Origin of the sequence: Streptomyces sp. NRRL F-525, from assembly GCF_000716605.1 — a bacterium.
In the GTDB taxonomy this organism is placed as follows: domain Bacteria; phylum Actinomycetota; class Actinomycetes; order Streptomycetales; family Streptomycetaceae; genus Streptomyces.
The window spans coordinates 57672-114939 of the sequence record NZ_JNXE01000011.1 but is presented as its reverse complement, the minus strand read 5'-3'; the positions used below and the strand labels follow the sequence as shown (position 1 = coordinate 114939).

Here is a 57268-nt window from a genome sequence, read left to right as displayed (position 1 = left end):
CACCCTGGTCGCGCAGGCAGTCCCAGAAGACGCCCCACAGCCGGTCCGTCTCCGCGTAGCTCGTGTCCAGCCGTATCTGGGGGCGGCCCGACTCCGCGGCGGCACTCGCCGACGCCGACGCGCCGCTCGTCTTCGGCGTCTTGATGGAGGCGACGCCGGTGTCCTTGGCGGCGGTCTTCCCGTTCCCGCCCGAGCCGCCGCCGCAGGCCGACAGCAGGGTCAGTGCGGCTACCGCGGCCAGGGTGGCGGAGCGCCTTCGACTAGTGCGTTTCGACATGGCGGAACCGTGACCGGAGGATATGAAGATCCTGTCAGGCCACCATCAGAGTCCTGTCTGCTGTCACGGTGGCGACCTTAGGGTGAGCCGCGTGAACGCATATGTCCTGGTGGCCGAGGACGACGTCAAACAGGCCGAGGTGATCCGGCGCTATCTGGAACGCGAGGGCCACTCCTCCCTGGTCGTCCACGACGGGCGCGCGGCCATCGACGAGGTACGGCGCCGACAGCCCGATCTGCTCGTCCTCGACGTGATGATGCCCCTGGTCGACGGGCTGGACGTGTGCCGTGTGCTGCGCCGGGAGTGCGAGGTGCCGGTGCTGATGCTGACCGCGCGCAGCACGGAGGAGGATCTCCTGCTCGGCCTGGACCTCGGCGCCGACGACTACATGACCAAGCCGTACAGCCCACGGGAGTTGATGGCCCGCATCCGCACCCTGCTGCGGCGGACACGGGGCGCGACGGCGGCGCCGGACGACCCCGTGCTGCGGATCGGCGCGCTCGCCGTCGACCCGGTCCGCCGTACCGTCGCCCTCGACGGACGCCAAGTGGTCTGCACACCCGGGGAGTTCGAGATCCTCGCAGCGATGGCCGCCGAACCGGAGCGGGTCTTCACCCGCCGCCAACTCCTCGCCCTGACCCGGGGGTTCGACCGCTACATAACGGAGCGGACCATCGACGTGCACATCCTCAACCTGCGCAAGAAGATCGAGGCCGTCCCCCGTCGACCCGCCTATCTGCAGACCGTGTACGGCGTCGGCTACAAGCTCATGGACGGAACTCGTGCGCGCTGAACCGGAGTTGGGGACAGCGGGAGACAACGGCACGAAGTACAGGGCACGCGTCCGCGCCAAAGTGCCGCTGCACAGAAGCCTGTTGGTCCGCCTGCTCGCCACCTCCGTGATGATCGCCGTCTGTTCGGTCGCCGCCACCGCCTGGCTGGCCGCCCGCACCACCAGCAGCGCCATCCAGCAGGAACAGGGCCAACTCCTGTCCTCCGACACCGAGATCTACGACACGCTGGTCGGCTACGCCGCCGTCCACCCGGACTGGCACGGCGTCGCCCCCACCCTGCGCCGCCTCGCCGAACGCACCGGCCGCCGGATCACCCTGACCACGCAGAGCCGTCGTACCATCGCCGCGTCGTCCGCCACCACCGCCGCGCTCCCCGTCAGGGCCTCCGCGGTCGTCGATCCGCTGCACACCGACCCCGCCCTGCTGTCCGGCGGCGAGAGCGACCGGATCGACCCGCGTGCCGTCGGCCCGTACCGGCTGACCGCCGCCGAGCGGAAGGACCTGCGCCAGTGGGCGGACAAGATCCTCTACTGTCTGCGCGGCACGACCGGTGCCGCCACCCTCGTCGAGGAGCCGAGCGGCCGCCCGTCCATCAAGCTCCCCGACAGCGCCCTGGGATCCTTCGTGGACCTGGGCTGCGGACTCGACGAGCTCAGCGATCCCGTCAAGACCGAGATCGGGCCGCTCGGCCGGGTCAACACCATGGTCAACGACTGCCTGGAGCGCCAGAGGCAGCCCGAGGTGAAGCTCGCCATGGACTTCGTCATCCGTACGAAGGGCGACAGCCAGATCGCCCGGACCTGCCTCGACACCGCCCGCCGCGACCAGCTCACCCCCTATGTGGCACCGGCCGCGCTGCTGTACGTCACCACCCCGGCCGGCGTTACGAGCGCCCCCGCCTTCCACTTCTCCTCCGCCAACACCGCCCGGATCGCCGGTGTCGCCGGGCTGGTGCTGCTGGTGACTGTGGCCGTCACCGTCGTCGTCGGTACCCGGCTCGTCAGGCCGCTGCGTGCCCTGGCCGACGCGGCCCGCCGCCCGGTGGAGGAACACCAGCGCGTACCGGTCACCACCAACGACGAGATCGGCTATCTCGCCGCCGCCTTCAACGACCTCGCCGAGCGCCGCGAACGCATGGAGGGGCAGCGCAAGGCGATGGTCAGCGATGTCGCCCACGAACTGCGCACCCCGCTCAGCACCATCCGCAGCTGGCTGGAAGCCGTGCAGGACGGCATCGCCACCTCCGACCAGGCGCTCGTCGACTCCCTCCTCGAAGAGGCGCTGCTGCTCCAGCACATCGTCGACGACCTCCAGGACCTCGCCGAGGCGGACGCCGGTCAGCTGCGCATCCACCCCGAACCCCTCTTCGTACGCGACCTCCTCGACCATGTCGCGACCGCGCACCTCGGCCGCGCCGAGACCGCGGGCGTCACCCTCACCACCCGCACGGACGGCGACCCCGACCTGTCCGGCGATCCCGTACGGCTGCGGCAGGTCATCGGCAACCTGGTGTCCAACGCGATACGGCACACCCCGCCCGGCGGCACCGTCACCCTGCGCGCCCGCCGGACCGCCGACCACGTGACGATCGAGGTCGCCGACACCGGCACCGGCATCCCCGCCGAGGATCTGCCCCGGGTCTTCGACCGCTTCTGGCGAGCGGAGAAGTCACGCAGCCGGCGCACCGGCGGCAGCGGACTGGGCCTCGCCATCGTGCGCAGGCTGACCGAGGCGCACGGCGGGACGGTGACGGTGACCAGCACGGTCGGCGTCGGCACGGTCTTCACCGTCCGCCTTCCCGCGTGACCTACTGAGCGGCAGGCGGCAGCCGCATCCCCGCGAGGTCCGCCGGGACCGGGGTGTCCGGGCGGAAGAACGGTTCCGAGGGACCGTCCTGGGCGTTGGCAGGCGCGTCCGTGAGCCGGAACCGGTCGCGCAGCCTGCCGTAGAAATCGGTCGGGCGGAGGCGGACGAGGCGGACGCGCTGGGGGGCGCGGAAGACGCCGATCCAGTCGCCGGGGTCCAGGACGCCGCGGAGTTGGCCGTCGACGGTGACGATCGCCTGGCCGGAGTGGGGCAGGACGCGCAGGCCGACGGGTTCGTCGGGGGCGGCGATCACGCTGCGGTTGAACGTCATGTGCGGGGCGATCGGCGTGAAGACGACGGCGTCCATGTGGGGTGAGAGGACGGGCCCGCCGGCGGCGAAGCTGTAGGCCGTGGAGCCGGTCGGGGTGGCGACGGCGAGCGCGTCGGCGGAGTAGGTCGCCAGCAGGCGTCCGGCCAGGTAGACGCCGACGCCGACCTGCCGGTCCCGGGCGAGCTTCTCCAGGACGACGTCGTTGAGCGCGGTGACGTCCAGCGCGCAGCCCCAGCCGCCGCCCTCGGTGGTCTCGGGCCGGACCTGCGGCGGCGGCAGGGCGGGACCGCGGCCGTAGCGCAGCAGGGCCTCCATCTCCTCGGGGATGTCCAGCGGCCGGGAGGCACGCATGGTCAGCGTCATGCGCTCCTCCACGATGGCCCGCCCCTCGTGCACGGCGTCGAGGGCCTCGTCGATGTCGCAGGCCGGGACCTCGGTGAGGAAGCCGACCTTGCCGAGGTCGACGCCGAGGACGTCGGCCCCGCTCTTGACCGCGATGCGGGCGCCGCGCAGGAAGGTGCCGTCGCCGCCGAGGGTGACGACGAGGTCGGGGTTGCCCGCGGCCTCGGCCTCCTCGCGTCCGGCCCGGCGGTGATGGTCCTTGGCCCAGACGTCGATCTCCGTGCAGCGGACGTCGTGCGCCTCGCTCCAGGCGTGCACGGCGGCCGCCGCCTCCCGGGCGGTCTCACGTCCCTGGTGGACGACGAGACCGATACGGCGTACGGGCATGGGGTCCTCCGTGGAGTGCGGTCGGGGCGTCAGGCGCGCGGTGCGGAGCGTTCGTCGGGCGGGACCAGGCTGAGCACGATCTTTCCCCGCGTGTGCCGCCGCTGCACCTGTCGGTAGGCCTCCTGCACCTGTTCCAGCGGATACACCTGGCTGATGGGGACGGTGAGTTGTCCCTTGGAGACCAGTTCGGCCAGTTCGGCGACCAGTTGAGGGGTGAAGACGTCCTCCTGGGCCCTGCTGCGGACGCCATAGCGGGCTACGGCCCGGCCGTCGGCGAGGGTGTTGACGCGGTGCGGGGGCACGCCCAGTTCGACGGCGATGTCGACGTTGCCCTGGCCGAAGGTGTCGACGAACGCGTCGATCCCGTCGGGTGCCGCGGCCTTCAGCCGGTCGGCGAGGCCGGGGCCGTGCTCGACGGGGACGACACCGAGCGAGCGCAGGAAGTCCGCGTTGTGGGGTCCGGCGGTGCCGATGACCGTGGCGCCGCGCAGCCGCGCGAGCTGCACGGCGAGGGAGCCGACCCCGCCGGCCGCGCCGGACACCACGACGGTGTCCCCGGCTTCCAGGTCCACGGCGTCTACGGCGGCCCATGCCGTGACACCGACCGCGGACAGCGGCGCCGCGGCCTCCCAGCTGATGTCGGCGGGCTTGGGGGCGAGGACGTCGGCGGGCGAGACGACGTAGTCGGCCTGCGCCCTTCGGGGCAGATAGCCGATGACCTCGTCGCCGACCGCGAACTCGCTTACGCCAGCGCCGAGTTCGGCGACCCAGCCGGCGAAGTCGTTGCCCTGTCCCTCGGGGAAGCCGGCCGGCCACATGTCCGCGAAGACGCCCTGCCGGATGCCGGCCTCGCCGGGATTGACCCCGGCGACGACGACCCGGACGAGTACTTCCCCGGGGCCCGGCTTCGGTCGCGGCACCTCGACGACCTCCAGCACCTCCGGGCCGCCGTAGCGCGAGAACTTCACTGCTCGGGGCATGGTCGAGTCTCCAGTGTCCAGAGGATCGGCGGGCTTACAGAAGGTACTGCCACTTGGTCATGCGGTCCTTGAGATCGACGGTCGGGCCGTCCAGCGTGAAGGTGCCGTCGCCGCGGTGGTGGAACAGGCGCGGGGCGGGCTGCGTTGGATCGGTCCAAGCCCGGACCGGCTCCAGGACGAACAGGCTGTAGGGGGCGACGAGGCTGGTGTCGGCGACCCGGCACTCGATGTTGGCGAAGCACTCCGCGACGAGCGGCGCCTGGACCTTCTCGCCGTCCACGGCGGTCAGGTCGAACTCCTCGAACTTGTCGACGTCCGCGCCCGAGCAGTTGCCGATGTCGACGACCGTGGCCGCCATCTCCGCCGTCGGGACGGAGACGACGCACTCGCCGGTCTCGACGAGCGCCTCGTAACTGTGGTCCCAGGGGCCGATGGTGCACGCGATCAGCGGCGGGGCGTGGCGGACCATCATGTTGAAGCCATTGGTCATCACGTTCGGGACGCCCCGGTGCCGGGTGGTGACGAGGATGACGGGACCGGGTTCGATCAGATGGTGAACCTGGTCCAGGGGGTGGGGCTGAAGGTCCTTCACGGTGGTCATGTCCGCTCCCGACGCCGTACGGAGCGCGTCCCGGCGGCGGGGCCGGCGCGCTGTCTGCCGCTTCGAGTCTCGGCAGACGGCGCGCCGGTATGAAGGCCGCGGTTTTCCTGGGTGCGGGAGGACCAGGCTCGGTTTGTTTACGTGCCTGCGTTCGCCTGGGCCTTCTTCGGCTCCGCGGCCAGCGCCCTCAGCGTCTCGAAGGCCTCCGCCGTCGGACTCGCCGGTTCGGCCTGGTAGACGACGAGTTGCTGATGCGGGGCGCCGTTGACCGTGAACGCGGCGAAAGCGATGTGCAGGTCGCCGACGTCCGGGTGCTTGAGGTGCTTGCCTTCCTGGGACTTGCTCTTGACGTCGTGCAGCCGCCAGAGACCCGCGAACTCCTCGCTCTCCGCGGAGAGTTCGTCGACCACCTCGGCAATACGGGCCGATTCGGGATCGTGTCCGTAGGCGGCCCGGAGTTCGGCGACACAGGAGTGCGCGGCCCGCTCCCACTCCTGGTAGAACTCGCGCCCCGCCGGATCCACGAACACGTTCCGCGCGAGGTTGTCGAACGCGTCGAACCCGCTGTGCAGCGCCGTGGCAAGGGAGTTGCCCGCGAGGATGTCGAGCGCCGGGCCGAGCACGAACGCCGGAGTGTGCTCCCAGCCGTCCATCAACTGCAGCAGCTGCGGGCTGATATCGGCCTGGCCCCAGTCGTGCGGCCGCTGCGAGGGCGTCAGACAAAGGCGGTTGAGATGGTCGGCGGACTCCGCGTCCAGCTTGAGCGCCTGCGCCACGGCCTCCAGGACCTGCGGCGACGGGCTGTTCTCGCGGCCCTGCTCCAGCCGGATGTAGTAGTCGGAGCTGACTCCGGCGAGCATCGCGACTTCTTCCCTGCGCAGTCCCGGCACCCGGCGTCGGCCGTACTCGGGCAGACCGACGTCCTGGGGCTTGAGGGCCTCGCGGCGGGCCCGGAGGAAATCACCCAAAGGGGTCCCATTGCTCATGCGGCAAGACTAGATGCTTTTCGATCGTTGAGAAGAGCCGCTCGCGCACAAACGCACCAGGTTCCACACTCTTCACACAGCGTGATTCACCACCCGGGCGACCTGCCCCGCAGCTCCTCCGTGCCACCCCGGGAGCCGTGATCCTGGGTGCAACGCACCCACCGTCGGCAGAGCTTCTCCGGGTTTTTTCCGCCTAGCCTCGACGGTATGTACAACGACGACGTGCGCCCCGGCCCGGTTGAAGGGCTGGGTCAGTTCCTCCGCTCGCGCCGGGAGCGCGTCAGCCCCGCCGACGTGGGGCTGTCCGGCTCCGGCCGGCGACGGGTGCCCGGGCTGCGCCGCGACGAGGTCGCCGCGCTCGCCGGGGTCAGCCCGAGCTACTACAGCAGACTCGAGCAGGGCCGTGAACTGAGCCCGTCGGTACGGGTGTTGGAGGCCATGGCCCGTGTGCTGCGGCTCGCGGAGGCGGACCGACTGGAGCTGTTCCGGCTGGCGCGACCCACAAGCCGTCGTACGAAGTCGCCCTCCCGCGTCGAGCGGGTGCGCCCGCATCTGCGACAGCTGATCGAGAGCTGGACCAGGACGCCGGCGTTCATCATCGGTCACGCCCAGGATCTGCTGGCGACCAACGCCCTGGCCGACGCCCTCTACCGCGACTTCACCCAGCACGACAACGTGCTGCGCATGCTCTTCCTGGACCCCGCGGCGAAGACGTTCTACCGGAGCCCGGAACGCGCGAAGAACCGCGCGGTCGCCGACCTCCAGCAGTCCGCCGCGAGCACGCCCGAGGATCCCCGCATCCTGGAACTCGTCGGTGAACTGTCCGTGCGCAGCCCCGAGTTCCGCTCGCTGTGGGCCCGTGAGTACACCCGGGTCCCGCCCTACGAAGTCAAGCAGATGCGCCATTCCGTGGTCGGGGACCTGGAGCTGCGGCACGAGGCGCTCAACATCCGCAGCGCGCCCGGGCAGCAGCTCATCATCCTGCAGGCCGAGCCGGACTCGCCCTCGGCGGACGGTCTGGCCCTGCTGGGTTCACTCAGCGCGCCCGAGGTGCCGCACCAGCAGGATCCGGCGCGGGGCGCCCAGTAAAAGCCCGACCCGGGTTACTGGGAATTCCGCTCGACCGCTCCCAGTATTCGGTCCAGGAAATCGCCGAAAAGCCGCACCTCGTCCGACGTGAGCGGGTCGAAGAAAAGCCGCCGTACGTTCTCCACATGCGTGGGCGCGGCGGCCTCGATCATTTCCCGGCCCTTTTCCGTGAGCCGCACCATCGAGCCGCGGGCGTCGTCCGCGCAGGGCTCGCGCGTGACGAGCCCGCGCTTCTCCATGCGGCTGATCTGATGGGACAGCCGGCTGCGCTCCCAGTCGACCTCGGCACCGAGCTCCCGCGCGCGCAGCACGCCGTCGGCGGACTCGGACAGGGGCGCGAGGAGGGCGTAGTCCGCCGCCGACAGGCCTGAATCCCGCTGAAGTTGCTGGTCCTGGGCCCGCTGCAGCTCGCGGCGCACTCTCCGGTACTTCGCCCAGACGTCGGCCTGGTCGGGGGTGAGCCATCGCGGTTCGGACATGGCCTCACGGTACCAGGTTGTTGACATGTCACCGACTTCACCGGTCGACGCCCGTTCCTGGGTGTGGGACTCCCAGGAAAACCGCTGCCTTCATAGCCCCGTCGCGGCGGGACAGACTCGTACTCGTCAACAGGAAATCCCCCCACAAAGGGGAAGCGACGAAAGAGGTTCTCCCCATGGCTACGTGGTTTGTCACCGGCGCCTCCCGCGGAATCGGCGCGGAAATCGCCCGGGCCGCACTGGCAGGCGGTAACAATGTCGTGGTCGCCGTACGGAATCCGGAGCGGGTACCCGACGACCTCAAGAAGTCCGACAACGTGTTCGCCGTCGCCCTGGACGTCACGGACAACGACAGCATCCCGCAGGCGGTCGAGGCCGCGGTGGAGCGCTTCGGCGGTATCGACGTCCTGGTGAACAACGCCGGCCGCGGTCTGCTCGGCGCGCTGGAGGAGATCACGGACGCGGAGGCGCGGTCGCTGTTCGACCTCAACGTCTTCGGCCTGATCAACGTCACCCGGGCCGTCCTGCCCGTCATGCGCAAGCAGGGCTCCGGCAAGCTGGTGCACATCGGTTCCCGCTCGGGCTTCGAGGGCGAGCCCGGGGTCAGCCTGTACTCCGCGTCGAAGTTCGCGGTCGCCGGCGTCAGTGAGGCGCTCTCCGCCGAGATGGCGCCGTTCGGGATCCAGTCGATGGTGGTCGAACCGGGCGTCTTCCGCACCGACTTCCTCGACTCCAGCTCCCTCTCGGTCGCCGCGAACCGTATCGCCGACTACGACGACACCCCGGCGCACGTGACGCTCGACTGGATCGACCGGGCCAACCACGCGCAGCTCGGCGACCCCGTCCTCGGCGCGGCCCTCATCGTCGAGGTCACCGGTACCGAGAAGCTGCCGACGCACCTCTACCTCGGCCGCGACACGCTGGAGCGGCTGGAGGTCAAGTACCAGCAGGTGCAGGACGACCTGGCCCCGTGGCGCGAGAAGTCCGCGGCCACCGGGCACGACGACGCCGCCTGACGCGCAACGGGCGCCCGGGCGCGAGGAGTTCGACCCCCGTGCCCGAGGAGTCCGGGTGCCCGTGCCGACGAGTTCGGGCACCCGCACTGGCCACCACCCGACACATCCGATGCACCCCCCACACCTAACACACCATCAAACACCTTCCCCATCAGAGTGATTGAGGTTCTGTGATGTCTACTTCCGCCCTGCTCACCGGTACCCCCCTCTCCGGCCGCGTCGCCGTCGTCTCCGGCGCCTCCAGCGGCATGGGTGCCGTCACCGCCGAACGGCTCGCCCAACTCGGCGCCACCGTCGTCGTGTTGGCCCGCCGCAAGGAGCGCCTGGAAGGCGTGGTCAAGAACATCGAGGCCGCAGGCGGCACCGCGTTCGCCCTGGCCGTCGACGTCACCGACCGCGCCGCCGTCCAGGCCGCCGCCGACCAGGTCGCCGAGCGCTTCGGCAAGGCCGACCTGGTGTTCAACAACGCCGGTGTCCAACTCATCTCCGGCATAGAGGAGTTGAAGGTCGACGACTGGCAGCGCCAGATCGATCTCAACATCAGCGGGCTGATGAACGTGATCGCCGCGTTCCTCCCCCACCTCACGGAGTCCGCCGCCGCGGGCAAGCCGGCCGACCTGATCAACACCTCGTCGATCGCGGCCACCCGCATCCTGACGAAGTTCTCGATCTACTCCGGCACCAAGGCGTACATCAGCCACCTCACCCGGCTGCTCCGCGTGGAACTCGGCCCGAAGATGGTCCGCGTGGCCACCATCGAGCCCGGCATGGTCGACACCGAGCTGCCCGACCACGTCACCGACCCCGACGCGTCCAAGCTGATGGCCGACCTCATCCACGACATCGACGTCCTGCAGAGCGCCGACGTCGCCGAGACCGTCGCCTTCATGGCCGCCGTACCGCGCCACGTCAACCTCACCGAGATCACCATCCTGCCCACCGCGCAGGCCGTCTGAGATCCGCCCGTCCCCTCACCCCCATCCCCTCAGGGCGGGGGAGGAACAGCGCTCGCTGCTCCTCCCCCGCCCTGGCGGCATTGGTTGACACGACAACATCAGTGGTGTTTTGTTGATACGTCAACGAGGACACATCCTCCCGCAACGCAACCCCAGGCAGACCGGAGGCCGGCATGAACATCACGGTGATCGGACGAGGACACGTCGGCGGCGGCCTGGCCCGCCTGTGGGAGAAGGCCGGGCACGAGGTCAGGACGCTGGGCCGGGACGGCGGTGACGCCTCGGACGCCGATGTGGTGGTCGTGGCCGTCCCCGGCAACCAGATCGCCGAGGCACTGAGTGGCGTGACCGGGCCCAACGGCCAGGTCACCATCGACGCGACCAACCTCTACTCGGAGCGCGACACCGCCTTCCCCTCCCTCGCGCACCAGGTGAAGTCGATCGTCGGCGGCCCGACCGCGAAGTCGTTCAACACGGTCTTCGCCTCGGCGTACGACCAGATCGGCACCCAGCGCGTGACCCCGAGCAACTTCTACGCCGCCGAGCCGGGCGCGAAGGACGTCACCGCGCAGCTCATCACGGACGCCGGTTTCGACCCGCTCTACGTCGGCGACCTCGACCCGGGCGCGCGCCTCATGGAGGACAGCTCGGGCCTGACCCGCGCGCTGGCCGGCCAGATCGGCCCGTTCTTCTACCGGTACGGGCGGCCCGGGGAGCTGTAAGTACGGGGCGGGCAGGGGCAGTTCGCGGAGCCGAGCACCCCGATCCACTCACCCCGGACGGGAGCCGCGGCCGCGTGGTCATCGGCGATCCGGCCCCCTCTCCACCCGGTGGAACCCGATGCTCGGCACGGCTTGGGCGGCGCGCACCGCCCGTCGCCCAAGCCTCCTTGACCTTGTCGCGACGTCAGGGTTTCTACTGACCTCATGCGAATCGGCGAGATCGCCGCCCTCATCGGGGTCACCCCGCGGGCCGTGCGGCACTACCACCATCTCGGGCTGCTGCCCGAACCCGTACGGCGGAGCAACAGCTACCGCCAGTACGGCATCCGGGACGCCGTCCTGCTGGCCCGGATCCGGCGGCTGACCGAGCTGGGCCTCGGTCTCGACGAGGTGCGCGACGTCATCGCGGACGACGAGGGCCGCGAACTGGTGGACGTCCTCCAGGAGTTGGACGAGGACCTCGCACAGCAGGAAACGGTCATCCACGAGCGGCGCGAACGGCTCGCCGCGCTGCTGGCCGAGGCACGGGACGGGGGCCTGACCGCCGACGCGCCCCTCTCACCGCAGCTCGCCGCCCTCCTGGCGGGCCTCGGCGAGCTGCCGGACTCCCCCATGGCCGTGAAGGACCGGGAGATCCTGGCCCTCCTCGACACCGTGGCCCCCGAGGCGGACCGGGTCCGGCTGATGGAGACGCTGCGGGGAATGGCGGAGCACGCGGGCGAGATGTACGCCCTGCTGGACGCCCTCGCCGACAAGGATCCGGACGACCCCGGGCTGACCCGTGCCGCCGCCGCGCTCGCGGCCCTGCTGCCCGACGACCTGGCCGTGCGGTTCTCCGACCAGCCGGACGCCGGTCTGACCGACGCCCTCTTCGCGGACCTGGCACCGGCCCAGTCGGCGGCGGTACGCCGGGCGATCGACCTCGCGAAGCACCGGCAGAAAGCCCCGCCGTACCGACAGGAACCCCCGTCATGACGACGACGCCGGAGATCCAGACGCCCCTCCCCCAGCCCGGAGCCCCCGCACGTGGACCGGTCCAACGGAGGCTGCGCGCCATCGCAGTGCCCGCCCAACTCGCCCTGGTGGCCTGCCTGTTCAGCGGAGTTCCGGTGCCGGACGCCGTTCTGCTCGGCGGCAAGGCGCTCCTGCTGATACTCCTCGCCGCCGAGGCCCACGTCTGGCTGCGGCTACGGCGGCTCGGCCTGTCCCGGCGTGAGGCGCTGGCGAGGCTCGTGCCCGAGCGCGTGGCGCGGTACGTGGCGCACGAGGCGCGGATCCTGGCGAGCCTGGTCCGGTGGATCGCACGCCGTCCGCACGGTGTCGGCGAGGCCGACGGGGTCTTCCCGCACGCCCGCGACCAAGCGGGCATGATGTACGGCCTCACGTTCGTGTGCATGGCCGAGACGGTCGCCCTGTCGTTTCTGCTCGCCAGGTGGCCCGTCGTCCACGCCGTCCTCCTGGTCGTCGACGTCTACACCGTCCTGTTCGTCCTCGGCATGCACGCGGCCGCCGTCACCCGGCCACACGTCCTCGCCGGAGGTGTCCTGCGCGTCCGGCAGGCGGCCCACGTCGACCTCCGCGTCCCCCTCGCGCAGATCGCCTCCTTCCGACGCGAGACGCGGTTCACCCACGAGAAGAAGGACGGCGAACTGAACCTCCCCGTCGGCTCCCAGACCTCCCTCACCCTCGAACTGACCGAACCGGTCAACGCGCCCAAGCTCCTCGGCGCGCCTCGCCTCGTACGGGTGATCAGGCTGCACGCCGACGATCCGAAGTCCCTCTACGACGCGGTCACCAGGGCACGGACCACGCCAGCACCCGCGCCTCAGGACGCCGACTGAATGTCCCCCCGCGTGGACGCCGCGATCGTGTCCCGGTGGGCGAAGTCGCCCGGGGGAATGCCGGGATGGTGGCCGAGCGGGGTCGACGGGACCGTCACCGAAGGGCCGAGGGTGAGTCGGGAGACGATGCGGTAGCGGTCGCCGCGATAGACCGAGTGGACGTATTCGACGGGCCGGCCCGTGGTGTCCGACGTCAGCCGCTCGAAGAGCAGGGCCGGGGAGAGTTCGGGGACGTCGAGGAGTTCGGCCTCGGCGCGGGTGACGACGGTCGGCTCGATCGCCTGGACCGCCTCCTGGACGTGCACGCCGTGCTGTTCCCGAAGGTGTTCGTACAGGTCCCCGGCCTCCAACTCCCGTGCGGACAGGGTCGGTACGAGGTCGGCCCTGATGTGCAGGTGCTCGATGGCCATCGGGGCGCCGTCGACCAGGCGCAGCCGGGCCACGTACACGATCTCGGCGGCGGGCGAGAGGCGCAGCCGTCGTCCCACGCGGGCGCCGGCCGGGATGGTGGTGAACTCCAGCAGGCGGCTCGACCAGGCGCCGGAGGCCTGAGGCGCCGTCATGGTCTGTTCGCCGGAGACGAGTTCCTGAGTGATCTTCTCGGGCGCCACGAACATGCCGCGCCCGTGCTCCCGCACCAGCAGCCCCGCGGCGACGAGTTCGTCCACCGCCGCGCGCAAGGTCGGCCGGGACACGCCGAGTTGGGCACAGAGGACGCGCTCGGACGGGATCGCGTCCCCCGGGTGGTGCGACTCGACGAGGTCGAGGATGAAGTCGCGGACCCGCTCCCGTTTGAGTACCGCACCTGGCGCGTCGGCCTTCATGTCGTACTCCTCATGCGCGGAGCCCCTGGTTGACCACCTGACCAGTTGACCAACGGTAGCCCGCAATCGCCCTGTTGACCCGGGCAGTGTAACCACCACCGGGCGATGATCCTTCCGAACCGGGCCGACCCGCACGCCAAGTCCCCTTGCAGTGCGAGGGGTTGACGTCCGCATTGGTCTATGCCACCTTCATCCCCACATCGAGAGGTGAGCTGTCCAGTGGGCCCCACTGGTCAGGTGGTCAGGTGTCCGTTCATGCCCTCCCCAGGTGGGCCTCCCCCACACGCCCCGTCCCGTCCCGGAGGCGCCCCATGCCCGCACAGCGTTCCGTGCTCTCCCTCGTCCCCAGACCCACCAAGTCCGCCGTACGGCCGGGGCAGTTCACCCTCGACGCCGACACCGCCCTGCACATCGGCGCGGGCGCCGAACCGGCCGCGGACCTGCTGCGCACCCTGCTCGCCCCGGCCACCGGCCTGCCGCTACGGCCGTCCCCGGACGGGCAGTTCACCCTGACACTCGATCCCGGCCTGGCCGGTCTCGGCGAGGAGGGCTACGGCCTCACCGTCGCCCCGCACGCCGTACTGCTGCGCGCCGCGCACCTCACCGGGCTGCTGCGCGGTATCCAGACGATCCGCCAACTCCTGCCCCCGCAGGCCCTGTCGGAGACTCCGCAGCCCGACACCCGGTGGGTGCTGCCCTGCGTCGAGATCACCGACCTCCCCCGTCATCCCTGGCGCGGCGCGATGCTGGACGTGGCCCGGCACTTCCAGCCCGTCTCCTGTCTGCGCCGGTACGTCGACCTGTTGGCGCTGCACAAGATCGGCGTGTTCCATCTGCACCTCACGGACGACCAGGGCTGGCGCATGCCGGTGTCCGCCTACCCGAAGCTCACGGAGATCGGCGGTCACCGCGCCGAGTCCCAAGTGGGCCCCGCCGGAAGCGACTTGTACGACGGCGTCCCGCACGGCGGCTCGTACACCCGGGCCGAACTCGCCGGCCTGGTGAGCTACGCGGCAGCCCGCGGGGTCACCGTCATGCCGGAGATAGAGATGCCCGGGCATGTACGAGCCGCCCTCGCCGCGTATCCCGAACTGGGCAACAACCCCGAGCGCACCCTCGACGTCTGGACCCGCTGGGGCGTGTGCGACACCGTCCTCGGGGTCCACGACGAGGTCCTCGACTTCTGCCGTACGGTCCTCGACGAGGTCATGGACGTCTTCCCCTCGCCCTACATCCATGTCGGCGGCGAGGAGTGCCCCACCGCCGAGTGGACGCACAGTGCCGCCGCCCGCGAACGGGCCCTGGCGCAGGGCCTGTCGAGCCCGGCGGCACTGCACGGCTGGTTCCTCGGGCGGATCGGCGACTTCCTCGTACGGCACGGGCGGCGTCCGGTCGGCTGGGCCGAGACGGGGGCCGAACTGCCCCTGGAATTCGCGGTGATGACGTGGCGCGACTCGGCGCACACCCTGGCGGCGGCGCGCCGCGGCCACCCCGTCATCAGTGCCTATCACCGGGCGACCTATCTCGACTACGCCCAGTCCGAGGACCCGGGCGAACTCCCGGCCCAGCCCGGCGGCATCGTCGATCTGCGCGCCGTCCACTCCCACGACCCCGTGCCCGAGGACGCCGAACGGAGCGCGGCCGAGCGGGTGTTGGGCACCCAGGCGCAGTTGTGGACCGAGTTCGTCAGGACGCCCGAGCGCGTCGAGTACCTCACCTACCCCCGCCTGTGCGCCCTGGCCGATCGCGCCTGGAGCGGCGCCACCGACTGGGCGGACTTCCGGTCCCGGCTCGACGACCACAAGGCCCGCCTCGACGCGCTCGGCGTCCGGTACCACCCCTGAGCCATCCCCCCTCCCCGTACCGCCCCCTCTCAAGTACCGCCGCTCACCTGTCCGTTCCGGAATCACCCCACCTTTCTGGAGAGGCACGACATGAGACTCGACAAGAGGTTCGACACCAGGTTCGCGAAGAACAGACTCCGCGCCGCCGCGTCCGCCGCCGTCGCGGTGGCCATGGGCGCCGCCGCGCTCACCGCCATGCCGTCCACCGCAAGCGCGGCGGGCGACGGGCTGAGCGTGCAGTACCGCACCAGCGCCACGGGAGCCACCGCCGACCAGTCCGAGCCCTGGTTCAAGGTGCGGAACACGGGCTCCAGCACAGTGCAGTTGGCGAGCGTCAAGCTCCGCTACTACTTCAAGGCGGACTCGGCTGGCGCGAGTTACCGCTTCGCGTGTTCCTGGGCCGTCAAGGGCTGCGCCAACGTCACGGGCACCTTCGGCACGCTCGCCAACCCGACGGCCACGGCGGACCGTTACCTGGAGATCGGCTTCACCTCCGGCGCGGGCACCCTAGCGCCCGGGGCCGACACCAGTGACATGCAGCTGCGCTTCTACCAGTCGACGTGGCAGACGCTGACCCAGAGCGACGACTACTCCTTCGGTGCCGCGCAGACGTCGTACGCCGACTGGTCAAAGGTGACCGCGCAGTTGGCCGGCACCACGCTCTGGGGCACGGCCCCCGCCGGGAACGACCCGACGAACCCGCCCACCGACCCGCCGACCGATCCCCCGGCCACCGGCGCCACGCTGTTCGACGACTTCAACTACAGCGCCTACAACGACCCGAAGATCTCCTCGCACGGCTGGAGCGTGCGCTCCAGCTCCGGCGGTCCCGGTGTCTCCGGTGCCACCTGGGCGCCCGAGAACGTCACGTTCGCCAGCACGAGCGGCAACTCCGTGATGAACCTGGAGACGTCGACGTCCGGCACCGGCGAGAGCACCAAGCAGACCGAAGTCGTCACCAACACAAGGAAGTTCAAGAACGGCACCTACGCGGCGCGGGTCAAGTTCAACGACGCGCCCAGGTCGGGACCTGACGGCGACCACCTCGTGCAGACGTTCTTCACCATCAACGACCTCACGGCCCCGCTGGCGGACGACTACTCCGAGTACGACTTCGAGTACCTCCCCAACGGCGGCTGGGGCGAGACCTCCAACATCCTCTACACGACGTCCTGGGAGACCTACCAGGCCGACCCGTGGATCGCGGTCAACCAGCACACCGAGGGCCGGCAGAGCTACAACGGCTGGCACGACCTGGTGCTGACCATCGACAACAGCAGCATCAAGTACTACATCGACGGCCAGCTCTTCGGCACCCACGACGCCGCGTACCTGCCGGAGCGGCCGATGTCGATCAACTTCAACCAGTGGCTGATCGACTTCGGCGGCCTGACCAGTTCCACCCCGCGCTCCTACGACGAACAGGTCGACTACGTCCTGCACGTCAAGGACCAGGTCCTCACGCCGGCGCAGGTGGCCGCCAAGGTCGCGGCGTACCGCGGCGCGGGCACCACGTTCGAGGACACCGTGCCCAGCAGTTGATCACTCAGGGCGGCGGGCCGCGCACTCGGCGTACGGCATCCGGGAGCGCGGCCCGACGTCGCCTAAGCTCCGGCCCATGCGCGTAATGGTCTTGGAGGACGACCCCGAGCTGGGGCCCGTCGTCGCTGCTCGACTGCGTGACGCGGGGTTCGCGGTGGACCTCGCGCGCACGCTCGCCGAGGCGGATCTCAAGCTCTCCGTCAATCGCTACGACTGTGTCGTGGCCGACCGCTCGGTCCCGGACGGCGACTCCCTCACCCTGCTCGCCGCACATCGCCGGGCGGGATCTGTGCTGCCCTTCCTGCTCCTGACCGCGCTGGACGCGGTCAGCGACCGCGTCGCCGGCTTCGAGCACGGGGCGGACGACTACCTGGTAAAGCCATTCGCCTTCGCCGAACTGGTCGTACGGGTAAGGGCGTTGTGCCGCAGGGAGCAGCCCGCGCGACCGTCCGTCCTGCGCACGGGCGACCTCGAACTCGACCTGCCGCGACGCCGGGTGACCCGGGCCGGGGTCCTGCTCAGCCTCTCCGCCAAGGAGTTCGCGGTCCTCGAACTGCTGATGCTGCGCGCGGGCGAAGTGGTCACCCGCAGCGAGCTGATCGAGAGCTGCTGGGACGAGGCGAGCGAGCCGATGTCGAACGTGGTGGACGTCCTGATCGGCCAGTTGCGCAGACGCCTCGGCCCGCCCGACCCGATCGGGACCGTGCGGGGAGTCGGCTACCGGCTGGGCGGCGAGGCATGAACCGCCGCGACACCTCACCCGCCGTGGCCCGGCTCCGGCGCACCCGCCGCCTGATGACCCTCCTCTTCGCCTCGACGACCGCGGCCTATCTCGTCGTCCTCGCCGTGGTCGCGATCCGTATCGACTCCGCGTCCCGCCGCTCCGGCCTCGACCACGAGGTCGGCAGCCGCGCGGCGGGGCTGTCCCGGGCGGTCTGGTTCGACGCGGGCGTCCTGCACCTGGAGCCGCTGCGCGAGGACGAACTCGCCCAGGGCGCCCAGGTGTTGGCGGTTCTCCAGGCGGCGCCGGGGAAGACGCCGACCGTACGCAACGTCGTACCCGGACGGTCGTCACTGCCCGACACGGACGAGCTGGACGAGGTCTGGCACCGCGTCCTGGACGAACAGGGAACGGTCCAAGTCAGCGCCTCCGCCACCAAGGGCGGGCGGCTGCGGTGGGCGGCGGCGCCGGTCTGGGACGACGACCGGATCGGGGCGGCCGTACTCGTCGGCACCGAACTGGCGCGCAGCGAACACGACCACGACCTCCTCGTGCGCTGGCTGGCCCTCGGGTGCACGGCGCTGGTCTGCTGCGCGGCGGCCGTGGGGCATCTGCTGTCCGGGCGGGCCATGCGGCCCGCGCTGCGGGGGCTGGGGCAGCAGGAGCAGTTCCTGGCCGAGGCGGCGCACGAGTTGCGGACACCGCTGGCGACGCTGCGGCTCGTGGTGGAGCGGAACGGGCCGTCCGACGAGGCGCTACGGCTCGTGGACCGATTGAGCAGGCTGGTCACCGGGCTGCTCGCCAGGGCGCGGCTGGAGTCGGGGGCGCAGCGGGTCGAGTTGGTGCCGTTGCGGCTCGACCAGTTGGTGGAGACCACGGTCGAGGAGCTGCCGGACCACGAGAGCGTGACGGTGACGGCCGAGCCGGTGGTGGTGCGCGGCGATCCGGACCTGCTGGCGCAGGCGGTGCGGAACCTGGTGGAGAACGCGCAGCGGCACGGTGGCCCGGCCGGTTCGCCGGTGGAGGTCGGCGTCACGCCGGGGCTGGTCACGGTCCGCGACCACGGGGACGGCGTACCGCTCGCTGACCGGGAACGCGTGTTCGCACGCGGGGTCACCGGGACCGGTCCAGGCACGGGCGCGGGCCTCGCCATCGTCCGCTGGGTCGCCGGTCTGCACCACGGCACCGCCCGCCTCACGGACGCCCCCGGCGGCGGCCTGCTCGCCGAACTCCGCCTCCCGACGGACGCATCCCCGGCGTCCTCATCCTCATCTCATGAAGGTCCCGGCACCGTGGGCGCATGAACGCATTGCGCAGCCCAGCCCTGCTGGTCACCACCACCGCCGTGACCATCGGCGCCGTCCTCGTCGGCCTCAATGTCTACGGCGAGGCCGCCACCCCGTCCGCCCCGAACGTGGCCGTCCGCGTCGACCAGGTCGGCTATGTGCGCGGCGAGACGAAACAGGCGTACGTGATGGGACCCACGAAGGCGCTCGCGGGGACGCGCTTCAAGGTCGTGGACGCGAAGGGCAAGGTGGTCACGGCGGGCCGGCTCGGTGCCGTCACCGGTCACTGGAACGCCAAGTTCCCGTCCGTGCGGACCGTCGACCTCTCCGCGCTGGACAAGCCCGGCACGTACCGCATCGTCCTGTCCGGCACCGCGGCCGGCCGCTCCCCCGCCTTCCGGATCGCCGACGCGAGCGATCTGATGACCCCGTTGGTCCGGGACAACGTCCGCTTCCTGCAGGCGCAGCGCGACGGGGCCGACGTGGTGTCCGGCGGCGGTCTGACCCACGGCCCGTCCCATCTCGCCGACGAGGACGCGACCGTCTACGCCGACCCGCACTACGACGAGGCGGGCGAGGAACTCCTCGACGAGGGGCTGACCCCGACCGGCGCGAAGGCCGAAGTCTCGGGCGGCTGGTTCGACGCGGGCGACTTCCTCAAGTTCACCGGCACCACCTCCTACTCCACCGCCGAACTCCTGCTCGCCGAACGGGACTTGCCGGACATGGACTCGCTGTCCGCCGAGGCCGAGCACGGCCTCGAGTGGGTGGACAAGATGTGGGACGGGGACAGCGAGACGCTCTACGCCCAGGTCGGCATCGGCGCGGGCAACGACGCCGTACGGACGGATCACGACGTGTGGCGGCTGCCGGAGGCCGACGACCGGCTCGATGTGGAGCCCGGTGACCCGGACTACACGATCAAGCACCGGCCGGTGTTCCGCGCCAACAAGCCGGGCGAGCCGATCACTCCGAGCCTGGCCGGGCGGGTGGCCGCGGTGTTCGCCCTCGCCGCGCAGCGCACGGCCGACAGCGACCCGGACCAGGCGCGGGAGTGGCTGGACAAGGCCGCCGCCGTCTACGACCTGGCCGACACCGACCACGACCCCGACAAGCCGCTCGTCACGGCCTTCCCGAGCGCCTTCTACCCCGAGGACTCCTGGCAGGACGACATGGAGTTCGCCGGTGCCGAACTGGCCCTGGCCGCACGGGACTTGAGTGACGACCGGGAGGCCGACTGGACCGGCGAGGCGGCCCACTGGGCCAAGGCCTACCTGGACTCCGACGTCAAGGGCACCCTCAATGTCGCGGACGTCAGCGCGTTGGCCCACGTCGACCTGGCCACCGCTCTGGACGGCGCCCGCAGCAACGGAGTTGGGGCCGATGACCTGAACAAGGATCTGCGGCGCCAGCTGGAGGACGGGGTCGATCACGCGGACCACGATCCGTTCAGGGCCGGTGCGGTCTACGACGACTTCGACGCCGTACCGCACACGTTCGGGCTGGTGGCCACCGCCCGTCTCTACGCCAAGGCCACCGGGGACACCCGCTACGACGCGTTCGCCGGCCGGCAGCGGGGCTGGGCCCTCGGCGCCAATCCGTGGGGCACCAGCTTCATGATCGGTGCGGGTGAGGTCTACCCGCACTGCCCGGAACACCAGTTGGCCAACCTCCGCGGCAGCCTCGACGGCAAGGGCGCGATCCTGCGGGGCGCGGTGGTCAACGGCCCCAACGCGGCTGACAAACTGGCCGAGTTGAACGGCTTCCCCACCATGAAGAAGTGCACCGCCGCCCCGCCGTCGGGAGCCTGGACCGACTTCGACGGCAAGGGTTCGCGGTACGTGGACGACGTGGGCGCCTGGCAGACGGTGGAGCCCTCGCTGGACTTCACCACGACGGCCCTGCTGGCCTTCGTGCTGACCGCGGAGGACGACGACCGGTGACCGAGCCTCTGAGCCTCCTCAAGTCGCTTGGCGCACGGGGGACATGACGTTCACGCTGAGCCCCATGACAGGAATCACGGGACTGAGCAAGAAGAACACCTTCGTGTTGACCGTCCGGGACTCGGACGTGGTCGCGGCGGCTCTGCGCGAGGCTTTGGCCGGGGCGTCCCCCGAGGAGCGCCCCGGCCTGGAACGCGCCGCCGCTCTCGTCGAGTCCACCGCGGCCGCCAACGAGAGCCTGCTGCAGGCCCGTTGGGTCAGGTCCCGACTGGCCGCCGTCGGATTCACCGGGGACATCGCCTCGGTCACGGCGGTGCGGGCACTGCGTCAGGCGGAACCGAAGCTGAGCCTGTTGGCCGCGGTGCACCTGCAGAAGGAGGCAGTGGCCCATCCGGAGTGATCCGGCAGCCCCCGGCACGCGGGGAGTTGGAGGCTGCCGGATGTGTGGGGCCGCTCAGGACGTGAGGTAGCAGGACTTGCTCACGTTGGGCAGCGGGTCGGTGCCGAAGGCGGCCGTCGTGCAGGCGGCGGAGCCGGTGAATGCCTTGTAGAGGAAGCGGCCCCGGGCGCCGTAGGCGACGGTCTGCTGTCCACTGAAGGAACAAGTGCCGCCCTCCGCCGAGCAGTTGGTGGCGTAGCCGACCGGGCCGCCGGTCGCGGTGTAACACGCCTTCGACTCACCGGAGATGGGATCGCCGAACGTGGCGTCGGTGCACGCGGTGTCGCCGGTGGCGGTGGCCGTGGCGAACGCTCCGTAGGCGCCGTACATCACCGGCTGGCCTGCCACTGCGGCACAAGTCCCGTTCTGGTCGGCGCACTTGGTCCAGCCACCGGCCGGTGCTCCCGCGGGCGGCAGGTAACAGGACTTGGCCACACCGTCGATGGGATCGCCGAAGTGGGCATTGGTGCAGGCGACGGAGCCGTTGGTGACCTGGTGAACGAAGTTGCCGTTGGCGCCGTAGGCCACGTCACGGTTGTAACCGGGCACGGCGCACGTCCCGTTCTCGGCCGCGCAGGCGGTGTACCCGGGCGGGCCGCCAACGTCCGCGACGTAGCAGGACTTGACGAGGTTGGCCGCCGGGTCGCCGCCGAAGGAGTCGTTCGAGCAGGCGGTGCTGCTGGTCACGGTCTTGTAGGTGTACGTCCCGGCGCCGTAGGCCACCGAGCGCGTGCCGCTGAAGGAGCAGGTGCCGCCCTCGCCTGCGCACCGGGTGTACCTGGCGCGCAGGGCGCCGGTGCCGGGCTGGGTGGGCGCCGACGGGTTGCCGAGGCCGGTGGCGGAAACGGTGTAGCTGCCCGGGGCGACGCCGGTGAGGTAGACGTAGGTGTCGTCCTGGCTGCCGCCGGTGATGCCGGAGGTGGGCGTGAAGGTTCCGTTCTTCCATACGACGGTGCCGTTCACGGTAACGGTGATGTCGCCGCCCAACTTCGGTACGCCGATACGGCCGTTGCTGCCGGACGGGCTGGAGAGGGTGGCCGAATAGGTACCGGCCGACGGGTCGCGGGACCAGGACGCGTTGATGGCACCCTGGGGCATCGTGATGCGGCCCTGGGCGCTGGTCAGGTCACCGGGGTGCGGGACGAAGCGGTAGGCGCCGGTCGCCGACTCGGGCGCGGTGCCGAGCACGTCGAAGGTGAGCGTGGAGGTGGGCGCGGTGGACCAGCCGTGCGCGAGGCTCATGAACGAACCGCCGTACGCCAGACCGCCGTCGGACTGGATGCCCTCCCAGAACGTGCTCTTGGTGCCGATGTCGCTGTCGAGCATGTGGCCCCAGGTGCGACGGATCTGGTCGAGCGCGGTGAAGTCGTCGTTGGCGGTGAAGCGGGCGTTCAGCTCCATGCCGCCGGCGAACGGCGAGACGTTGCCGCCCCATTCGGGCGTGGTCGGACCGTAGATGCCCCAGTTCTTGCCGAGCCCGGTGATGATGCTCTTCGACTTGGCGGTGGAGTCGCTCAACCCGTACCAGACGGCGAGGGAGTTGCCGTCCTGCGGGTACAGCCCGCTGCTCGGGTTGTCCTTGTACATGCCCTTGGAGGCGTCCCAGAGAAGGGAGTTGGCAGCAGTCTTGATCGCGGCGGCCTTGCTGTTCCAGCTCGCGGCGAGCGCGCTGTCGCCCTCGACCGTGGCGAGGGTGGCGCCGCCCTTGAGGGCGCCGTACAGCAGCGCGTTGGCGGAGATGTTCTCACCGCCCTGGCCGACCCGGGCCCAGTCCTGGGTGCGGGTCACGTTGAGGAGGTTGTTGCCGTCGATCTTGTTGGTGATGAAGGCCATCCCCCGTTTGTAGTTGGACCATTCGGAGTCCAGCCACGACCGGTCGGCGGTGTACGTGTAGTACGTGGCCGTCCCCAGCAGGGTCCACGTGTGGTAGGTGTCCGAGCCGGTGAGGTTGAACGGCGGCCCGGACCAAGGGATTTCACCCGCAGACGACTGCGCGTTGTACATCGTGGTGAGCGCGTTGCGGGTCGAGGTGAGGTCGTTGGAGTACGCGTACTGCGTGGGGACGGCGATGCCCATGTCACCGGGCCACACCGTACGGTCGCGCTTCGCGCCGTCGACCAGCACGGAGTCGCCCACGCCGACGGTGGCGCTGTTGTCCCAGGCCGAGGAGGGCGGGGGCCAGGCTCGACCCTGGTTGGAGGCGATGGTGTTCAACTGCACGGTGTAGGCACCGGCGTACCAGATGCGGTTGAGCAACTCGTCGCTGGAGGTGAAGTAATTGGCGTAGTCCGCCGGGTTCGCCTTCCCCGGTGCCGCGGTGAAGTTGAGGCTGACGCCCTTGAGGTCCACCCAGCCCGAGCTGTCGAGGAAGACCGTCAAATAACGGAACCCGCCCCGGAGTTGAGCAGTCGGCACGGTGTACGTGCCGTTGGCGGAGGGCGTGGCGTAAAGGGCGCCGTCCTCGCCGTCGCGGCCACTGCTGCGGTCGCTGTTGTTGCCCACGTACAGGGACGACTCGCTGAAGGCCAGGCCGACGCGTTGGCCGCTGGAACTGGTGCTGCCGAATGACAACGTTACCAATCCGCCGACCTCTTTCCCGAAGTCGAGCGTGACGGCCGACTGCGAGCCGGAGATCCGGGTCGCCTGTCCGTTGAGGACGTTCGTCGGGTTCGCGACGCTGCCGGACGTGCGGTAGACGGCGGTCGGCTTGAGGGTGCGGGAGGTCGGCGAGTAGTTCACCGCGTCAAGCGCCGCCTTGGGGGCGGCCGTCGGGGCCACCTCCGCGGCCCCTGCCGACAGCGCGGGAGCCACGGCCAGCGCGGCGGCCACCACCATAGTGAGCCCAACTAGGCGCCCTGGACTGGGCTTTCTGTTCAGCGGTGGCCGGCGGCGGCGCATGAGTACCTCCCGAATCGATGGGGAACCAGCTGCTCAACTCGTTGACCAGTTGCTTGAATCGATTCAAATCGATCGACCGTGGGGGCCTGGAAGCAAAGCGACAGCAGGTGTGCGAGATGACTCGCCGAAGTTCGCACCGATGATGGGCGCCCGAAAAGCGAGTGTCAAGCCATCGCGACAGCCTTCAACTCGCGCGAAACAAGCACTCCTTACGGCATTGACAGGGCCACGCCGAGCCGGTTCACTGCCTCGAAGACGGATACAGGTATGGACCATTGATCCAGTACTGAATCCATTCACGACCGGCGTCCCCCATCGTGAAATCGAGGCGAGTTTCCGGTGTCCCTACATCATTTCGACATCGTTGTCAGACCACGGTTCCTCAGCTTTCTGCTGACGGCCGCCCTCGCGTTCGTGGCGCTCGTCCCGGTCGCGTCGCCGGCGTCCGCCGCCACCCAGGTGTGCGTCCTGGCCTGCGACACGCTCGACCCGTCGCAGGCGAAGCAGGAAACGTTTCCAGTGCCGGACAAGACCCTCAACGGACGGGTCGTCCGGCTCCATGTGTCCGACGCGGACGACATGGCGTGGGCCAGCATCGACAACGGCACGAGCGGCGACGCGGTGTGGTTGGACCGGTCCTGGGACGGCGGCGCCACCTGGGACGGCCTGCTCGGCAAGGCGAGCATCCCGAGCACCTGGACCGGTACAAGGACGCTGATGTACAACATCACCGACCCGCGCAACCACAAGCGCGGCCTCGTCCGCGCCTGCGGCGACGCGGCCGGCGTCGGCTGCACGAACTGGGTCTACCCCACGGTCTGCGACACCGTCTGCGACGGCACGAGCGCGGCCCAGGCGGCGGGCGACGACCAGCCGGTCCCCTCGACCACCCTGTACGGCCGCACCATTCGCCTGCACGTGGACCAGAAGAACTCCATGGCCTGGGGCAGCATCGACACCGGTGACGCCGGTGACGAGATCTGGTTGGACCGTTCCTGGGACGGCGGCTCGACCTGGCCGGACGGTTCCTCCCTCGGCCGCACGAGCACCCCGTCCGGAGCGACCACGACCCGCACCGCGATGTACGCCGCCCGCGATGTACGCGGTCTCCTCTACGGCGGCGCGGTCCGCGCCTGCGGCCGGGAGGCGAGCCACAACGAGGGCAGCTGCACGGCGTGGTACCGGCCGGTTCCGACTCGGGCGCGCGCGGCGGCGGACGCGCTGATGACGTCGTACGACCCCTACAACGGCTGGTGGCCCAGCAGTTGGTGGAACTCGGCGGCCACCCTCACCTCCGTCATCGACTTCGCGAAGACGACCGGCACGCACGACTACGACTGGATCATCGCCCGCACCTTCGACCAGAACAAGGGTGTCTTCCCGGCCGGGACGCGGAGTTCGGACGCGATCGAGGGCGACTTCATCAGCCGGTCCATCGACGACTCCGGGTGGTGGGCTATCGCGTGGATCGACGCGTACGACTACACGCACGACGCGCGCTACCTCAACGAGGCCGTCACCATCGCCAATTACATCCAGCAGTACTGGGACACCAGCACCTGCGGCGGCGGTGTGTGGTGGGACCGTGAGCGGACCTACAAGAACGCGGTGACGAACGGGCAGTACCTGTGGCTGACCACCGCGCTGCACCAGCGCATCGCCGGTGACACGGTCTGGCTCCAGCGGGCGAAGACGTCGGCCGCCTGGTACAAGGCCAGCGGGATGATCAACTCCGCGGGTCTGGTGAACGACGGGCTCTCCTCGTCCTGCGCCAACAACGGTTCCACCGTGTGGAGTTACAACCAGGGCCTGGCCATCGGCGCCTTCACGGAACTGTGGAAGACGACGGGCGACAGCTCGATGCTGGCCACGGCGCGGACGCTGGCGGACGCGGCGATCAGCAACTCGCAGCTCACGGTGGGCGGAGTGCTGACCGAGTCCTGCGATGTCGGCTCGGCGTCCTGCGACGACAACCAGAAGCAGTTCAAGGGCATCTTCATGCGGAACTTCGCCGACCTGGCGAAGGCGACCGGTTCCACGACCTACCGGGCCTACATCCAGAAGCAGGCCGACACCCTGTGGGCGTTGGACCGGTCCACGCTCAACGCCCTCGGTGAACGCTGGGCGGGCACCAGCCCGAACCAGACCGACTGGCGTACGCAGGCCAGCGCGCTCGGTGCGCTGACGGCGGCCGCGGGGAGCTGAGCGCAGGGTGGGTGTCCGACACCTGGGTGAAGGGCAGCCTGGTTGCGTTCCTCGGACGCGGCCAGGCTGACCGTGCAGCACCACCTGGAGACCCACCCGAGGAGCGGACGATGAGCGTCACCCACACGGAAACCGGCACGGAAGCAGGCACGGAAACCGTGACCTGGAACAGCAAGGCCTTCGACGAGATCGCCGCGAACGACACGGGCCGTCCCGTCCTGTTCACCAATGCCCGGGTCCTGACGATGGACCCGTTGATCGGCACCATGACCGGCGCCGATGTCCTGCTCGTCGGCGCCCTGTTGGTGGGCGTCGGCCCGGGCATCATCACGGCGGCGGGCGACGACAACGCCATCGTCGTCGACTGCACGGGCATGGCGGTGGTCCCGGCGGTGATGGACACGATCGCGCTCGTCGGCGGCCGCGGCCAACGCGCGGAGTACGCGGGGACGTTGACACCGGGGAACACGGGCGACCTGCTCGTCGTACCCGACGCGCTCGCCCCGGACGTGGCGAGCGCGGTGGCCACGTTGCTGACCCGCCGGGAGGAGGTCCGCGCCCTGGTGGCGGCGGGCAAGCCGGTCCTCTGGTCCGGTACGGACGCTCCTGGCCGCGCGACCGCGCCCGAGGCGGGCATCCCGGCCGCCCAGGACCTGACCGGCAGCCCGCGCGTCGGCGTCTGGATCGACGAAAACGACTTCCTGCACCAGGAGTTGACCCCCGACGGCCGCTACGACGAGACCCGCGGCGGCCGGCCGCACGCCTATGAGGGCCGCTACTGGATCGACGGCGACCGCATCGACTACCTGGACGACCTCGGGTTCTGGGCGTTCGGCGAGTTCCGGGCGAGGAGCTGCATCACGCGGGGTATGCGATGCGGCTTGGGGGGCGGCCGTAGTGCGGGAGGGATGGACCCGGCGCCTCACACCCCCGCACACCGCCCGCCCGGCCGTACCGGATCAGGAACCGCCGCTGCCCCCGAACTCCGCCCGCAGCCGCGCCTCAGCCCCAGGCGCGGGTCCCGGGTGCAAGTCCAACGCCGCCAACGCCGCCCCGAGCAAAGGGGGTTGCGTGCACACCACCGGGCGGACGGTCGGGACCGCTTCTCTGAGGCGGTGTTCGACGTCGTCGAGGAGGGCCTTGTGGCCGGCAGCCAACACGCTTCCGCCCAGGACGACTTCGGGGTCGGGGGTGGTGGCGAGTTGGAGGCGGCACAGGACGGTGAGGGCCATCCTCGCGATCTCCGCGCCGAGGCGTTCGACCAGTTCGGTCGCGATCTCGTCGCCCTCGTCGCGGGCCGCGAACACCGCCGGGCAGAGTTCGCTGAGGCGGAGGGAGGGGAGGTCGCCGCTGTGCAGGGCGGCGGTGACGTCGGCGACCGTCGCGAGGCCGAAGTGGTCAAGTACCGCTGTGCGCAGGGCTGTTCGAGGGCCGCGGCCGTCCTCGGCCCGTGCCGCGTGCCACAGGGCCGACGTGCCTACGTCGATGCCGCCGCCCCAGTCGCCCGAGATCCCGCCCAGCGCGGCGAAACCGGTGGTGCGGCCGTCGGGGGCCACGCCGACGCAGTTGATACCGGTGCCGCAGACCACGCCGACGCCCCAGGGACGGCTGGCGCCGGCGCGCAGGACGGCGTAGGAGTCGTTGTCGACGCGCTGGGTGACCGCCCAGCGGCGGGCGCCGACGGCCTCGCGCAACGCCTTGATCTCGTACGGCAGATCGGCCCCGGCGAGGAAGGCCGTGATGCCGTCCACCTCGGTGTCGGCCGCCACCCCCGCCGACTCCATCGCCTCGGCGCGCAGGGCCGCGAGGACGTCCATCGCCGCGTCGACGCCCACCGCCTGCGGGCGGAAGCCGCCACCCCTCGCGCGGCCGAGAATCGTGCCGTCCGTCCCCAACACGGCAACGTCCGTCTTGGAGTTGCCGCCGTCGACGGCAAGCAGCAGGCCCGTATTCATCAGGCCCACCACAGGTGTTCGCGGTTGGCGGCGACGAGCTTCGCCGCCAACTCCTCGGCCATCTTGACCTGTCCGACGAGGGGATGCGCCAGCAGCGCCGTCGAGACCCGGTCGACCCCGCCGTGCAGGGCTGCCTCCAGAGCCAGTTCCTCGTACGCCGTCACATGCGCGATGAGTCCGGCGAACAACGGCTCTACGGCCGTGACGGGCAAGGGAGTTGCTCCCTGCGCGTCGATGCGCGACGGGACCTCGATGACGGCGTCGTCGGGGAGGAAGGGCAGGGTGCCGTTGTTGCGGACGTTGGCGACGCGAACGTCACCCGTGTCCGCGGTGAGGGCGTGCACCAGCTGGACGGCCGCCTCGGAGTAGTAGGCGCCGCCGCGCTTGTCCAGCAGGGCGGGCTTCTCCGTCAGGGCCGGGTCGGCGTACATCTTGAGCAAGTCGCCCTCCATTTCCGCCACTTGCTGGGCGCGGGAGGGTTCGCTCAGTTGCTCGCGCAGGACCTCGTCGTGGGCGTAGTAGTAACGCAGGTAGTACGACGGCACCACGCCCAACCTGCGGACCACGTCCAGCGGCATGCGCAGCCGGTCGGCGAGCGCCTGGCCGTGTTCGTCGAAGATGCGCGGGAGGACGTCGACGCCGTCGAGCCGCACCGCCCGTTCCCAGGTGAGGTGGTTGAGGCCGACGTGGTCCAGGGCGACGCGCTCGTGGTCGACGCCGAGCCAGTCGGCGAAGGTGCGCTGGAAGCCGATGGCGACGTTGCAGAGGCCAACTGCCTTGTGTCCGGCGTCCAGTAGGGCGCGGGTGACGATGCCGACCGGGTTGGTGAAGTCGACGATCCAGGCGTTCGGGGCGCGCTTGGCGACCCGTTCGGCGAGGTCGAGGACGACCGGGACGGTGCGCAGCGCCTTGGCCAACCCGCCCGCGCCGGTGGTCTCTTGGCCGATGCAGCCGCACTCGTGCGGGAAGGTCTCGTCCACGTGCCGGGCTGCCTGGCCGCCGATGCGGAGCTGGAAGAGGACGGCGTCGGTGCCGTCGATGCCGGCGTCCGGGTCGGCGGTGGTGGTGATTTTCGCGGGGCTGCCCTGGCGGGCCAGGATGCGGCGCGCGAACGGGGCGATGACGTCGAGCCGGTCCGGGTCGGGGTCGACCAGGGCGATCTCGGTGACGGGCAGGCCCAACCGGGCGAATCCGTCGATGAGTTCGGGGGTGTACGTGGATCCGCCGCCGACAACGGTGATCTTCAACCTTTGACTCCTGTCAGTGTGACGCCCTCGATGAAGGCCTTTTGCGCGAAGAAGAAGACGATGATCACCGGCGCCATCGCGATGAGGGTGGCCGCCATGGTGAGGTTCCACTGCACCGCATGGGAGGTCTTGAAGGTCGCCAGGCCCAGGGCCAGGGTCCAGTGGGCGGGCGTCTCGCCGGTGTAGATGAGCGGGCCGTAGTAGTCGTTCCAGGCGTTGAAGAAGGCGAAGAGGCCGACCGCGACGAGCGCGGGGCGCATCATCGGCAGCACCACCCGGGTGAGGACGCGGAGTTCGCCGCAGCCGTCGATGCGGGCCGCGTTGAGATAGTCCTCGGGGACGGTCAGCAGGAACTGGCGGAGCAGGAACACCGAGAACGCGTCGCCGAAGAGGGACGGGAGCACCAACGGCCAGATGGTGCCGGTGAGATGGAGCCGGGCCCACAGCAAGTACATCGGAATGACGAGGACTTGGGGCGGCAGCATCATCATGGTGATGACGCAGAGGAACGCCGTGTTGCGGCCCTTGAAGCGGAACCGGGCCAGCGCGTACGCGATCGGCACGCTGGACAGCAGCGTGGTCGCGGTGGCGGCGACGGCGTAGATCACCGTGTTGGTGAGCCAGGTGCCGATCGGCGCGGTGCTGAAGACCGTGCGGTAGTTGGACCACTGCCAGTGGTGGGGCCACAGGCTGGTGGTGAGGGACTGGCCGTCGGTCATGAGCGAGGTCAGGAAGATAAACACGATCGGGCCGATGAAGGCGCAGGCCAGGCCGACGGCGATGGCGTGTTCGGCGATCCAGATCAGGGTCCTGCGGCGGCCGGCCCGGCCACGCGCGGCCCGGTGCGGCGAGGCGGCACGGGTCTGCCGGGCTGGTGCCGGGGCGTAGGTCGTCGTCATCGTGGCGCCTCCTCGGTGGCCAAGTCCCGTGCGGGCATGGCGACTTGCCGATGGGCGAAGCGGTACGTCATCGCGGCGGCTCCTTGATGCGGAGGATCTCGGCGTCGTACGTCATCGCGGTGACTCCTCGATGTCGAAGCCGGAGGCGCGGCGGAGCAGGACGACGGTGAAGGCCATCGCCACCACGAAGAGCACCACGGCCAGCGCGCAGGCGTAGCCCGCGTGGAACTGGTTGAAGCCGGCGATGTAGAGCTGCTGGGGGAAGGTGAGGGTGGAGCCGTCCGGATAGCCGGGCGCGGCCTGGATGTTGCCGTTGGCGACCTGCGAGGCGACCATCGCCTGGGTGAAGTACTGGAGTCCGGCGATGACCCCGGTGACGGTCGCGAACAGCACGACCGGCGAGATCGTCGGCAGCGTGACGTAGCGGAAGCGGTGCCAGGGGCCGGCGCCGTCCAGCTCGGCGGCTTCGTAGAGTTCGGCGGGTACTTCGAGCAGGGCCGCCAGGAAGATGACCATCATCGTGCCGCTGCCCCACAGGGCGAGCAGGGTCAGGGCGGGTTTGGACCAGTCCGGCGAGTTGAACCAGAGCGGGCCGTGGATGCCGAGCAGGCCCAGAATCCGGTTCACCGGGCCGGAGTTGGGGTTGAACATGCAGACGAAGGCGACGGTCGCGGCGACGGGCGGGGCGAGCGCGGGCAGATAGAACAGGGTGCGGAACAGGCTCGCCCCGGCCTTGAGCCGGGCGGTGACCATGGCCACGCCGAGGGCGAAGAGCACCTGTGCCGGGACCATGATGACCACGAGCCAGGCGGTGTTGCGGACGGCGTGCCAGATCAGCGGGTCGCCGTCCAGCAGATAGCGGTAGTTGCGCAGCCCCACGAACTGGGCCTGGGAGATCATGTTCGAGTTGGTGAAGGACAGCCAGACCGTCATCACCAAGGGGTAGATGAGGAAGACGGCGAAGCCGACCAGGCCGGGGGCCAGGAAGAGCAGCACGCGCAGCCGGTTGCGGCGCATCCGTGCTTTCAACGGGGCTGCGATGACCGGGAGTTGAGCGATCTGGTGGGTGGTGGTGGCCATGACGGTCACTGCCCCAGCTTGAGCGCGGCGTTGTTCTGCTTGTCGACGGCGGTCAGGCCTGCTTTCAGGTCGGGTACGCCGCCGCTCTGCCACTTCTCCACGAAGTGACCGAAGTTGGTGAGGTAGGCGCCGCCGTCGCCGCTCGCCGGAGTGGTCGTGGTGAGCGGGTTCTTGTAGACCTCAAGGAACGGCGCGAAGTTGGGGTCCTTGGAGAGGCCGAGCGAGGGCGAGTCGAGCGCCGCCGTGGTGGTGGGGACGTTGCCGATCGCGTCGGCGAGCGAGGTCAGCGCGTCGGTGTCGGTGGTGAGGAACTTGATCAACTTCCAGGCGGCGCCCGGGTGTTTGGCGCCGCGCGGCATGCCGATCACGTTGCCGCCGACGTAACCGGCGCCGTACAGCTCGGACTTGCCGTCGGCGGCGGGTACGGCGGCGGTGCCGTACTCGATGTTCGCCTTGTCGTTCTTGATGAACGCGTTGCGCCACTCGCCGTCGATCATCATGGCCAACTTGCCGGTCTCGAAGGCGTTCTGGGCGGAGAACTCGTCGCCCATGCCCGCCTTGAAGGTGACCAGCTTCTTCGCGCCGAACCAGTCGACGAGGCCCTTCTGCCAGGTCAGCGCCTGCGCGAAGGCGGGGTCGGCGCCGACGTTGGACTGGCCGTCGGCGGTGAGCCACTTGCCGCCCCAGCTGGGGACGAGGTGCTCGGTGAGCATCTCGTAGGCGCCGAGGTAGGGCATGAACCCGGCGGTCTTGATCGAGCCGTCGGCGTTGAAGGTGGTCAACTTCTTGGCGTCCGCCGTCAGTTCGGACATCGTCTTGGGCGGGGACGTTATCCCGGCCTTCGCGAACAGCTTCTTGTTGTAGTACAGGCCGAAGGTGTCGGCGAGCCACGGCATCGTGCAGCGCTTGCCGTCGAAGGCGGTGTACGACTGGACGGCCTTCGGGATCTGGCCCATGTCGACGTGGTCGGCCTTGATGTCCGGGGTGAGGTCTTGGAACGCTCCACTGGAACACCAGCCGCCGACGTTCGCGGCGTTGAACGAGGAGGCCACGTCGGGCGCGGTGCCGCCGCGGATGGCCTGGTTGACCTTGTCGTCGGTCTGCGCGGCGACGGCCTTGACGGTGATGTACGGGTACTTCTTGTGGAACTTGGCCAGCACCGCGTTGACCGAGGCGATCTCGTGCGGGGAACTTAGACCGTGCCAAAAGGTGATCGTGACCGGGGTGGTGTCGTCGGCGCCGGTGTCCGCCTTCGACGTGGCGCCGCCGGTGGTGCATGCTGCGGCCAGCAGCGCCGTTACCGCGAGCAGCGACGCGGCGACGGTACGGCGGGCGGTACGGGACTCGGACATGGAACCTCCGGCAACTTTGCTTACCACTTATTGACCAGTGGGCACATGCTGGGGCACCATTTGGGCACTGTCAAGCAAGCATTTCGGAAGTGGACCGCAAGAAAAATGACCACTGGTGTGGAAAGTTGGTAGGAATGGTCAGCGGTGAGAGCCGTTGGGAGAAGCGGGAACGCATCCGCACCCACCTCCTCGACCTGGTCGAGGAGACCGGCCCCGGACGTCCTCTCCCGGGCGAGCGGCAGTTGTGCGAGGAACTCGGGGTCTCCCGCCCCACCCTGCGCGCGGTGGTCGACGACTTCGTCCGTGACGGTCTGCTGGTGCGGGAGCACGGGCGCGGTGTCTTCGTCGCCCGCGCCAAGGTCGCCCAGCACCTCAGCGGCAGCGCCCCCGGACAGGCACCGGGCCTGGGCGTCGGCGGCGTCGACGGCACGTGGGCGAGCCGCACCCTGGACTTCAAGACCGTCGCCGCGGGACCCCGGATCGGCCGCCGGCTGGGCATCGCGCCCAGCGAGCAGATCCTGCGGATCACCCGGCTGCGTACGGTCGACGGCGACCCGATGTGTGTGGAGACCCTGCACGTGCCGCACGCGCTGGTCCCCGGACTGACCGCCCGCGACCTGGAGACCGACTCCTTCTACCGCATGCTCGGGCAGCGGTACGAGATCCTGCTGACGGACGCCGCGCAGAGCATCGAACCGACCGTGGTCGACGAGTGGGAGGCCGAAGTCCTCGGCGTCTCCGTGCACACCCCCGCCCTGCTCTTCGAACGGGCGGCACGGGACGCGGAGGGCCGGGTCGTCGAGTTCACCCGCTCCGTCTACCGAGGCGACCGCTACCGGATCTTCACCAGGCTGTCGCTGGCCGCCCGGCCCGACGGCGGACGCGTCGTCGACGGCTCCTGGTCGGCGGCCACCACCGTCCCCGGCGCCGACACCCTGGTCTTCGACCCCTACTGGACCAACTAGCCACCCTCACCCACCAGTTCACCGCGCCGGCCCACCGGCCGACGCGGCGATCCCGCACGCCCTCCGCACCCGAAAGAGATGCTCCTCCCCACCAGAAAGGACCGCTCATGTTCCGTCACGCACTCACCGTGACCGGCGTCGTGGCCTCCACGGTCACCACGCTGCTCGCCTGTACGGCCTCGGTCCCGGCCGACACCACCGCCCACCGCTCCACCACCGCCGCCTCCGCCACCTCGGGCGTCCAGCTCCAGACCTGGCTCTACCCCGGGTCGACCGGCGACTCCACCTGCACCGCCAAGAGCGAGTACGCCGACAACAGGGTCAAGAGCGGCGCCCTCAACCCCGAGTACTGGTCGGTCCAGAGCAACGGCTCGGTGAAACTGGAGACCACCGCCGACGGCAGCTGCAACACCTACAGCGCGGCCAACGTCGCCGACCTCAAGGCGCACTCCACGTACCAGTACCCGACCCTCTCAGGTATGACCACCGCCGACGTCCACGCCCTGGTCAGCACCAGCAGCACCCGCACGGCGGCCGTCACCAAGGTCACCTCCCTCGTCAGCGACGCCGGGCTCAGCGGCGTCGACGTCGACCTGGAGGACTACTGGTCCTGGAGCACCGCCGACTTCACCAACTACAAGACGTTCCTCAAGCAGTTGGCCACCGCCCTGCACGCCAAGGGCAAGCGCCTCCAGGTCGACGCACCGGCGATGACCGAGGACGCCTCGTTCTACGACTACGCGGCCGTGGCCGCCACCGGCGCCGACGACGTCGTGATCATGGCGTACGACGAGGAGTTCGACACCGCGTCCGGCGCCCGCTGCCTACCCATCAGCCCCTACGACTGGCTGAAGAAGGTCACCCAGTACGCGCAGAGCAAGATCCCCGACCCGAGCCGCCTGATCATCGGCGTGCCCTCCTACGGCTACAGCGCGCCCGACCCGTGCGACCTCAACTCCGTGACGGGCAACATCCAGTTCAGCGACATGAAGAAGAGCCCCGGCTTCTCCAGCAACCCGGCCACCATAGAGAACCGCCGCGACGCCTCCTCCGGCGAGATCCGCTGGGTCTCCGGCGGTGTCCTCTACGACTACGTCGACAGCGTCGCCATGGACCGCAAGCTCGCCGTCCTCAAGGGCCTCGGCGTCACCAAGGTCTCGGTGTGGTCGCTGGGCGGCGGGAACCCCTGGTTCTCCAACTGACCCAACCGTGCTGATGCGGCGGGCACCCCCAGGGTGTCCGCCGCATCAACTGCCCTTACTTCGCAGGCGTGTTGAGCACGTGGTCGCGGGAGGCGCTCACCTCGGCACGCAGCTCGGGAAGATTGACGTCGAGCACCTGACCGTCCCACTTGCGCGGCTGCCCGTCGACGAACACAGCGGTGATGTTGCGCGCGTCCGATCCCAACACCAGTGTCCCGATCGGGTCGTTGAGCGGCATGTTGTTGAGATCCTCGGCCTGGACGACCAGCAGGTCGGCCTTCTTGCCGACGGTGAGCGAGCCGGTGACCTCGCCGAGTCCGTTGGTCCGGGCACCCTGGAGGGTCGCGAAGTCGAGGACGTCGTACGCGGTGATGCGGGAGGGCTCGCCGCCGGTGCCGTAGGCCGCGTTGACGGCGCGCATCCGCTGGATCGCGAGCAGGGCCCGCATCTGGGTGAACAGGTCGCTGGCGAGGGCGACTTCGACATCGATGCTCAGTCCCGGGCGGATGCCGACAGCGAGGGCCTCGTCCACCGCGGGGATCGCCGTCTCCAGGCCGATCTGCGCGTCCGAGGTGGGCGCGAGGGCCACCGTCGTACCGGACTCCCCCATCGCCTTCCACGCCTCGACGGTCAGACCCGTGGAGTGGATCAGGGTGACGTCGGGGCCGAGGATGCCGTGCTTGGCCCAGGACAGCACCGCCTCCGATCCAGAAGCGCCGAAGACCGCGTCGACGCTGACGCCGATGCCCAAGTCGGCTGCTGCGCGGGCGAGTTCGGGGCCGTAGGCGAGAGCGGGCCCCGCGATCTCGTCGGTGGCGAGGGTCGCCAGGCGGAGGGTGAGGAGTTGGTCGTCGCTGCTGAAGTACTGGTCCTTGAGGCGGTTCAGGTCGGCCGGCCACTGGCGGTCCCAGTCGCCGAAGTGCGGGCCCATGGAGGCGTGGACGCCGCGGATGCCGGTGTCGCGGAGGGCCTCGATCGCCGCGTCGGAGTGCTCGCGGGTACGGGAGTTGTGCGAGAAGTCGAGCATGGTGGTGATGCCGCTGTCGAGCGCGGTGAGCGCCGCGAGTCTGGTGCCGATGTACATGTCCTCGGGCCGGTAGACGGTGGCGTAACCGGCGAGCGTGGCCATCACATAGCCGCCGAGGTCGTCGACGTCGGGCATGATCCGGCGCAACTGGGCTTCCCAGGCGTGCCGGTGGGTGTCGACGAGCCCGGGCGCGAGGATGGTTCCGGAGGCGTCGACGACCACCGCGCCATCCGCCTTGAGGTTCGGCCCGATCGCGGCGACGGTGTCGCCCTCGACGAGCAAGTCGCCCTGCACAGTGCCCAGTTCCGGGTCCATGGTGACGATGGTCGCGCCGGTGAACAGGATGCGTCGGTTCGGGTCGGCGGACTGACGGCGCAGCTGGTCGAGAAGGCTGGCACTGGTGGTGGTGTTGGCGTTCATGAGAGCCCCTTTTCGGATGACTTCGGTGACGTCGGGCGACGTCGGGTGGTGTGTGGTCCAAGATTCGATCCGCGTCCGTACGGCAACCAGGCCGCCGTTTCCCTAGGTGCGCCGCACCTGGCTCAGGGCCGCCCCAGCCGGATCTCCTCCACGTCGAGGACCTCCTGCACGGACCGCAGGACGATGTCGTCGATACGGCCGCTGTCGCGCAGGTCGGCGAGGGCGTCGCGTTTGACCTGGAGCAGGGCGAGTTGGAGGCGCCGTACGCTCTCGCGGCGGTGCGCGGAGCCGGGTGCGGGGGCCGTGCGGTCCTCGATGTCCTGGACCATGCGCGAGGTGTCCTCCTCGGCGACCCCGAACCGCGCCGCCAGCGCAGGCATGGCGTCCAGCGCGGCGCTGCTCAACCGGCAGCGGGCGAGGGTGAGTTCGGCGCTCTTGTCCTCGTCGGCCGGGAAGCGGGCCCGGCGGACCATGGCCGGCAGGGTGGGCCCGAGGAACGTGAGGGTGACGACGATGACGACCGCGGTGATGAACACGACGGCGTCCCGCTGCCCGACGACGCGCCCCTCGGCGGTCGTGGCGGGCACGGTCAGCGCGGCGGCCAGCGAGATCGCGCCGCGCATCCCCGCCCAGGCCAGCGGCAGCCGCTGCGGGGCGGTGATCCGGCGGTCCCGCTGCTGGGGACGCCGGTCCAGGAGCCGTACCAGATAGGGCACCGAGTAGAACCAGAGCAGCCGGGTCCCGAGCACCGCGACACTCACCGCGAGGGCGGCGACCGTCGCCTGCAGGAGGGACACGGACGTCAACGCCCTTACCGCTGACGGGAGTTGGATGCCGACGAGGACGAACAGGGCGCCGTTCAGCAGGTAACTCGCCACCTCCCAGAAGGCGACGGCCTGGATACGGGCCTCCGACCCGATGACCCGCGGCCCGAACCACGCCGACACCAGACCGCAGACGACGACCGCCAACACACCGGACACATGCAGGAGTTCGGCCGGCAGATACGCGAGGAACGGCGTCGCGACGCTCAGCACGCTGTGCAGCAGCGGCTCGGGCAGCCGGCGCCTGACTGGGATGATCAGCAGCGCGACCGCAGCGCCGATCACGATGCCTCCGGCGTAGGACGCGACGAAGGCGACTGCCGTGCCGGACCAGGAGAAGGGGTGTTCGTCGGTGACGACGTCGATGGTCACGGCGAGCAGGACCAGCGCGGTCCCGTCGTTCAGGAGGCTCTCGGTACGCAGCACGGTGAGGATGCGGCGCGGCATGGCCCTGGCGACCGCGGCGACGGCCGCCGCGTCCGTCGGGGCGAGCACGGCACCGAGGACGAACGCGATCGGCCAGCCGTAGCCCAGCGCGTGGGCCACGACAGCGACCGCGACGGCGGTGGCGAGGACCAGCCCGGTGGACTGGAGGGCGATGCTGCGGAAGTTGTTGCGGATCTCCCGCACCGAGGAGGTCAGCGCCTCCCAATACAGCAGCGCGGGCAGGAAGAGGAACAGGACGACGTCCGGGGACAGCGCGAACGACGAGAAGGACGGTGTCAGCCCCACGAGACACCCCGCGGCGAGCAGCAGCAGGGGTTCGCTCAGGCCCGTGCGCCGCGACAGCCAGCCCATGAGCAGGACGGCTGCCGCGACGACGACGATCAGTTCGAGGCTGTCCATGGCCGTGCCGACTTACGCGCGGTACAGGACGAGGTGCTCGTGGAAGAGCACGCCGTCCCGGACGTCACCGGTGGCGGTGAAGCCGGTGTCGTCGACGTAGTCGATGTGGTCGCCGGTGACGGTGTAACTGCCGGTGTAGGCGCTCTGCCGGTTGCCCCGGGCCTCGTCGTAGCGGCCGTTCGGGAGGAGTTCCTGGCGGATGTGCCCGTCGGCGGTGACCCACATGCCGACGAAGGGGTGCGGTGCTGCGTTCGTGTTCATGGCTCCACGCTCGCGTTCCCGCGCACGGGTAACCAGGCCACACCTCTCCTGGGTGTCCGGCACCCACCTTCGGGTCTTCCTTCAGGTCTTCCTTCAGGAAGGGCGGCTCTCCGAGGTGGATTGGACCGGTCCTACGGCGGCGTCGAAGGCGTGGGTCACCTCGGGGGCGGTGCCGGGCAGGAGCAGCGCGCGGGCACGGTCCTCGAAGCCCCGGTCGGTCGTGGTGAGCCGGTTGTGGTGCTGGGCGAGGTGCTCGGACCAGGTGCCGACGAGGTAGTTCTCGATGAACCGGCCGGGTTCGTTGCCGTCCTGGAAGAGGCCCCAGGTGATGGCGCCGGTGCGGCGGCGGGAGTGGGCGACCCGGTCCATGGCGTCGATGAACGCCGCGCTGTCCTCCGGTGCGACGCGGTAGACGACGGAGACCAGCACCGGTCCGTCGGCGGGGCCGGGCACGAAGACCAGCGGCGGGGTCGGCCAGTGGTCGGACAGCGTGGGATCGATGCCTTCCATGCCGTAGAGCCGCCAGCGGTAGAGGCTGAGCGCGCTGAGCACCATGACGGCGCTGCCGATGACGAGGGCCGTGGTCAGGCCCAGCCCTTGCACCAGGGCGCCCCACACGGGGGCGGCGACGGCCTGGCCGCCCTGGAAGACGAGAAGGTAGACGGCGAGTCCGCGGGCCCGGACCCAGCCGGGGAGGCGGGTCTGTATCGCCGCGTTGAGGGTGGACAGGACGCCGATCCAGGCCACGCCCGCGGGCAGCAGCACGAGGACCGCGACCCAGGTGATGTGCACGACGGCGAGGACGAGCAGAACCAGGGCGAACATGAGGGCGCCGGCGGCCAAGATGCCGTTGATACCCAGGTGTTGGCGCAGCCACGGCAGCGCGAACGCGCCCGCCACCGCGCCGACTCCGACCGCGCCGAGCAGCAGTCCGTAACCGCCCGAGCCCATCCCGAGGGAGTCGGCGGCGATGAGCGGGAGCAGCGACCACAGGGCCGCCGCGCCGGGGATGAACAGGGCCGTGCGCAGCAGGACGCGGCGGACGCCTGGAGCGTTCCAAACGTAGCGGCGGCCCGCGTACACCGCGGTCAGGAGCCGTTCCTGCTGGGCCACGGGCACGGTGGTCTTCGGGCGGTGCCACAGCACCAGTACGGCGGCGATCCCGAGGAACGACACCGCGTTGAAGCCGAATACCCACCCCGCACCGGCCGCCGCGACCACGACACCGCCGAGCGCGGGACCGACCGCGCGCGCCAGGTTCATGTTCACCGCGCCCAGCGCGGACGCCTGCCCCAACTGCTCCCGTTCCACCAGCTCCGGCTGGATGGCCTGCCACGACGGCCCCATCAGCGCGGTCCCGCAGCCGAGGAGGAAGGTGAGGACCAGCAGGGGTACGGCGGACAGCGCGTCCGCGAAGGCCAGCACGGTCAGTACCGCCGACACGGCGAACATCGCGAACTGCGCGACCAGCAGCAGCCCGCGCCGGTCGAACCGGTCCGCGAGCACACCCGAGGGAAACGCCAGCAGCACGATCGGCAGACTCGACGCCGTCTGGACCAGGGTCACCATGGTCGCCCCGTGCCCGAGCAAGAGCCACTGAGCGCCGACCGTCTGCATCCAGGTACCGATGTTCGACACGAACTGGGCGATCCACAGCGCCCGGAACACCGGCCGCCCCAACGGCGCCCAGGCCGAGCCGGACTCCGCGGTCCTCCCCGTCGTCGTACTCGCGCTCATGCTGCGGCTCCCGGGGCGAGATGTGCGGTCGGTCGAGAAGAACGTACGGCAGCTCAGTGCGGGTCGGGCCACCAAGCCGCCGTAAAACCGGACCCGCCCGTGGGACCGGTCCAACGGTCGGTCAGAAGCAGCCGTCGAGCGGGTCGAGCGCGCCGCCGACCTGGTGCGGCACCTGCGGTACGCGCTCGAAGTCGCCGCGCCGCTCGCGCCAGGCGCGCTGCTCCTCGGACTCGGCGGCGGCGTCGACGAAGGCGTGGGCCTGCCGGGCGCCGGTTGCCTCTGACGCCCAGGTCACCCCTGGTGCCTCGGTCGCCCCTGGCGCCTCGGTCCTCGCCTGGAATCCGCCGAAGCGGGCCACCGGGCTCCACGCCGGGCTGATCTCCGGCAGCGGGGCGGCGATGTTCTCGTAGTCGCCGACAGCGTGGACGAGCTTGCCGCCGGCCACGGTGAGGAGGGCCTCGATCCGGTCGATGTCCTCGTCGGCGACGGAGAAGTAGTCGGCGGAGAGGACGGCCAGGTCGCCGTACTTGCCCTCGGTGATGGTGCCCTTCACGTCGGCCTCGCCGGTGAGGTGGGCGCCCGCGCTGGTGTACATCTCCAGGGCGGTGGAACGGTCCACGCGGTTCTCGGCGGGGTAGAGGAGCGTGTCGCCGATGGTGCGGCCGGTGACCAGCCAGGACAGGGACAGCCACGGGTTGTAGCTGGAGACGCGGGTGGCGTCGGTGCCGGCGGCGACCAGCAGGCCGGTGTCGCGCATGGCGCGGATCGGGGGCGCCGTCGCGGCGCGCTCGGCGCCGTAGCGGTCGATGAAGGCCTTGCCCTGGAACATCATGCGGTTCTGCACGGAGACGGCGCCGCCGAGGGCCTTGATCCGGTCCAGGCTGCTCCGGCTGACGGTCTCGGCGTGGTCGAACAACCACCGTGTCCCGTCCGGGAATCCGCCGTCCGCGGCGATCTTCTCGAAGACGTCGAGGTCCTGGCGGATCGTCTCGTCGTAGGTGGCGTGGAGGCGGAAACCCCAGCCGTTGTCGAGCAGGAGACGGGCCGCCGCGTCGAGGTCCTCCCTTGCGCGGGTGGTGAGTTGGGGGCGTGGCTCGGCGAAGTTCTCGAAGTCGGCCGGGGACCAGGCGAGGTTCTCGCCGGCGCCGTTGCAGCGCAGCCACTCGTCTCCGTCGCCGGGGCTGACCATGCCGATCCAGCGGCGCAGGTCGTCGAGTTCCTGCCCGGCGGTCTGCGGGAAGAGGTGATAGGCGATCCGGACCGTCAACTCCCCGCGCTCCGCGAGCTCGGTGACGGCCGCGTAGTTGTCGGGGAAGTTCTGGAAACCGCCGGCCGCGTCGATGGCGCTGGTGATGCCGAAGCGGTTCAGCTCGCGCAAGTAGTGCCGGGTGGAGCCGAGTTGGTCCTCGGGGGCGAGGATCGGCCCCTTGGCGAGGGTGGAGTAGAGCAGCCCGGCGGCGGGCGCGGCCAGCAGCACACCGGTGGGGTTGCCCGCGAAGTCCCGGACGATCTCGCCACCGGGCGGATTCGGGGAGTCCCGCGTGAAACCGACGGCCTCCAGCGCGGCCCGGTTGAGGATCGCCGACTGGTACAAGTGCAGGACGAACACGGGGGTGTCGGGCGCGGCGGCGTTCAACTCGGACACGGTCGGCAGCCGCTTCTCCGCGAACTGCTCCCCGGTCCAGCCGCCAACCACCCTTACCCACTGCCCAGTTGGCGTCCGCCCGGCCTGCTCGCGCAGCATCCGCAGGGCGGTGCGCAACGACCGTACGCCGTCCCAGCGCAGTTCGAGCAGATAGTTCAACCCGCCCCGGATGACGTGCAGATGGGAGTCGTTGAGCCCGGGGATCACCCGCCGCCCGAGTGCGTCCACGACCCGGGTGGCGGGGCCGATGTGCGGGGCGACGGTCGCGTCGTCTCCCACGGCCGTGAAGACGCCGTCGGTGATGGCCACGGCGGACGCGGCGGGGCGGGCGGGGTCGCCGGTGTGGATACGGCCGTTACGGACGACGAGCTGGGCGGGGTGCCGGACCCCGTCGTAGGGGCGTATGCCACCCACGGGCATGGTGCCCGCGGGCATGGTGCTGCTGGACATGGAGGCTCCTCGGAGCGGGAGAGGCGAGGGGAGGCAGGGGGGCGGGGGCGGTCGTCCGGCGACACCCCAGACGCTAGGTCTGCGACAATGGATCGGTCCAACACATGGTTCTGCTCGAATCGATCGCCATCACAGATCGAGGCGGACAAGGAAGGCGGCGGCAATGGACCTGCGGCATCTGAAGTACTTCCTCGCCGTCGCAGAGACCCGCAACTTCACGCAGGCGGCGGCCAGTTGCTACGTCGCGCAGTCCGCCCTGAGCCAGCAGATCGCCCGGCTGGAGAAGGACGTGGGCGCCCAGCTGTTCAGCCGCACCAGCCGTTCCGTACGGTTGACGGCCGCCGGGGAACTCCTCGAACCGCTGGCCCGCCGCATCCTCGCCGACGTCGACACCGCCCAGGCCGCGCTCGACGCCCTGTCCGGGCTGCGGCGCGGGCGGCTGCGCCTCGGCCTCGTCCAGACGCGGGCCTCCTCCGTCGACCTCGTCGAGGTGATGGCCGACTACCACGCCCGCTACCCGGGCATCGACTTCCACGTGACCAACGCGCCCAGCGCGGAGATGGCCGCGGCGGTCCTGGCCGGGGACCTCGACATCGCCGTGGTGGGCCTTGGACCGCGCCAAATTCCAGAAGGGCTCGACCACCAGGTCCTGGCGGCCGACCCCCTCGTCCTGATCGTGCCCGCCGACCACGCGCTGGCCGACGGCGGTGACGTCGTCGACCTGGCCGATCTGCCGGAGAGCCACCAGCTCATCCAGTTCACCCGGGGCAGCGGACTGCGCCGCCAGGTGGAGGCCGCGTTCGCCCGGGCCGGAGTGGAACCCGGCCAGCACTTCCAGGTCGGCCAGATTCAGGACATGATCCGGCTGGCGGCACGGGGTATCGGCGTGACGGTCGTACCGAGGTCGTCGGTGTTCCTGGACCCCGCGGCTTCGGGCAGGAACGCCCGGGACGCCTTGCCGTACGGCGCCCGCGCGCTCCGGATCGCGGACGAGGCGGCCGTACACACCATCTGCGCGGTCCACGACAGCAAGCGCCTGGCGCCGGCGGCCGCCGCGTTCCTGGAAGTGGTGGAACGGCACGCGATCAGGGACTGAGCGGGTCCCGACCGATCGATCGCTGACACCGATCGCTGCACCCGCATCCATATGTTGGACGTAACGCTCCCATGGCGCGACGCTCGGAGGAAGAAGCCGGAATCCGGAATCCGGAATCCGGAATCCGGGAGACCGGAAGCCCTCCAGCGAATGGGAGCAATGCCATGTCTGCCGTACTGCGCGACGCGTGGACCACGGTCGTCCCCGACATGGAGGACCGGCACGGCCCGCTCCCTCCCCTGATGCTCGCGCTGACGGTGGTGACCGGGCTCGTGGACGCCTTCAGCTACCTCGTCCTGGGCCATGTCTTCGTCGCCAACATGACCGGCAACGTCGTCTTCTCCGGCTTCGCGATCGCCGGCGCGGCGGGCTTCTCCCTGGCCGCCTCCCTCGCCGCATTGGCCGCGTTCGCCCTCGGCGCCCTGCTCGGCGGCCGCCTCGCACACGGGGCCGCCGCCCACCGGGGACGGGTCCTGCACCTGGCACTGCTGCTGGAGACGACCCTGGTCCTGGCGGCGTACGTCGTCGCCCAGGTCGCCGACATCTCGCACGTGACCACGGCAGTCCAGTACGTCTTGATCGCCCTCCTCGGCCTGGCGATGGGCGTGCAGAACGCCACCGCCCGCGCCCTGGCCGTACCCGACCTGACCACGACCGTCCTGACGCTCACCATCACCGGGGTCGCCGCGGACAGCCGTCTCGCGGGCGGCAAGGGCAGCAAGGTCGGCCGCCGCGTGCTCTCGGCCGGGGCGATGTTCGCCGGCGGTCTGGCCGGTGCCCTGGCGGTCGAGCACGGCGGCCGGGCACTGCCTCTGCTGTTCGCCGCGGTGCTGCTGGTGGCGGCCTCCGTCACGGCGTTCGTCCTGACCCGTTCCGACGCGTCCTGGACGAAGCCGCTGTGAACGGAGCCACCGTGAGGGAAGCCGCGGTGAAGGACGCATCCCCAAGTCCCCCGTGGCGGCGCACACTTCACTCCGCGCTCCTCGAACTAGCCCTGACCGCCTTGATGTTGTTCGTCGTGGCGACAACGGTCCGCTGGCTGCTGGGCACCATCGGCCCGGCGTCCGTCGGCTGGTGGAACACCCCGGAGGGCAGACTCCTCGCGGTGGCCCCTCTCTCCGGCTACACGGTCACCGCCGTCATGCTCTCCCCCTGGGGCAAGGTCACCGGCGGCCACATCAACCCGGCGATCACCCTCGCGATGTGGCGCTACGGCCGCACCCCGGGCCGCGATGTCGCCCCTTACGTCGCCGGTCAACTGATCGGATCCCTGCTCGGCGTCTCGGCCGGACGACTGGTCTGGGGCCCGGTGTTCGCCTCCCCGGTCGTGGACTACGCCGTCATCCGCCCTGCCCCCGGCTGGAGTTGGGCCTCCGTCGCCCTGATCGAGACCGCCACGATGTTCGTCATCGTCGCCGTCGCCGGAATCGCCGTCTCCAGTCGCCGACTTGGGCCGTTCACCCCGTGGGCGGTCGGCACGATGATCGCCGTCCAGATCATCGCCTTCGGCACGCTGTCGGGCGGAATCGCCAACCCGGCACGGGAGTTCGGGCCGGCGATGTTCTCGGGCAACCCCTCGCTCCTGCCCGTGTATCTGCTGGCCCCGCTGCTCGGTGCGCTCGGGGCGACGGTCGTGGTCAACCGGGTCCACGCCGGGAAACAGCGCAGGCGCCGCTTCAGCTTGTACGAATGATCTTCAAGGTTGTCGGCAGCACTTCGTCACCGACCGTTCTCACGGTGGACGGCACCCGCAGGATGCGCAGGGAGGGCACGAACCGCAGCGAACTGACGTCCACTTCGGGGAGGGGCGTTTCCAGCGTCAGTTCGACGAGACGAGGGAACTCGTCGAGCCAATCCCAGCATGCAATAGCACCGCATCACTCGAAAGCCCGATCGTCGCAGCCGGATTGCTCGACCGGAGGCTCCGTGACAATTCCAGATGGCCGAGCTGAACGGCCTGGACGTCGTCCATGTCGATGTGCTCCAGAAAACACAGCGAGTGGGTGACGGCGTTCACCACGGCACGTTGCTCGAAGCGGGGAAGCCGTTCCGAGACACCCGTCGACAGCGCCGCGCGCTCGACCAACTCCTCGGCGATCTTACGGAGTTCGACATCGGTGAGAGTCCGCTTCTCCCCACGGAACGACACCAGGCCGGAGATGCGGACAGGTCTGTCGACCAACCCCGCGCCGGGCCCGTCCGGGCGAAACAGCTTCTTCACCAGCGGGCCGACGACGCTCGACGCGAGACGGGCCCCAACACTTACGGCTTCCATGGCGGCATCGGCGTAGAACTCCCTTGAGGCGCAAGGGAGTTCAACCGATCACAAGGCCATGAACGATCACCGAAGCGATCACATGACGCCAAACTGCGCCTTCGCTCCGACAGGGCGTCGGAAGAATGCGATACGGCACGGGACCGGCGAACCCAGCGCGTGCGTCGGCCACGGGAGGACGACGCGGAAACCCTTCCGCCTGACAGAAGCCACCTTGCCGACCCCCCGCCCGCCTCAGGACGCTGATCCCAACCACGGCACGCGGGGCGACGAAGCCCCGCCGACAGGGACGGGACCGCCAATGCCGCACACCACCGCCTTCGCCCGCAACCAGTGGTACGTCGCCGCCTACAGCCACGAGGTCGGCCGGGACCTGCTCGGCCGGACGATCCTCGGCGAACCCCTCGTCTTCTACCGCACCGAGGACGACGGCACCGCCGTAGCGCTCCACGACCGGTGTGTGCACCGCCGGTTCCCCCTCTCCGAGAGCCGCCTCGACGGGGACCGCATCGTGTGCGGCTACCACGGCTTCACCTACGACACGACGGGCACCTGCGTGTACGTGCCGGGGCAGAAACGCATCCCCCGCACCGCCCGCGTCGCCTCCTACCCGGTGGTCGAGCAGGACGCGCTGGTCTGGGTGTGGATCGGCGACCCGGCGCTCGCGGACCCGCAGGTCATCCCCCGCGCCCCGCACCTCGCCTCCCCCGAGTGGGTCACCGTCAGCGGCATGGAACCGATCGACGCCGACTACGGCCTCCTCGTCGACAACCTCCTCGACCTCTCCCACGAGACCTATCTGCACGGCGGTTACATCGGCTCCCCCGAGGTCGCCGAGACCCCGATCACCACGGAGGTCGACGAGGGCGCCGGCGTCGTACGGGTCAGCCGGCACATGGGCGACGCGGAATGCCCGCCGTTCTACGCCAAGTCCACTGGAATACAAGGCCGGATCACCCGCTGGCAGGACATCGAGTACCACGCGCCGTGCCTCTACCTCCTGCACAGCCGTATCGCCCCGGTCGGCGTACTCCCCGAGGAGGACGGCAGCGACCCGAACGGGTTCCACACCGAGATCACCTACGCCATCACGCCCTCGTCGGACGGCAAGGTGTACGACTTCTGGGCGGTCTCCCGCGACTGGGCGACCGACGACGCCGAGGTCACCGAGTTCCTGCGCGGCAACAACCACACCGTCGTCATGCAGGACGTGGACGCGCTCAACCTCCTTCAGAAGACGCTGGGTTCGGAACGCGGTGGCTACCAGGAGCTGAGCATCAACATCGACACCGGTGGCCTCGCCGCCCGCCGTATCCTCGCCCGGCTGGTCGAGGAGGGCGCCAAGCCCGTGGAGAAGGTCCAGTGACCGCTCCGACCGGCGAGGTCTACCGCATCGACTGGCTGCCGGGCACCGACGTCCTGCACGGCACCTGCCACTGCGGCCGCGAGCACACGTCCCAGGACCCGATCGAGATGTGGGAGTGGATGCTCGCCCACCCCCGCGGCCACGTCGTCGACGATGCACAGGGAGCCGACGCATGACCACCTACGATGCCGAACTCGTCCTAGCCGGACGGGAGTTGGCGGCAGACGGCGTCCTCGCCCTCACCCTGCGCCACCCGCTGGGCGAGCAACTCCCCACCTGGGAACCGGGCGCCCACATCGACGTCGTCCTCGGCCCCGACCTGGAGCGCCAGTACTCACTGTGCGGCGACCCGGCCGACCGTACGACCTGGCGGATCGCCGTACTGCGCGAGCCCGACGGGCGAGGCGGATCGGCTTACGTGCACGGGCAGTTGGAGCAGGGCGACAAGGTGCGGGTACGCGGCCCGCGCAACCACTTCCGGCTGGAGCCCGCCCCCCGCTACCGCTTCGTCGCGGGCGGCATCGGCATCACACCCATCCTCCCGATGCTGGCCGCGGCCGAGGCGGCGGGCGCGGAGTGGAGCCTGCTCTACGGCGGCCGCACCCGCAACTCCATAGCGTTCACCGAGGAGTTGAGCCGCTACGGCGACCGCGTCACCGTCGCTCCGCAGGACGAGGTCGGGCTGCTCGACCTGCCGTCGGTCCTGGACGACGTTCCGGACGGCACCCTCGTCTACTGCTGTGGTCCCGGGCCGCTGCTCGACGCGGTCGAGGCACGGTGCCCCGGCGGCATCCTGCATGTCGAGCGGTTCTCGCCCAAGGCCCAAGTCGCGGGCACCGACAGCGAGTTCGAGGTCGTGCTGGAGCAGAGCGGGAAGACGGTCACCGTCCCGGTGGGCGTGTCCGTGCTCGACACCGTGCACGCCGCCGGTGTCGAGGTGCTGTTCTCCTGCACCGAGGGCACCTGCGGGACCTGCGAGACCGACGTCCTCGAAGGCACCCCGGACCACCGCGACTCGGTGCTGAGCGAGGAGGAGCGGGCGGCCGGCGAGACGATGCTCATCTGCGTCTCACGCTGCCTGGGAAAGCGGCTCGTCCTGGATCTGTGACGACGCCTCCTGGACCCGTGACGACGCGGGCCAGCTCCTCGATGACGCCGGACAACCCGGCAAGAGCGCACTCACGACACGGCAAGAGCGCACTTCGGTAACTGTCAACAATATTGTGAGCACTAGGCATTGACCTGGCCGCGACGGGGCCTTACGTTCCCGCTCAACACCAATTGAGCACCACTGTGCGATGTGCGCACAGCCTGTCGGAACACCGTCGTCTGCACAGGAGTTGCCATGCGTCGTCTGCTCGTCGGCCTCGCGGCCGGATCCATGCTGGTCGCCGCGTCGGCCTGCGGTTCGTCCGGCAACGGAGCGTCGGACAACAGCAGTTCGTCCACCGGAACCACCACCGTCAAGGTGGGGGTCATCCCCATCGTCGATGTCGCCCCGCTCTACCTCGGCCAGAAGGAGGGCTTCTTCAGCAAGCACGGCCTGAAGCTCTCGATGACCCTCGCGCAGGGCGGCGCGGCCATCGTGCCGGGTGTGGTGAGCGGCCAGTTCCAGTTCGGCTTCTCCAACATGACCTCCCTGATGCTCGCCCAGTCCAACGACGTTCCCGTGAAGGCCATCGCCAACGGCGTCGCCTCAACGGGCGTGTCCGGCAAGGACTTTGGCGCCCTCGTCGTCAAGAAGGGCAGCACCCTCAAGTCGGCGAAGGAGCTGGAGGGCAAGAAGGTCGCGGTCAACACGCTGAAGAACATCAACGAGACGGCCGTACGCGAGTCCGTCCGCAAGGCCGGCGGCGATCCGGACAAGGTCAAGTTCGTGGAACTGGCCTTCGACCAGATGCCGGCCGCGCTCGACAAGGGCCAGATCGACGCCGCCATGGCCGTCGAACCCGCGCTCACCACGATGTTGAACCAGGGCGCCCAGCAGATCGCCTGGCCGATGGTGGACGTGGCGAAGAACCTCACCGTCGCCATGTACTTCACCTCGCAGGCGTACGCCACGAAGAACGCGGCCACCGTCAAGGCGTTCCAGGAGGCCACCGCCGAGTCCCTGGCCTACGCCGACGCCCACCCGGACGAGGTCCGGCAGATCGTCGCCACCTACACCAAGGTCCCCTCCAGCGTGCTGGCCAAGGTGATCCTGCCCAAGTGGCCCGCGGATCCGAACCGTTCGTCGATCGAGGCGCTGGAGAAGCTGAGCGAGACCGACGGCCTCTTCAAGAAGACCCCCGACCTGAACACGCTGCTTCCGTGAAGGGACTGAACACCGCACTCGGTGCGGCCGGACTCGCGGCCTTCCTCGCCCTCGGCGAGGTCGTGCCGCGCGTCGGCATCGTCAAGGAGGCCTACTTCCCGCCGACGAGCAGGATCGCCTCCGCGTTCTGGGACGAACTCCAGGACGGCGCCTTCTGGTCGGCCCTCGGCGACACCCTCACCGGCTGGGCCCTGGGCCTGGCGATCGCCGTCGGCGCGGGCATCGTCGTCGGCGTCCTGCTCTCCGTCGTCCCCCACCTCCGCGAGGCCACGGCCTCGACGATCGAGTTCCTCCGCCCGATCCCGTCGGTCGCCCTCATCCCCCTGGCAGTGCTGTTGTACGGCACGGAACTCAAGTCGGTGCTATTGCTCGTCGTCTACGCCTCCTTCTGGCAGATCCTGATCCAGGTCCTCTACGGCGTCCAGGACGTCGACCCGGTCGCCGAGGAGACGGCGCGGTCGTACGGTCTCAGCACCTGGGCCCGGGTCCGGCACGTGCTGTGGCCGAGCGCGCTGCCGTACGTCATGACGGGCGTGCGCCTCGCGGCGGCCGTCGCGCTGATCCTCACCATCACCGCCGAACTGGTCATCGGGGCACCGGGGTTGGGCGCGACCATCGCGGTCGCGCAGACCTCGCAGGCCGTACCGGAGATGTACGCGCTGATCGTGGTGACCGGTCTGCTGGGGCTGCTCATCAACGTGGGCGCGCGGACGGTGGAACGGCGGGCGCTGGCCTGGCACCAGTCGGTGCGCGGGGAGGTGGCGGTGTGAGGCGGACCCTGATCCGGCTGCTGTTCGCGGTCGCGCTGCCGGCCGTCCTGATCGCCCTGTGGTGGCTGGCGTCGGACGGCAGCACCAACGTGTACTGGCCGCCGCTGCGCACGATCCTCAAGACCTTCCCCGACGTGTGGACCGGCGACCGCCTCAAGACGGACGTCCTGCCCAGCGTCCTGCGCCTCGCGGCCGGTTACGCCACGGCGGCCGTCGTCGGCGTCGCGATCGGCACGGTCATCGGCTCGTACCGGCGGGTGCGCGCGGTGTGCGAACCGGTCCTGGAGTTCCTGCGGGCGGTCCCGCCACCGGTGTTGGTCCCGGTCATCATGCTGTTCGCGGGCATCGGCGACACGATGAAGATCGTGGTCATCGCGAGCGGCTGCGTCTGGCCCGTCCTCCTCAACACGGTCGAGGGCGTCCGCGCGGTCGACCCGGTCATGAAGGAAACAGCCCTCTCCTACGGCGTGACGGGCGTCGCCCGGCTGCGCACGCTGGTGCTGCGCTCGGCGAGCCCGCAGATCTTCGCGGGGCTGCGCCAGGCGCTGTCGATCGGGATCATCCTCATGGTCATCAGCGAGATGTTCGCGGCCACCGACGGGCTGGGCTTCACCATCGTCCAGTTCCAACGCAGCTTCGCCATACCGGACATGTGGACGGGCATCCTCGTCCTCGGGATCCTGGGATTCCTGCTCTCCGTCGTCTTCCAGCTGGTCGAGCGGCGGGTGCTCGGCTGGTACCACGGCCTGCGCGCGGCCGCCCGCCGGTCCCCGTGAACATCGTGAAAGGGCGGTCCATGCTCGACGTACGCGGCCTGAACAAGGTCTACGAGGGTTCCGGTCGCCGGGTGGAGGCGGTGCGGGACCTCACCTTCACCGTCGACGCCGGCGAACTCGTCTGTCTCGTCGGCCCGTCGGGCTGCGGCAAGACCACGCTGCTGAAGTGCATGGGCGGCCTGCTCACCCCGACCGCGGGCGAAGTCCTCCTGGGCGGTCGGAAGGTGAGCGGTCCGCCGCCCGGGATGGCGTTCGTGTTCCAGGAGTACGGGCGCAGTCTCTTCCCCTGGATGCGGGTCGGCGAGAACGTCGAACTGCCCCTGAAGCAAAAGAACTTGTCGAAGGCTCGACGGCGTGAGCTGGTGGCGGACGCACTGGAGTCGGTGGGGCTGACGGAGGCCGCGGGTGCGTATCCGTGGCAGCTGTCCGGCGGGATGCAGCAGCGGGTCGCGATCGCCCGCGCGCTCGCCTACGAGCCCGAAGTCCTGCTGATGGACGAGCCGTTCGCGGCGGTCGACGCGCAGACCCGGGCCGATCTGGAGGACCTGGTACGGGGGTTGTGGCGGGAGCGCGGGATCACGATCCTGTTCGTGACCCACGACATCGACGAGGCCGTGTACTTGGGTGAGCGGGTGGTCGTGCTGTCCGCGTCGCCGACCGTCGTGCAGGAGCAGCTGAAGGTCGATCTGCCGGTGGAACGCGACCAGTTGCACACCCGGGTCGCCCCGCGCTTCGCCGAACTGCGGACCCATGTCTACGAGCAGATCCAGGCGGCGAAGCGCGGGACGCTCCCGATTCAGGACCGGCTCACGAAGTCTGATACGCCTCCACTTCGCTGAACTGCGCTGCGGGCCAGCCGGTGTTGGCGGTGACGTTGAGCCGCACATAGCGCAGGTTCGTGCCGCTCGGCAGGGCCACGGTGACCGTGTTCCCGCTCGCCGGGTCGAAGCGGTAGCCGGTGGAGCCGACGACGGTCGAGTAGGCCGAGCCGTCGGTGGAGCCCAGCACGGACAGCGTCTGCGTGCGGGCACCCCACGCGGAGGACGGCGGGAGCTTCAACACCAGCCTGCGCACTGCCTGGTTGGAGCCGAGGTCGACCGTCCAGGCCTGCGGGAAGGCGTTGTTGGCGGACTCCCAGTAGGAGTTGGCGTCGCCGTCGACCGCCTTGCCCGGCGTGTAGACGTCCTGCGAGCCGGTCGCCGTGGCCGGGCGGCCCTTGGCGAGGTTGGTGTTCTGGTCCGGGGGCGGGTTGCCCTGCCCGGGCTGCGGCCAGGTCGAGCAGTCCGACCAGGTGCTGCTCCAGCCGGAGTTGCCGCCGCCGTCGGTGAGGCTGAAGACCCCGGAGCCGGACGGGTAGGGGCAGTTGTAGATGCCGGCCGCGCCGACGCCGCCGGCCTGCACGTTGCTGAACCTGGCCGCGCCCTGCGCCTCGGCCTGGACGACGACCGTGCCGGTGTTCTGCACGCTCGCCCCGCTCACGGTGACGTTGCCGGTCGAGTAGCCGTGCCCGCCGCCGGACACGAACTCGAAGGCACTGTAAGGGCTGTTGGTGATCGTCGTGTTGGTGATGGTGACGGTGGCGTTGACCGCGCTGTCGTAGGAGTCGACGCGCAACGCGCTCATGGGATGGCCCCAGTTGGGGTTGATCGCGCCGGTGCGGACGAGGGTGTTGCCGTCGACCGTGATGGTGCCGGCGAGCGGGGAGAAGGGGTCGAGGAACTTCTGGTTGGAGATCGCGATGCCGCTGCCGAGGGCGTTGGTGTCGGAGACCAGGTTGTTCCTGACCACGATGTTCGTGCCGCCGTAGATCGCGATGCCGTTGGCGAGGTTCGGCTGGGAGATGGTGTTGTTCTCGAAACTGCTGTTGGTGTCCGGGGAGTTGAGCGACCACATGGCGAGGGAGTCGTCGCCCTGGTTACGGAGGAAATTGTTGCGGACGATGACGCCGTGGGCGTTGCCGTTGAGGTTGAGGCCGTCGGCGGTGGTGTCGAGGATGCGGTTGTTCTCGACGACGAGGTTGTCGTTGTTGCCCGTCAGCCAGAGGCCGACCTTGAGGTGCTGGATCCACATCCCGGAGACCGAACTGCCCGGTCCCAGCGACCCGTTGACGAAGTTGTCCGGGTTGGAGTCGACGCGCTCGGTGACCTCGCCGATGACCGCGAAGTCCTTGATGTGGACGCCGCCGGAGGAGCTGGACTGGTCGATGAAGCGCGAGGTGTGCACGACCGAGTACCACTGACCGGCGCCCTGGAGCGTCACGTTCTGCACACCGCTGAGCGAGGAGGTGAGCCGGTAGTCGCCCGGCGGGATCCACACCACTCCCCCTTGCGCGGCGGAGATGGCGTCCCGGAAGGCCTGGGTGGAGTCGCCCGCGCCGCTGGGGTCGGCGCCCTTGGAGACCACGGACACCGAACCGGCGGGCTGCGCGGCGGCCCCGGCGACCTGCTCGAAGTCGGCGACGTCGACGGTGACTTGGGTGCCCGTCGCCACGAAAGCGACCTTGTCGCCCTGCTGCACGTTCTGGCCGAGCAGGAGCCGGGAGTTGTCGAAGAAGTGGTGCGTCTTGGCGCCCGCGATCCAACTCGTGTCGACGTACGAGTACTTGGACGTCACCGCGAGCGTCTTGCTGATCTTGACACCGTTGACGTACACGTCGAGGCTGCCGCTCTGGCCGTCCGGGACGTTGTAGGACACGTTCACGGCGTTGGCCGCGCGCGGCACGGTGAACTCGACGCGCTGCCCGGAGGTGAGCCGTACGGCCTGGCGTCCGGAGGCCTCGGAGGCGAGGGTCCCCTGGGTGTAGTCGGGGCCGATCTTCGTGCCGGTGGTGGTGGCCGACTCGGCCTCGACGGAGGTGAAGGGGAGGGAGGCGCCCGAGGCGGCGTGGGCGGCGGCGGGGGTCAGGGCGACGAGCATGCCGGCGGCGAGCGCGACGGCCGTACTCATGATTGGCATGCGCCTGACAGATCGCAAGGTGGTGCTGTGCATGTGCTGATCCCTTCGAGGTGGGGGTGCGGGGATAGCGGATGCAGGGTGGCGGCCGAGGGCCGGCGGCTATGCGGTGCGCAGCCAGGCGGCCGTGTCCCGCGGCAGGCGTCCCTGGTCGTCCAGGGGGCCGCTGTTCAGCAGGAGGTGGGTGTGGGCGGGGAGGTCGGCGGGCGCGTCGGCGAGGTTGACCACGCAGGTCACGCCCTCCGCGCGGGCGAAGGCGAGGACGCCGTCGGGGGCGGGCAGCCAGGTGAGGGGGCCGTCGCCGAAGACCGGCCGGAGGTGGATCGCCTCGCGGTAGAGGTTGAGTATGGAGTCGGCGGTCCGCTGCTGACGGTCGACCGCATACGATGTCCAGCCGACCGGCTGCGGCAGCCACGGCTCATCGCGCGAACCGAAGCCCGCGTACGGTGCCCCCTCGATCCAGGGCAGCGGCACCCGGCAGCCGTCGCGGCCGGGGTCGGTGCCGCCGGACCGGAGGTACATCGGATCCTGTATGCGGTCGACGGGCAGCTCGACCTCGGGCAGTCCCAGCTCCTCCCCCTGGTAGAGGTAGACGACCCCGGGCAGGGCCAGCGAGAGCAGGGCGGCCGCCCGTGCGCGCCGGGTGCCGAGGGCGAGGTCGGTCGGGGTGCCGAAGGCCTTGGTGGCGAAGTCGAAGCCGGTGTCGGCGCGGCCGTAGCGGGTAACCGTGCGGGTCACGTCGTGGTTGCACAGGACCCAGGTGGCGGGCGCGCCGATCGGGGTGTGCTCGGCGAGGGTCTCGTCGATCGAGGCGCGCAGCCGGTCCGGGTCCCAAGGGCAGGACAGGAACGCGAAGTTGAAGGCGGTGTGCAGTTCGTCGGGGCGCAGGTAGCGGGCGAAGCGTTCGGTGTCGGGGAGCCAGACCTCGCCGACGAAGACGCCGCCGTACTCGTCGGCCACGGCCCGCCAGGAGCGGTAGATGTCGTGGAGTTCGTCGCGGTCGACGAAGGGGTTCGGGTCGCGGCCCTCGACGAAGTCGGGCAGTTCCGGGTCCTTGGCGAGCAGCGCCGCCGAGTCGATGCGGACGCCCTCGACGCCGCGCTCGAACCAGAAGCGCAGGATGTCCTCGTGCTCCTGACGCACCGCCGGGTGGGCCCAGTTGAGGTCGGGCTGCTCGGGGGTGAACAGGTGGAGGTACCAGTCGCCGTCGGGGAGGCGGGTCCACACGGGTTCGGTGGAGGCGGCGAACTGGGACGGCCAGTCGTTGGGCGGGAGTTCACCGTGTTCGCCGCGTCCCGGGCGGAAGTGGAAGAGGTCGCGCTCGGGGCCACCGGCGAGGGCGGCGCGGAACCACGGGTGCTGGTCGGAGACGTGGTTGGGCACGATGTCGACGATCGTGCGGATGCCCAACTCCCGTGCCTCGGCGATGAGTTTCTCGGCCTCGGCGAGGGAGCCGAAGGCCGGGTCGATGGCGCGGTAGTCGGCGACGTCGTAGCCGCCGTCCTTCATCGGCGACAGGTACCAGGGGGTGAACCACAGGGCGTCCACGCCGAGTTGGGCGAGATAGGGCAGTCGGGAGCGGACGCCGGCGAGGTCGCCGGTGCCGTCGCCGTCGCCGTCCGCGAAGCTGCGGACGTAGACCTGGTAGATGACGGCGGAGCGCCACCAGTCGTCCTGGCTCTGGGCAGGGGTGGGCTGTCCCACGGTGCTGGCCTTTCTGTCGGGGGCGTCGAAGGGGGCGGTGTCAGCCCTTCGTGCTGCCCGCGCTGATCCCGGCGATGATGTGCCGCTGGAAGACCAGGAACATCGCGACCATGGGGATGCTCGCGATCACCATCGCGGCGATGAGCACGGTCAGTTGGATGTTCTGGGACAGCTGGACGAGTGCCACGCTGATCGGCTGTTTGTCGGTGTCGGAGAAGACCATCAGCGGCCACAGGAAGTCCTGCCAGACGGCGACGAGCGCGAAGATCGACACGACGCCGAGCACGGGGCGGGACATGGGCAGGACGATGGACCACAGGATGCGGAGTTTCCCGGCGCCGTCGATCTCGGCGGCTTCCATGACGTCGCGCGGGAGTTGGTCGAAGAACCGCTTGAGGAGATACAGGTTGAAGGCGTTGGCGACTGCGGGCAGCCAGATGCCGAGGGGGCTGTTGAGCAGGCTGGTGTGGATCAGCGGGAGGTCGGCGGCGGTCAGGTACTTGGGTACGACCAGGGCCTGGGCCGGGACCATCAGCGTCGCCAGGATGCCGCCGAGGATCAACTTGCCGAAGGCGGGCTTGAGTTTGGACAGGGCGTAGGCGGCGGCCGTGCAGAGGACCAGCTGGAACGCCCAGGCGCCGGCGGCCTGGACGACCGTGTTCCACAGGTGTTCCGGGAGCTGCATCAGGTCCCAGGCGTCGGTGTAGCCGCTGATGTGCAGGTGGTGCGGCACGATCGTGGGCGGGGTCTGCGCGATCTCGTCCGGCGACTTCATCGCGCCGGTGACCATCCAGTAGACGGGGAAGAGGAAGGCGAGGGCGAAGAGCACGACGACGCCGGTGAACACCGTCCAGTAGACGGCCTTTCCGCGCGGCCGGGCGAGGCTGGCCGGGGAGAGCAGCGTGCGGGTGGTCACAGGTCGTCCTCTCCGGAGCGGGTCAGCCGCAGATAGAGGGCCGAGAAGACGCCGAGCAGCACGAGGAGCATCACGCTGAGCGCGCAGGCGCCGCCGAAGTCGTTGTAGAGGAAGGCGTATTTGTAGATCAGGTAGAGGACGGTGACGGTGGCGCTCTCCGGTCCGCCGCCGGTGATGACGAACGGTTCGGTGAACACCTGCATCGTGGCGATGATCTGAAGGAGCATCAGCATCAGGATGACGAACCGGGTCTGAGGGATCGTCACATGCCGGACGCGTTGCAGCAGGCTCGCGCCGTCCAGTTCTGCGGCCTCGTACAGCTCGCCCGGGATGGACTGGAGCGCGGCCAGGTAGATCAGGACGGTGCCGCCCAGGTTGGCCCAAGTGGCCACGATCACCAGGGAGATGAGGGCGGTGTCGGTGCCGTTGGACCAGTTCGAGGTGGGCAGGTGCAGGAAGCGCAGCGTCTCGTTGGCGAGGCCGGCTCCCGGGTCGTAGAACCACTTCCACAGCAGGGCGGTGACCACCGGCGGGATCATCACCGGGAGGTAGACGACGACCCTGAAGAACGCCTTCCAGTGCCTCAACTCGTTGAGGACCAGGGCGAGTACGAACGGGATCGCGAAGCCGATGAGCAGGGCCAGCACCGTGAAGACGAGGGTGTTGCGCCACGCATCGGCGAACTCGGGGTCGTGCCAGACCTGGGTGAAGTTGTCGGTGCCGACCCACTCGGGCGAGGAGCCGGGCGTGTACTTCTGGAAGGCGATCACGACCGCGCGGATCGCCGGGTACCAGGAGAACAGGGCGAAGCAGATCAGGCCGCCGATGAGGAAGGCGTAGGCGCGGGCCTGGTCGATGAGGCGGCGCCGCCCCAACCCCC

At 69.9% G+C, this 57268-nt stretch carries 50 protein-coding genes and 1 pseudogene (2 of these 51 only partly in view); 28 read left to right on the top strand and 23 right to left on the bottom strand.

What is annotated here, in order from left to right; genetic code table 11:
• A protein-coding gene (locus tag OO69_RS18025; protein ID WP_051801087.1) for a hypothetical protein crosses the window boundary here: on the bottom strand, positions 1 to 277 show its start. Its footprint begins 296 nt before the window's first position; the window shows 277 of its 573 coding nt (coding positions 1-277); its start codon is at positions 275 to 277; its stop codon lies beyond the left edge, outside the window.
• Between the two features lie 91 nt (positions 278 to 368).
• Here OO69_RS18025 and OO69_RS18020 point away from each other — a divergent pair, with 91 nt between their 5' ends.
• Together OO69_RS18020 and OO69_RS18015 are read left to right on the top strand one after the other, a co-directional pair.
• Positions 369 to 1070, top strand: a complete 702-nt coding sequence (locus OO69_RS18020) for a response regulator transcription factor (RefSeq protein WP_033281689.1) — start codon at positions 369 to 371, stop codon at positions 1068 to 1070.
• Positions 1060 to 2877, top strand: a complete 1818-nt coding sequence (locus OO69_RS18015) for a sensor histidine kinase (RefSeq protein WP_051801086.1) — start codon at positions 1060 to 1062, stop codon at positions 2875 to 2877. The genes OO69_RS18020 and OO69_RS18015 overlap by 11 nt, the downstream gene beginning before the upstream one ends.
• A gap of 1 nt (position 2878) precedes the next feature.
• Here the strand turns inward: OO69_RS18015 and OO69_RS18010 are convergent, their stop codons facing one another.
• The 4 genes from OO69_RS18010 to OO69_RS17995 form a co-directional block, all read right to left on the bottom strand.
• Positions 2879 to 3937 (bottom strand): NAD(+)/NADH kinase, encoded by a 1059-nt coding sequence (locus tag OO69_RS18010; protein ID WP_033281688.1) that lies wholly within the window; start codon positions 3935 to 3937, stop codon positions 2879 to 2881.
• Positions 3938 to 3966: 29 nt separating this feature from the next.
• Positions 3967 to 4917, bottom strand: coding sequence for an NADP-dependent oxidoreductase (locus OO69_RS18005; protein WP_033281687.1), 951 nt, complete (start codon positions 4915 to 4917; stop codon positions 3967 to 3969).
• 34 nt (positions 4918 to 4951) lie between these two features.
• On the bottom strand, positions 4952 to 5518 hold the full coding sequence (locus tag OO69_RS18000) for a flavin reductase family protein (protein ID WP_033281686.1): 567 nt from the start codon (positions 5516 to 5518) through the stop codon (positions 4952 to 4954).
• A 137-nt stretch (positions 5519 to 5655) separates the two neighbouring features.
• Positions 5656 to 6504 carry a helix-turn-helix transcriptional regulator gene (locus OO69_RS17995; RefSeq protein ID WP_033281685.1) on the bottom strand — a complete coding sequence of 283 codons (849 nt, stop codon included), beginning with the start codon at positions 6502 to 6504 and terminating at the stop codon, positions 5656 to 5658.
• Between the two features lie 207 nt (positions 6505 to 6711).
• Between OO69_RS17995 and OO69_RS17990 the strand changes: the two genes are divergently transcribed.
• Positions 6712 to 7593, top strand: coding sequence for a helix-turn-helix transcriptional regulator (locus tag OO69_RS17990; RefSeq protein ID WP_051801085.1), 882 nt, complete (start codon positions 6712 to 6714; stop codon positions 7591 to 7593).
• A 14-nt stretch (positions 7594 to 7607) separates the two neighbouring features.
• Here OO69_RS17990 and OO69_RS17985 read toward each other — a convergent pair whose 3' ends face one another.
• Positions 7608 to 8072, bottom strand: coding sequence for a MarR family winged helix-turn-helix transcriptional regulator (locus OO69_RS17985; protein ID WP_033281790.1), 465 nt, complete (start codon positions 8070 to 8072; stop codon positions 7608 to 7610).
• A gap of 176 nt (positions 8073 to 8248) precedes the next feature.
• On the opposite strand from OO69_RS17985, the gene OO69_RS17980 reads away from it, so the two are divergent.
• The 5 genes from OO69_RS17980 to OO69_RS17960 all read left to right on the top strand — a co-directional run bounded on the left by OO69_RS17980 (position 8249) and on the right by OO69_RS17960 (position 12607).
• Positions 8249 to 9088, top strand: a complete 840-nt coding sequence (locus OO69_RS17980) for an SDR family NAD(P)-dependent oxidoreductase (RefSeq protein WP_033281684.1) — start codon at positions 8249 to 8251, stop codon at positions 9086 to 9088.
• 173 nt (positions 9089 to 9261) lie between these two features.
• Positions 9262 to 10044 carry an SDR family oxidoreductase gene (locus tag OO69_RS17975; RefSeq protein ID WP_033281683.1) on the top strand — a complete coding sequence of 261 codons (783 nt, stop codon included), beginning with the start codon at positions 9262 to 9264 and terminating at the stop codon, positions 10042 to 10044.
• A 173-nt stretch (positions 10045 to 10217) separates the two neighbouring features.
• Positions 10218 to 10766, top strand: coding sequence for an NADH-ubiquinone oxidoreductase (locus tag OO69_RS17970; RefSeq protein WP_033281682.1), 549 nt, complete (start codon positions 10218 to 10220; stop codon positions 10764 to 10766).
• A 204-nt stretch (positions 10767 to 10970) separates the two neighbouring features.
• Positions 10971 to 11741 (top strand): MerR family transcriptional regulator, encoded by a 771-nt coding sequence (locus tag OO69_RS17965; RefSeq protein WP_033281681.1) that lies wholly within the window; start codon positions 10971 to 10973, stop codon positions 11739 to 11741.
• Positions 11738 to 12607: a hypothetical protein gene (locus OO69_RS17960; protein ID WP_033281680.1), complete on the top strand. Its 870-nt coding sequence runs from the start codon at positions 11738 to 11740 to the stop codon at positions 12605 to 12607. The genes OO69_RS17965 and OO69_RS17960 overlap by 4 nt, the downstream gene beginning before the upstream one ends.
• On the opposite strand, the gene OO69_RS17955 is transcribed toward OO69_RS17960, so the two are convergent.
• A complete protein-coding gene (locus OO69_RS17955) occupies positions 12592 to 13431 on the bottom strand; it encodes a GntR family transcriptional regulator (RefSeq protein WP_033281679.1) in 840 nt (279 codons plus the stop codon). The two genes, OO69_RS17960 and OO69_RS17955, sit on opposite strands and share 16 nt — an antisense overlap.
• Positions 13432 to 13742: 311 nt before the next feature.
• Between OO69_RS17955 and OO69_RS17950 the strand changes: the two genes are divergently transcribed.
• The 6 genes from OO69_RS17950 to OO69_RS17925 all read left to right on the top strand — a co-directional run bounded on the left by OO69_RS17950 (position 13743) and on the right by OO69_RS17925 (position 21167).
• Positions 13743 to 15275 (top strand): beta-N-acetylhexosaminidase, encoded by a 1533-nt coding sequence (locus tag OO69_RS17950; RefSeq protein ID WP_033281678.1) that lies wholly within the window; start codon positions 13743 to 13745, stop codon positions 15273 to 15275.
• 90 nt (positions 15276 to 15365) lie between these two features.
• Positions 15366 to 16817, top strand: coding sequence for a cellulose binding domain-containing protein (locus OO69_RS17945; RefSeq protein ID WP_033281677.1), 1452 nt, complete (start codon positions 15366 to 15368; stop codon positions 16815 to 16817).
• A 76-nt stretch (positions 16818 to 16893) separates the two neighbouring features.
• Positions 16894 to 17559 carry a response regulator transcription factor gene (locus OO69_RS17940; protein WP_033281676.1) on the top strand — a complete coding sequence of 222 codons (666 nt, stop codon included), beginning with the start codon at positions 16894 to 16896 and terminating at the stop codon, positions 17557 to 17559.
• A complete protein-coding gene (locus tag OO69_RS17935) occupies positions 17556 to 18842 on the top strand; it encodes a sensor histidine kinase (RefSeq protein WP_234444465.1) in 1287 nt (428 codons plus the stop codon). The genes OO69_RS17940 and OO69_RS17935 overlap by 4 nt, the downstream gene beginning before the upstream one ends.
• Positions 18839 to 20767, top strand: coding sequence for a glycoside hydrolase family 9 protein (locus OO69_RS17930; protein WP_051801084.1), 1929 nt, complete (start codon positions 18839 to 18841; stop codon positions 20765 to 20767). Before OO69_RS17935 ends, OO69_RS17930 begins: the two co-directional genes overlap by 4 nt.
• A 64-nt stretch (positions 20768 to 20831) precedes the next feature.
• Positions 20832 to 21167, top strand: coding sequence for a hypothetical protein (locus OO69_RS17925; protein ID WP_033281787.1), 336 nt, complete (start codon positions 20832 to 20834; stop codon positions 21165 to 21167).
• Positions 21168 to 21221: 54 nt separating this feature from the next.
• Here OO69_RS17925 and OO69_RS17920 read toward each other — a convergent pair whose 3' ends face one another.
• Positions 21222 to 24041: an MGH1-like glycoside hydrolase domain-containing protein gene (locus tag OO69_RS17920; protein WP_033281675.1), complete on the bottom strand. Its 2820-nt coding sequence runs from the start codon at positions 24039 to 24041 to the stop codon at positions 21222 to 21224.
• A gap of 402 nt (positions 24042 to 24443) precedes the next feature.
• Here OO69_RS17920 and OO69_RS17915 point away from each other — a divergent pair, with 402 nt between their 5' ends.
• Complete coding sequence (locus tag OO69_RS17915; RefSeq protein WP_051801083.1) at positions 24444 to 26309, top strand: glycoside hydrolase family 76 protein; 1866 nt, start codon at positions 24444 to 24446, stop codon at positions 26307 to 26309.
• Positions 26310 to 26419: 110 nt separating this feature from the next.
• Positions 26420 to 27097 (top strand): annotated as a pseudogene (locus OO69_RS53725) (Atu4866 domain-containing protein); the annotation flags it as partial.
• A 171-nt stretch (positions 27098 to 27268) separates the two neighbouring features.
• Here OO69_RS53725 and OO69_RS17910 read toward each other — a convergent pair.
• From OO69_RS17910 to OO69_RS17890, 5 genes are all read right to left on the bottom strand, one after another.
• Positions 27269 to 28264 (bottom strand): N-acetylglucosamine kinase, encoded by a 996-nt coding sequence (locus OO69_RS17910; RefSeq protein WP_033281785.1) that lies wholly within the window; start codon positions 28262 to 28264, stop codon positions 27269 to 27271.
• Complete coding sequence (locus OO69_RS17905; protein ID WP_033281674.1) at positions 28264 to 29511, bottom strand: 6-phospho-beta-glucosidase; 1248 nt, start codon at positions 29509 to 29511, stop codon at positions 28264 to 28266. The genes OO69_RS17910 and OO69_RS17905 overlap by 1 nt, the downstream gene beginning before the upstream one ends.
• Positions 29508 to 30410, bottom strand: a complete 903-nt coding sequence (locus tag OO69_RS17900) for a carbohydrate ABC transporter permease (RefSeq protein ID WP_033281673.1) — start codon at positions 30408 to 30410, stop codon at positions 29508 to 29510. Before OO69_RS17900 ends, OO69_RS17905 begins: the two co-directional genes overlap by 4 nt.
• Positions 30411 to 30521: 111 nt before the next feature.
• Positions 30522 to 31490, bottom strand: a complete 969-nt coding sequence (locus OO69_RS17895) for a carbohydrate ABC transporter permease (RefSeq protein WP_033281672.1) — start codon at positions 31488 to 31490, stop codon at positions 30522 to 30524.
• Between the two features lie 5 nt (positions 31491 to 31495).
• Positions 31496 to 32842 (bottom strand): ABC transporter substrate-binding protein, encoded by a 1347-nt coding sequence (locus OO69_RS17890; RefSeq protein ID WP_033281671.1) that lies wholly within the window; start codon positions 32840 to 32842, stop codon positions 31496 to 31498.
• 134 nt (positions 32843 to 32976) lie between these two features.
• Between OO69_RS17890 and OO69_RS17885 the strand changes: the two genes are divergently transcribed.
• Positions 32977 to 33807: a GntR family transcriptional regulator gene (locus OO69_RS17885; RefSeq protein ID WP_033281670.1), complete on the top strand. Its 831-nt coding sequence runs from the start codon at positions 32977 to 32979 to the stop codon at positions 33805 to 33807.
• 107 nt (positions 33808 to 33914) lie between these two features.
• Positions 33915 to 35009 (top strand): glycosyl hydrolase family 18 protein, encoded by a 1095-nt coding sequence (locus OO69_RS17880; RefSeq protein WP_033281669.1) that lies wholly within the window; start codon positions 33915 to 33917, stop codon positions 35007 to 35009.
• Between the two features lie 55 nt (positions 35010 to 35064).
• On the opposite strand, the gene OO69_RS17875 is transcribed toward OO69_RS17880, so the two are convergent.
• The 5 genes from OO69_RS17875 to OO69_RS17855 all read right to left on the bottom strand — a co-directional run bounded on the left by OO69_RS17875 (position 35065) and on the right by OO69_RS17855 (position 42219).
• Positions 35065 to 36456, bottom strand: a complete 1392-nt coding sequence (locus OO69_RS17875; protein ID WP_033281668.1) for an amidohydrolase family protein — start codon at positions 36454 to 36456, stop codon at positions 35065 to 35067.
• 122 nt (positions 36457 to 36578) lie between these two features.
• Entirely contained in the window at positions 36579 to 38126 is a 1548-nt protein-coding gene (locus OO69_RS17870) for a Na+/H+ antiporter (protein ID WP_033281667.1), read from the bottom strand.
• Positions 38127 to 38138: 12 nt separating this feature from the next.
• Positions 38139 to 38387 carry an Atu4866 domain-containing protein gene (locus OO69_RS17865; protein ID WP_033281666.1) on the bottom strand — a complete coding sequence of 83 codons (249 nt, stop codon included), beginning with the start codon at positions 38385 to 38387 and terminating at the stop codon, positions 38139 to 38141.
• Positions 38388 to 38480: 93 nt separating this feature from the next.
• Complete coding sequence (locus OO69_RS17860; RefSeq protein ID WP_033281665.1) at positions 38481 to 40124, bottom strand: MFS transporter; 1644 nt, start codon at positions 40122 to 40124, stop codon at positions 38481 to 38483.
• Between the two features lie 121 nt (positions 40125 to 40245).
• Entirely contained in the window at positions 40246 to 42219 is a 1974-nt protein-coding gene (locus tag OO69_RS17855; protein WP_063744448.1) for an amidohydrolase, read from the bottom strand.
• 163 nt (positions 42220 to 42382) lie between these two features.
• On the opposite strand from OO69_RS17855, the gene OO69_RS17850 reads away from it, so the two are divergent.
• From OO69_RS17850 to OO69_RS17840, 3 genes are all read left to right on the top strand, one after another.
• A complete protein-coding gene (locus OO69_RS17850) occupies positions 42383 to 43315 on the top strand; it encodes a LysR family transcriptional regulator (protein WP_033281664.1) in 933 nt (310 codons plus the stop codon).
• A 164-nt stretch (positions 43316 to 43479) separates the two neighbouring features.
• Positions 43480 to 44217 carry a YoaK family protein gene (locus tag OO69_RS17845; protein ID WP_033281663.1) on the top strand — a complete coding sequence of 246 codons (738 nt, stop codon included), beginning with the start codon at positions 43480 to 43482 and terminating at the stop codon, positions 44215 to 44217.
• 116 nt (positions 44218 to 44333) lie between these two features.
• Entirely contained in the window at positions 44334 to 45008 is a 675-nt protein-coding gene (locus OO69_RS17840) for an MIP/aquaporin family protein (protein ID WP_234444464.1), read from the top strand.
• Positions 45009 to 45134: 126 nt separating this feature from the next.
• On the opposite strand, the gene OO69_RS49460 is transcribed toward OO69_RS17840, so the two are convergent.
• Positions 45135 to 45590: a hypothetical protein gene (locus tag OO69_RS49460; protein WP_051801082.1), complete on the bottom strand. Its 456-nt coding sequence runs from the start codon at positions 45588 to 45590 to the stop codon at positions 45135 to 45137.
• 301 nt (positions 45591 to 45891) lie between these two features.
• Here OO69_RS49460 and OO69_RS17825 point away from each other — a divergent pair, with 301 nt between their 5' ends.
• The 7 genes from OO69_RS17825 (at position 45892) to OO69_RS17795 (ending at position 51655) form a co-directional block, all read left to right on the top strand.
• Positions 45892 to 46956 (top strand): aromatic ring-hydroxylating dioxygenase subunit alpha, encoded by a 1065-nt coding sequence (locus OO69_RS17825; RefSeq protein ID WP_033281660.1) that lies wholly within the window; start codon positions 45892 to 45894, stop codon positions 46954 to 46956.
• Positions 46953 to 47132, top strand: coding sequence for a hypothetical protein (locus OO69_RS17820; protein ID WP_033281659.1), 180 nt, complete (start codon positions 46953 to 46955; stop codon positions 47130 to 47132). The genes OO69_RS17825 and OO69_RS17820 overlap by 4 nt, the downstream gene beginning before the upstream one ends.
• Complete coding sequence (locus OO69_RS17815; protein WP_033281658.1) at positions 47129 to 48064, top strand: PDR/VanB family oxidoreductase; 936 nt, start codon at positions 47129 to 47131, stop codon at positions 48062 to 48064. Before OO69_RS17820 ends, OO69_RS17815 begins: the two co-directional genes overlap by 4 nt.
• Positions 48065 to 48301: 237 nt before the next feature.
• Positions 48302 to 49270, top strand: a complete 969-nt coding sequence (locus tag OO69_RS17810) for an ABC transporter substrate-binding protein (protein ID WP_033281657.1) — start codon at positions 48302 to 48304, stop codon at positions 49268 to 49270.
• Complete coding sequence (locus OO69_RS17805; RefSeq protein WP_033281656.1) at positions 49267 to 50040, top strand: ABC transporter permease; 774 nt, start codon at positions 49267 to 49269, stop codon at positions 50038 to 50040. The genes OO69_RS17810 and OO69_RS17805 overlap by 4 nt, the downstream gene beginning before the upstream one ends.
• Complete coding sequence (locus tag OO69_RS17800) at positions 50037 to 50816, top strand: ABC transporter permease (protein ID WP_033281655.1); 780 nt, start codon at positions 50037 to 50039, stop codon at positions 50814 to 50816. Before OO69_RS17805 ends, OO69_RS17800 begins: the two co-directional genes overlap by 4 nt.
• A 20-nt stretch (positions 50817 to 50836) precedes the next feature.
• Complete coding sequence (locus tag OO69_RS17795; RefSeq protein WP_199810971.1) at positions 50837 to 51655, top strand: ABC transporter ATP-binding protein; 819 nt, start codon at positions 50837 to 50839, stop codon at positions 51653 to 51655.
• Here OO69_RS17795 and OO69_RS17790 read toward each other — a convergent pair.
• The 4 genes from OO69_RS17790 to OO69_RS17775 form a co-directional block, all read right to left on the bottom strand.
• Positions 51624 to 53804, bottom strand: a complete 2181-nt coding sequence (locus tag OO69_RS17790; RefSeq protein WP_033281654.1) for a discoidin domain-containing protein — start codon at positions 53802 to 53804, stop codon at positions 51624 to 51626. The two genes, OO69_RS17795 and OO69_RS17790, sit on opposite strands and share 32 nt — an antisense overlap.
• A 66-nt stretch (positions 53805 to 53870) precedes the next feature.
• Positions 53871 to 55472 carry a glycoside hydrolase family 13 protein gene (locus tag OO69_RS17785; protein ID WP_033281653.1) on the bottom strand — a complete coding sequence of 534 codons (1602 nt, stop codon included), beginning with the start codon at positions 55470 to 55472 and terminating at the stop codon, positions 53871 to 53873.
• A gap of 40 nt (positions 55473 to 55512) precedes the next feature.
• Complete coding sequence (locus OO69_RS17780; RefSeq protein WP_033281652.1) at positions 55513 to 56388, bottom strand: carbohydrate ABC transporter permease; 876 nt, start codon at positions 56386 to 56388, stop codon at positions 55513 to 55515.
• Positions 56385 to 57268, bottom strand: partial view of a carbohydrate ABC transporter permease gene (locus OO69_RS17775; RefSeq protein ID WP_033281651.1) — the 3' portion only. It continues 73 nt past the right edge of the window; only the last 884 of its 957 coding nucleotides appear in the window; the start codon falls outside the window, past its right edge; it ends in the stop codon at positions 56385 to 56387. Before OO69_RS17775 ends, OO69_RS17780 begins: the two co-directional genes overlap by 4 nt.

Coding starts and splice junctions, on each gene's coding strand:
- OO69_RS17825 (WP_033281660.1), top strand. CDS start 45,892: ATGCCGCACACCACCGCCTTCGCCCGCAACCAGTGGTACGTCGCCGCC.
- OO69_RS18010 (WP_033281688.1), bottom strand. CDS start 3,937: ATGCCCGTACGCCGTATCGGTCTCGTCGTCCACCAGGGACGTGAGACC.
- OO69_RS17970 (WP_033281682.1), top strand. CDS start 10,218: ATGAACATCACGGTGATCGGACGAGGACACGTCGGCGGCGGCCTGGCC.
- OO69_RS17850 (WP_033281664.1), top strand. CDS start 42,383: ATGGACCTGCGGCATCTGAAGTACTTCCTCGCCGTCGCAGAGACCCGC.
- OO69_RS17965 (WP_033281681.1), top strand. CDS start 10,971: ATGCGAATCGGCGAGATCGCCGCCCTCATCGGGGTCACCCCGCGGGCC.
- OO69_RS17930 (WP_051801084.1), top strand. CDS start 18,839: ATGAACGCATTGCGCAGCCCAGCCCTGCTGGTCACCACCACCGCCGTG.
- OO69_RS17935 (WP_234444465.1), top strand. CDS start 17,556: ATGAACCGCCGCGACACCTCACCCGCCGTGGCCCGGCTCCGGCGCACC.
- OO69_RS17810 (WP_033281657.1), top strand. CDS start 48,302: ATGCGTCGTCTGCTCGTCGGCCTCGCGGCCGGATCCATGCTGGTCGCC.
- OO69_RS17885 (WP_033281670.1), top strand. CDS start 32,977: ATGGTCAGCGGTGAGAGCCGTTGGGAGAAGCGGGAACGCATCCGCACC.
- OO69_RS17870 (WP_033281667.1), bottom strand. CDS start 38,126: ATGGACAGCCTCGAACTGATCGTCGTCGTCGCGGCAGCCGTCCTGCTC.
- OO69_RS17945 (WP_033281677.1), top strand. CDS start 15,366: ATGAGACTCGACAAGAGGTTCGACACCAGGTTCGCGAAGAACAGACTC.
- OO69_RS17960 (WP_033281680.1), top strand. CDS start 11,738: ATGACGACGACGCCGGAGATCCAGACGCCCCTCCCCCAGCCCGGAGCC.
- OO69_RS17950 (WP_033281678.1), top strand. CDS start 13,743: ATGCCCGCACAGCGTTCCGTGCTCTCCCTCGTCCCCAGACCCACCAAG.
- OO69_RS17900 (WP_033281673.1), bottom strand. CDS start 30,410: ATGACGACGACCTACGCCCCGGCACCAGCCCGGCAGACCCGTGCCGCC.
- OO69_RS17895 (WP_033281672.1), bottom strand. CDS start 31,490: ATGGCCACCACCACCCACCAGATCGCTCAACTCCCGGTCATCGCAGCC.
- OO69_RS17925 (WP_033281787.1), top strand. CDS start 20,832: ATGACAGGAATCACGGGACTGAGCAAGAAGAACACCTTCGTGTTGACC.
- OO69_RS18000 (WP_033281686.1), bottom strand. CDS start 5,518: ATGACCACCGTGAAGGACCTTCAGCCCCACCCCCTGGACCAGGTTCAC.
- OO69_RS17815 (WP_033281658.1), top strand. CDS start 47,129: ATGACCACCTACGATGCCGAACTCGTCCTAGCCGGACGGGAGTTGGCG.
- OO69_RS17975 (WP_033281683.1), top strand. CDS start 9,262: ATGTCTACTTCCGCCCTGCTCACCGGTACCCCCCTCTCCGGCCGCGTC.
- OO69_RS17920 (WP_033281675.1), bottom strand. CDS start 24,041: ATGGTGGTGGCCGCCGCGCTGGCCGTGGCTCCCGCGCTGTCGGCAGGG.
- OO69_RS17890 (WP_033281671.1), bottom strand. CDS start 32,842: ATGTCCGAGTCCCGTACCGCCCGCCGTACCGTCGCCGCGTCGCTGCTC.
- OO69_RS17845 (WP_033281663.1), top strand. CDS start 43,480: ATGTCTGCCGTACTGCGCGACGCGTGGACCACGGTCGTCCCCGACATG.
- OO69_RS17790 (WP_033281654.1), bottom strand. CDS start 53,804: ATGCACAGCACCACCTTGCGATCTGTCAGGCGCATGCCAATCATGAGT.
- OO69_RS17865 (WP_033281666.1), bottom strand. CDS start 38,387: ATGAACACGAACGCAGCACCGCACCCCTTCGTCGGCATGTGGGTCACC.
- OO69_RS17995 (WP_033281685.1), bottom strand. CDS start 6,504: ATGAGCAATGGGACCCCTTTGGGTGATTTCCTCCGGGCCCGCCGCGAG.
- OO69_RS17955 (WP_033281679.1), bottom strand. CDS start 13,431: ATGAAGGCCGACGCGCCAGGTGCGGTACTCAAACGGGAGCGGGTCCGC.
- OO69_RS17795 (WP_199810971.1), top strand. CDS start 50,837: ATGCTCGACGTACGCGGCCTGAACAAGGTCTACGAGGGTTCCGGTCGC.
- OO69_RS17855 (WP_063744448.1), bottom strand. CDS start 42,219: ATGTCCAGCAGCACCATGCCCGCGGGCACCATGCCCGTGGGTGGCATA.
- OO69_RS17940 (WP_033281676.1), top strand. CDS start 16,894: ATGCGCGTAATGGTCTTGGAGGACGACCCCGAGCTGGGGCCCGTCGTC.
- OO69_RS17860 (WP_033281665.1), bottom strand. CDS start 40,124: ATGAGCGCGAGTACGACGACGGGGAGGACCGCGGAGTCCGGCTCGGCC.
- OO69_RS17880 (WP_033281669.1), top strand. CDS start 33,915: ATGTTCCGTCACGCACTCACCGTGACCGGCGTCGTGGCCTCCACGGTC.
- OO69_RS49460 (WP_051801082.1), bottom strand. CDS start 45,590: ATGGAAGCCGTAAGTGTTGGGGCCCGTCTCGCGTCGAGCGTCGTCGGC.
- OO69_RS17910 (WP_033281785.1), bottom strand. CDS start 28,264: ATGAATACGGGCCTGCTGCTTGCCGTCGACGGCGGCAACTCCAAGACG.
- OO69_RS18005 (WP_033281687.1), bottom strand. CDS start 4,917: ATGCCCCGAGCAGTGAAGTTCTCGCGCTACGGCGGCCCGGAGGTGCTG.
- OO69_RS17985 (WP_033281790.1), bottom strand. CDS start 8,072: ATGTCCGAACCGCGATGGCTCACCCCCGACCAGGCCGACGTCTGGGCG.
- OO69_RS17875 (WP_033281668.1), bottom strand. CDS start 36,456: ATGAACGCCAACACCACCACCAGTGCCAGCCTTCTCGACCAGCTGCGC.
- OO69_RS17990 (WP_051801085.1), top strand. CDS start 6,712: ATGTACAACGACGACGTGCGCCCCGGCCCGGTTGAAGGGCTGGGTCAG.
- OO69_RS17980 (WP_033281684.1), top strand. CDS start 8,249: ATGGCTACGTGGTTTGTCACCGGCGCCTCCCGCGGAATCGGCGCGGAA.